The following is a 55,944-nucleotide window of genomic DNA, read 5'->3' as shown; positions in this document are numbered from 1 at the left end:
GGCTACGCGGGCCTTGAATTCGGGTTCGTGTCTTTTCCGTTTGGCTTTCATTATGTGTCGCTGTGGTTTGGGTTTAACACCCACACCCTTCAGCCACAATCATAGCTTAACCCCTGGCCCGGTTTTCGGGGTCCGCCTCACTTCACTATGTCATTAATTGATGCGCTGCTACTGGATCCACCAAGGATTGATGTGTGGGTCACCGTAAGATCGGGCGGTTCCGCCGGAATTTTGGGCACGGGCACGCAAAACGATCCTTTCACTGTTTTGGCGAACACTCCCGCCGATTTCGATGCTTTATGGGCCACGTCACCCACGACAAGAATCTCAAACAACAGCTGCGTTCATCTGGGGCCAGGAGTATTTCAAACCACGGGTTATTACGACGGTATTTCGGGGGGATGGCAGTTGCGCCCCGGCATCCGGATAGTGGGTTCCGGCATTGATGTGACGACCATCCAACTTGTCAATACCACTGCGTCCAAAAACATCTACGCGGTCGGACATGCTCTGACTACGAGTGCTGACTATTGTGAGGTCAGCTCGCTGACCATCGATTGTAATTTTTCGGCGAACAGCGGTGCTAGCTCATTTGGAGCTGTCCGGATCATGGGAAACCACTCGCGTGTCGTTCAGGTTAAGGTCAAAAACTGGGGAAGCAAACAATCCAGTGGGAATCTGGGTTACGTGATCGGTATGCTTACGGGCGACGGAACGAACCTCTCGAGTGCGGTGACGAACTGCGGGATCCAAGACTGCATCGTCATCGAGCCAGGATCGACGTGGACACGGCATATGACGGCGCTTCATGTTGGTTTCCCGGAAGGAAATTTTACGCAAGTTGATGGAACAAGCCCCTACATCAGAAACTGCTTTGTGGATGGCGGACGTACGACCATGACGGACGGAACGCCCGCAAATTACGCACGTGCGATGGCAATGGCATGGTGCAAGGGCGGCGTCGTTGAAGGAAACCAAATTCAAAACATTTTTCAGGGTGGTCCCTTCAGTACACTCGGGGCGGTCGATATCACTATAAGAAACAACACCTATCGGAACGTAGCGGCTGGACCAAATTTCCAGATGGCCGCGCCCGGCGGGGGGGTGTACGCGGTGAAGAGTTTGCTTATTGAAAATAATGTCATCGAACTAACCCCGGTTGATGTTAAACCAACTGGTATTTCAGATCGGTATGCCTTGGGAGTGATTACCTACAACAACAACTCGGGAGTTCCCTATGGCAACGTGATAGTTCGTAACAACAAGATTGGTTATCTCAACGGACAGACACCGGGTAATCAAAAAGGTAGTGGTGCCATGCTTATAGGAGTCAATAATTTGTTGGTACGAGAGAACGTGCTCGACCTTAATCCTACGCCACCTTCTCCGGCTTTACCAGGCCTGACGAACTTATCGAACAAGGCGTGCGTCTCCGTTCAGTATTTCGAAAACCGGGCTCCCGCGGGCAAACTGGTACAAGGATTCAAAGAAGAAAACAACAGTCTCTACACCGAGCTAGCAACCGACGCAGATGATGGATTTATACTTTCCCTCTTGCGTCATCGAGCTTGATCGAGTGTGTGCGGGCATGTCGCGAAACAGACATGTGCGAGACTCGATTCTGAAATACAAAATCGTCGAAGAGCCAGATATCCACTAAGAACCTATGGCAACAAATATCAAAGTCCTCAATGCACTTACCCCCGGCGTAATGCTTCTTACCACCAATAGCAGCACGAGCATATATTCACCGGTGTCTCCGAAATCCGCTTTAATATCGGGTGTGGCGATTTTTAATAATTCTACAACGAGTCTGACAGTAAGTCTCCTACGAGGGACAGTTCCGATCCACAAAACGGCGACGCTAGGGGCCTCTGCTTCTGCGTTCATGAGTGATGTGGTCGAGTTGGCGGCGGCGGAAGGCTTAAGTGCGCAGGCCTCTGCAACGCCAACAGGCGGTGGTGCTAACATCACCGTGCTGCTGTTCGGAATTGAAAGGGACTAGGTTCTCTCGGCGCCAACAACGATAATTCTCCAACTTCTATGCCATTCATTCTTAAGACTCTTGGATCCCTTTCCGGCGTGACTGGTCTTCAGACCATCTACACGGTTCAGGCGCCCGCGACATCTACGATTGTAAGCAACATTCGGTGCTACAGCGCGGGTGCAACCAATGTGGACCTCTATTTTCTGAAGGACGCAGCTGCAACCCCTGGGGTGCCATTTGCTCGAATTTCGTGTGGTGCGGCGACCCCCGCCATTTTCCCTGGTGAGATCACCCTGACTCTTGGAAACATTATCAAGGCCAGCTCTACAGGAACGTACGACCTTGTTGCCTTCGGAGCCGATCGTACCTGATCCATTGTGCTGAAGTGGTATCTGGATATCTCCCGGAACGGAATGTTTAGTCCCCAATGGTTCACCGCGTGTTTTGGTCTGAGTTGGAAGATCGCCGCAGATCAATTGGTATGAGCGATAACACTGTGCATCGCGCGATCCAACTCTATCTTCCTGAGCTCACGATCAGGAAGCTGAGACAGCGGCGATCCGATCCACAGAATTGGCCTGGCTCGTATGCGATGCCTGAACCGGGCTGGTGGGAGGGTTGTCACATCAGTGCCTACATTCCCGTGACCATTGATACCCAACACTTTGAGTCGCACGATTAGAATATTGTGGGTCAGCGACAGTCCGCTATTGGCGACAGGTTTCGGTCGAGTGAGTCGAGAGCTGACTACTCGTCTGGCGAAGAATCCAAGGTTTGAACTGGCTGTGGTCGGAGTTGGATATGATGGCTGGCCATACCCATCGTCGTCGTATCCACTCAGGATGTATCCTTCCTCGGCGGGCAGCCATGGTCAGGATTCCTTCGAACGAGCTGTCAACGAGTTCCAGCCACACCTTGTCATCAGCCTAGGGGAGATCTGGATGACACAGTGGATCCACACTCATTCCACACGAAAAGGCTTCAAATGGATCTCCTACGTCCCCGTGGATGCGGGCCCGCTCTATCCACCATGGGAGTCCGTCCTGATGGGGATGGATGAGATCGTCTGCATGTCCGAATTTGGTAGAAGTGTTTTAAAGACCGGCATCCCCTCAAAGCGGTCACATCTCATTTACCACGGCGTTGACACAGAGGTCTTTCAACCTCTTCCAAACCGAAGTGATATTAAGGGCCACCCACGGTTCCAGGGCAAATTTGTGGTCGGCTGCGTGGCACGTAATCAACCGCGAAAGAACATCCCTGCTTTGGTGAAGGCGTTCGCGCTGTTGGCAGCGAAGTACGACGATATCCACCTCTATCTCCACATGAATCCGTGCGATGTAGGTCACGACATTGTGACCCTGTTTCGCAGGTATGGTTTAGAGGGAAAAGCCGACGTGTGCAGCCCCGATTTCTCACTCGATAGGGCGATTCCAGATCCACATCTTAACCAGATTTACAACCTCTTCGACATATCCGCACTCCCAAGCAACGCAGAAGGTTTTGGGCTTCCGATCATCGAAAGCCTTTCGGCTGGCGTACCCGTGGTCGCCACCGACTACAGCGCCTGCTCTGAATTGGTTCGAGGGAGAGGAGAACTGGCGAGGATTTTGACAACCATTACCACGGGAACGAACGTCGTGGAACATGCGGTGATCGACCCAGACGACTTAGCGTGCTGCATCGAGAAATTGTATCTAGACCCCGGGCTGGTAGAAACGTACGGAACAGCGGGGCGAGAATTTGCCCGGACCTTGACGTGGGATAGTTTAATTCCGAAGTGGCTGGAGGTGATAAGTCTAACCTTGGGAGTTGATGTGTCATTCGTCTCGCGAGCGGAATGGAGTTAAACCCGGGCTGTCAAACTCGATCCTTTGTGAGCTCTGCGGCCTCTGTGTGAGACATCGGGGTTGGAGCGCCTTTTTCACCCGGAGAGCATAGAGGTCACACCGGGGATCCCGAGCCGGCAGTCAACTGGGAACCTGTTTGCCCACAAAGGCGCGGAGAGGAACCAACTGGGAAACAGGAGTGGTAACCACGGATTTCACGGATGACTCGGATGGGAAAGAATTCATCTGCTCAGGGATCCTGTTCCTGATCCGTGTGTTCCGCGGGCAACACCTCTCCCTCTCTCTCGTAATCGTAATCGTAATCGTAATCGTAATCGTAATCGTAATCGTAATCGCCCCCTCCGTCGGAAACTCGCCGCTCCCCCGTCACTGCCCCACCGGAAAACGGCTCAGGAGCCACTGGGGGAAACATCCCATCAGGATGACCGCCAACGCGCAGAGCCCAATCAACAATCGCGTCATCCAGGTGATGTCCAGAGTCTCGTTGGAATCGGGTGCAGGAGAGACAAAGGCCTGCTTGAGGATCTGGAGGTAGTAATAGAGCGCGACGCAGCTCATGGCCAACGCCAGCAGGACGAGCCAGAGCATGCCCATCGAGCCCGTCGTGGACTTGAGTGCCGCGGTGAACAGGTAGAACTTTCCGAAGAAACCCGCCAGCGGGGGAATGCCGGCAAACGAAAGAATAAACACCGCCAAGCAACCTGCGACATAGGGAGATCGACGGCTCAGCCCGGCACAGCGAGCCAGGGAATCGGCCCCGCCGTTCTTTTCCAAAATCGCCACAATTCCAAAAACACCCAGGCTCGCGATGGCGTAGGTGACGACGTAAAACATCAACGCCTGCGTGCTGGCGGGCTGATTGCCCGACAGTCCGACGAGGATGTAGCCGGCTTGGGCGATGGCCGAATAGGCCAGGATGCGGCGCAGGCTGGTTTGTGCCAAGGCGGCCAGATTCCCGATGATCATCGACGCCGCGGCCATAAGGGCCATCAGCGGAATCCAACCGGGCTGGAACGCCCGCCAGCCTCCGGCGCCTGCCACGGCAGGAAGGCCGCTCATCATCAGCTTGCCCAGCAGGAAGAAACTGGCCACTTTCGAACCACTGGCCACGAAGGCGGCTGTCGAGATGGGCGCTCCCTGATAGGTGTCGGGTGCCCACAGATGAAAGGGCACCGCAGCGATCTTGAATCCCAGCCCCGCCGCCACCAGAACCAGGGCTACATAGAGGATGGGCTCGGCCGCTTGGGCACCGAGCTTGGCAGCCATGGGCGTGAGTGAGATCTCCCCGGATATTCCATAGAGCAGGCTGATCCCGTAGAGCAGGGCGGCGGCCGCGATCCCGCCAAACAGATAATACTTCAACCCTGCCTCCACACTCTGCAGGGATCCTTTGTGGAAGGCGGTCATGGTGTAGAGGGAGAGGCTCAGCAGTTCCAGGGACACAAACGCCACCAGCAAATGCTCTGTGCTCACCAAGGCAAACAGTCCGACTGCGCTCAGCAGCAGGAGAACGAAATATTCCCCAACATGGCGGGTGAAGGATTCTTCGCGGCTCAGCCACGCGGTCCCCACGGTTAACCCCAGGAGAATTCGCTTGAGAAAGATGGACGGACCAGAAACGACCCACAGTCCTTCCTGGAGGTTCACGTCGCTCCCAGCTCGACTTAAGGACCATCCTACCGCACAGCCACCCACCGTGGTGAGCAGTGCCGCCAAAGTCTTGCGGAAGGACACTGGCCAGCGCCGCCAGAGGGTCAGGTCGGTCCCCAGCACCACTAAAGCGGTGGCGACCAGGAGGAACTCGGGAAGCAACGTCCGGAAAATATGGAGGTAGTCGGTAGTCACTCCAAACCTCCCGCTTTTCGCAGACCGTCGAACAGGGGCGAGCTGAAGGCCGGAACAATCCAGTCCAGCAGCAGCCGCGGATAAAGTCCAATGGCCAGGGTCAGAGCGATCAGGAACAGGGCGCCGAAGCGCTCGGGAACCGAGATGGGAGTGGCATGGTCTCCTTCGGTGAGGGCCCGCGCCGCCGGCAGGTTCAGATCCGCTTCGCCACTCGCCACGCCGTAAAAGGTCATCTGGATCACCCTGAGCGTGTAAGCGACGCCGACCACGATGCCGATGCCCGACAAGACCGCCAGCCCCGGGTAGACCTGCCACGCTCCGATCAACACCTTCATCTCCGCGACGAAGCCGCTAAAACCAGGAATCCCCATCGAGGCGAGTCCCGCCAAAACGAACGTGACGGCGGCAAACGGGAATGCGGTGCTCAGGCGCAGGCGTTGGAGTTCCATCAGATCCCGAGTGTGGGTGCGGTCATAAACCATGCGGCCCGCGACGGCGAACAGCAGTCCCCCGATGATACCATGGGAGAACATCTGCAGGACCGCCCCGCTGAGCCCTATCGTCGAGAGCGTCGCCATCCCCAGCAGCACGAAGCCCATATGGCTGACACTCGAATAGCCGATGACATATTTCAGGTCTTTCTGGGTCAGCGCGACCAGCGCTCCGTAAAGAATGCCGACGGCACCCAGCGTGCAGAACACGCCGCGCCAAGCCATGGCCCCTTGGGGAAACAACACAATGGCCACGCGGAGGGCACCGTAAGCACCTAACTTCATGACGACGCCAGCCAGGAGCATGGAGGCTGCAGTCGGGGCGGCGGAATGTCCCGTGGGCGCCCAGGTGTGAAATGGCCATAGACCCGCCAAAATCGCAAATCCCACGAACACCACCGGGAAGGCCCAGTACTGGAACGTCTCCGCGAAGGGAAACTGCGCCAGCTCGAGCAGGCTGAAGGTTTTAGCACCCGACACCACATAGGCCGCTACGAGTCCCGCCAGGACCAACGCACTTCCAATGAAGGAGTAGAGCGCGAGTTTCATGGCTCCATACTCGCGATTCTTGGAACCCCAGATGGCGATAAGGAAATACTTCGGGATGATCGCCAGCTCGTAGAACACGAAGAGCAGGAACAAGTCCGCACTCAGGAACACGCCAAAGCAACCGGCCAGGAGGAGCAAGTACAGGCAAAAGAATTCTCGGGGACGATGTTCAATGTTCCAGGAGAACAGGACCCCCACCGTGGCCGCGATCCCGGTGAGAATCACCAGGGTAAGGCTAATGCCATCGACGGCCAAAAAGTACTCGATCCCCAAACCCGGCACCCATGGGATACGAGTGATGGTCTGCAAGCCGCCTTCAACCGTCAGTCCCAACGCTCCCCCCAACGCGCATCCCAGGCAGGCGAGCGCCGTGACGAGGGCTGCGACGCGGGATGGCTGGGCATCGTCCTTGGGCAGCAGCCACTGGACAGCCGCCCCAATCAGACACAGATATATAGGCCAAGCGAGCATCAGAATCCCAACCCTTCTACCAAGGTCAACACCGTGGGGTTGACGAACTTCAACACGCACTGGGGATACACGCCAAGGAGGAAAATAAGGCCGATGGCGGGAGTTACCGTCAACCGCTCTTTCCAGCTTAGATCTGCAAATGTTTCTCCGGACGCTTTCAGTGGTCCGTGCCAGACTTTTTGTGCCAGCGTCAGTAAGAAAACCGCCGTCATGAGCAGGCCCCCGGTCGATAGGGCCGCCGCCCACGTGGTCAGCGCCACCGCCCCTTTGAAAATCAGCAGCTCTCCCACAAACCCGCTGAGCCCCGGAAGCCCGATGGAAGCGAAGAGCGCTATGCCCATCAATCCGCAGAAGACCGGTGCCACCTGTCGAAGGCCGCCAAAGTCGTCGATGTCTCGTCGGCCCCCGGAACGGAGTTCCAAGTAACCCACCATGCCGAACAAGGTCGCCGCGATCACGCCGTGATTGAACATCTGAAGCATCGCGCCGCTGAGGGCGGCAGATTTCTCCACCATCCATTTGGAATCGCCCGGAGTGATCTGCACCGCCGCCAGCACTCCCAGCCAGCAATAGCCCAGATGGCTGATCGAGAGGTAGCCCAGCATCCGTTTCAGATCTCGTTGGGCCATGGCAGCCAGTGCGCCCAGAACGATCGAGGCGATGGTCAACCAGAGCAGCGGCGTTTGAACCCAGCGCATTTGTTCGGGGAAAATCGGCAACAAGAGGCGCAGAACGCCGTAGAGCCCGAGTTTGGACATCACCCCGGTCAGGACCATGGTCACCGGGGTCGGCGCTTCCGAATACGCCAATGGCAGCCAGGTGTGAAAGGGCCAGATGGGGACTTTAACCGCGAAGCCCAGCAGGGCACCGCCGAACAGAATCAGCGCCAGTGTCCGGGTGGAGAGGGAGTACCAGGCGAGCTTGATGTTGAACAGCGCCGCCAAACCTCCATCCAGCCCCCGACCCTTCTCCGCGAGCTGCTGGAAATCGAAGGTTCCGGTGGCGACATAGGTTCCTAAGAAACTCAAGAGCAGGGCGATGCTCCCGGCCATGGTGTAGACAAAGAAGAGTCGGGCAGCTGGCCCTCGCTGTGGGCCGCCCCACAGCTTAATCAAAAAGTAGGCCGGAATCAGGCTCAGCTCCCAAAACAGAAACCAATGAACGAAGTTCAGGGCGGTGAATGCTCCGAAGAGGCCGGATTGCACCCACAGCATCAAGGCGTAGTAGAGGCTTTGGTTCCGAACGTCTGGGGCCGTCATCAGAGTGGCGAACGGAAGCACGAGCGCGGCCAGAGCGATCATCAACAACCCCAGCCCATCCACCCCCAAGTGGTAGTTGACCTGGATCGATGGGATCCAGCTGGCCTTCTCCACGAACTGCATGGCGGTTGCCGAGGTGTCAAATTGCCAGGCGACTCCAGCCACCAGCGCCAGCGCGAGACACTGAAAGAATAGTGCCAGACGTCTCGACCAGCGCTCGAAACGCTCATCCAGCCCCACGACCATCACTCCGCCCAGGAGCGGCACCACGGTCAGGCATGTCAGCCAAGGAAAGGACATCAATTCAGTCGTTGTTCGGTTTGGTTGATCGCGATCGATTCAAATCCACTAGCGCCAAAGAATCCACATCATAAGCCCAGCCATTCCCAGGGCGAGCGCCCGGAGGTAGCGGTGGGTTTGCCCATTCTGAATCCAGGAGGCCCACCGTCCGCCGCGCTGGATGCCGTCGCAGCCGCGGTCCCATCCCAGATTCACCGCAAAGTCGTCCATGAGCCGCACCACCCAGGCACCCGCGATCGAAAGCACCTTCACGTTGCGCACGGCTCCGGCGAGGACCTGACGGTCCAGCCAGTCGCTAAACCGGCCCGCTTGCCGACTCCAAAAGAGAAAGGATTTCTCGTAAAGCTCGTCGATGAAGAACCGACCACGCAGAACTGCGAACCAAACAGGCCGCGCGGTCTCCAACGGATCCTGCACGGCTAGATCCTCCCCCGGTCGACGCCCGTAGATCCAAACGCCCAGGCCGATGCCCAGCGCCACCAAGGCGACCGACAGCAGCATCACGGCCAGCACCCCCAGCGAAATGTGAGGCACGAAACTCACCGCATGCCCGCTCAAGAACGCATGAAACCAGGGCCACACCGGAGTGCCCAGGACGCTGAGTAGGACCGCGCCCGCGGCGAGCACCCCCAACGGCACGGTCATCACGGACGGGCTTTCGTGAACCTGATGGGCACTCGAATGGGACACGGGATGCGCGGAGTGACTTTCGTTCTGCGTTGAAGCAACGTCTCCCGCGTGACCGCGGTAGCTGCCCCAGAACACATAGATCATCTGGCGCGTCATGTAGAAGGCGGTCAAAACCGCACCGAGCAGTGCAAACACCAACGGCCATTTGGATCCACTCCACACTGCGGCGGAGTGCAGAATTTCGTCCTTGCTCCAAAAGCCCGAGAAGAGCAGCGGCACACCCGAGAGCGCCATCATTCCGATGGCATAGGTGAGGAACGTCAACGGCATGAGCCGGCGCAAACCGCCCATGTGTCGAATGTCCTGTTCCTCATGGCAGCCATGGATCACCGATCCGGCGCCCAGAAACAGCAAGGCCTTGAAAAAGGCGTGAGTGATCAGATGGAACATCCCCACCGCCACGCCTCCCGTGGCCAGACCCAGGAACATGTAGCCGAGCTGGGAAACCGTCGAATACGCCAGGATGCGTTTGATGTCCGTTTGAGCGACGGCAATGAGCGCGGCGAACAGCGCCGTAAAGCCTCCGATCCACGCGATGACGTGCAGAGCGAGCGAGACGGGCCGGGGAGCTTGGTCGGCCGAGTGCGGAACGGAAGCTGCGGGGGCGTGAGAGTCGGTGGATTTCGCCGCTGACGTGGTCGTGGCTGCCTGCGCGGAACCGCCCGAAGCCGCCGCCGGGGAGCCTGAAGCCTGAGCCATCACGGCGGTGGGGGCGGGCGGGGGCAGGGCCGAGACAATCGGATACACTCTGGCCATGAGGAACACTCCCGCTGCGACCATCGTGGCTGCGTGGATGAGGGCGCTAACCGGAGTGGGACCCTCCATCGCATCGGGAAGCCAGACATGGAGGGGAACCTGACCCGACTTGCCGATCGCCCCGCAGAAAATCAGCAGTGCGATGCCCGTGCTGGCCACCAGTCCGGCGCCGATGCTTTTACCGACCAGTTGAGCGATGGCCGACGCTTCAAGGCATCCCGCACCGGCGTCGTAGAAAAGCAATGTGCCTGTGTCCGAATACAGCCAGAGCATGCCCAGGAACAGGCCCATATCCCCGATGCGAGTGGTGATAAACGCCTTCTTGGCCGCCGCTGCGGCGGATGGTTTCTGAAACCAAAATCCGATGAGCAGGTAAGAGGCGAGGCCTACCAGCTCCCAGCAAATAAAGAGCAGGAGCAGGTTGTTGGCAATGATCACTCCGAGCATCGCGGCCGCGAACAGCGATAAGAAACAGAAGAAACGCGTGAAGTTGGCGTCGTGGGCCATGTAGCCGACGCTGTAGATGAAAATCAGGGTCCCGACGAACGTCACCATCACCAGCATGACCGCGCTCAGGGGATCGAGCAGCCAGCCCAGCCGCAGCGCCGTCGACCCAAACTCGAGCCAGGTGAAGTTATGGACGAGCGGCGTTCCGTGCGCTGAGCTGGCTGTTGCCATCGCTGCGCAGGACAGCAAGAACGACAGGCCCAGCGCGCCGATGGCCAGGGTGGCGGCCGGGCGCCGGCCCGCTCGTGGAATGAGCGCGATCAGGCCCGCTGCCAGCAGCGGCAGGCCCGGAATCAGCCATAGATTGTTGACGATCCATCTCATGTTGGTGTCTTAGCCCTTCAACGAATCCATGGCATCGACGTTGGTGGTGCGATAATGCCGGTAGATGGCGATGACCAGGGCCAACCCTACTGCGGCTTCGGCTGCGGCAATCGCGATCGAGAAAATGGCAAACATCCACCCATTCAAGTCGTCGCCCTTCTCAGCAAACTTCCAGAAAGCGATGAAGTTCAAGTTCGCCGCGTTGAGCATCAGCTCAATTCCGATCAGCACCAAAATCGCGTTCCGGCGCATGAGAGCGCCGGCTAGGCCGATGCAGAATAACAGGGCGGAGAGTATGAGGTAGAAAGTCATGCGGTGGGTGAGTTAACTGGCCTCCTCGGTATCCTTCCCCTTCGGCTCGGGCATGGCGATCACGGTCGCCCCGATCAGGGCCGAGGTGAGCAGTAGAGCCATGATCTCCATGGGGATGACCAAGTCTTTCATGAGCTTGGCGCCGACTTCTTTCACCGTCGGTTTGGTCGAGTGGGCCTCTCGATCCGTCAGCGAGGGACTTCCAAGGATCGCTGCGCCCAGCACGATCGCCAGCAGCGCCGCTGTTCCCGCTCCCACATACCAGGAGGGCGAAAAGAAAGGCTTCGGCTCCTCCCCCCCGCCGCGCGTGAGCAGAATGGCAAAGACGAAGACAATGCCTACCGCCCCCACGTAGACCAGCAGCTGAACCAACCCCACGAATTGAGCGCTGAGATAGAGGAAGATCCCGGCCAGGCCCCCGAAAGCGAGGATCAAGGCGAGGGCACAATGGATCAGATTGCGCAGGGACATGGCGGCCACCGCTCCTGCGAGCGTGATCAAACCTAGAATGAATGAGACGGCGTCCATGTCTTTAAAAGGATTCCTAAGAAACCCTACTTTTAATCCGCATACCGATACACTCGCCTTCCGATTTCCTTCGCGGGCATCAAACCGCGGCTGATGGCCAAATAGGCCCCCGCGATGAGCACCGAGGTGACTCCCCACCGGGCTACGGGGTTACCCAAGAAGTGCCAGCAACCGGCGGCCAGCAGGTTAACTAGGGTCAGAGGCAGCATGAACTTCCACGCGAGATTCATCAACTGATCCATGCGAACCCGGGGTACCGTGCCTCGGATCCAGATAAAGATGGCGATGAGCACCACCAGCTTGCTGAGGAACCAGACCCAGGACGGCACCCAGGCGTTGAGGAAAGGAAAGGGCGCGCTCCAACCGCCGAGGAAGAGCGCAATCCCCAGGCTGCTGGCGGCAAAGAGCCCCAGGTATTCTCCCAGGAAAAACAGAGCGAACTTAAAGCCAGAGTATTCCAAATAGTATCCCGCAATGATTTCCGATTCGCCCTCCGGAAGATCGAAGGGGGAACGGTTGGCCTCCGCGCACGCAGCGACGAAGAAAAGCAGGCAGCCAGCGAATCCCCAAGGCGTGAAGACATGCCAGCTCGCGAGCCAATCGCCCGGCTGCCCGACCTGGGCGGCCACAATGGTCGGCAGAGACATGGACCCGACGAGCATCACCACCGTGAGGGCGGAGAGGATCAACGGGATCTCATAGCTGATCATCTGGGCGATCGCGCGCATCGCCCCCAGCAGCGAATACTTGTTGCGGCTCGACCAACCGGCCATGAAAACGGCGAGTTCAGTTGCGGCTCCGATAGCGAAGAAAAACAACAACCCGCTGTCGAGGTCGACCGGTACTAAATGTTTGCCGTAGGGGAGAACGGAGAAGGTGAGCAATACCGGAACGACCAAGATGATCGGCGCGATGAAGTGCACGAACGGGTCGGCTGCTCGAGGGACCACATCCTCCTTGGTGAGGGTCTTGATGCCGTCGGCCGCGAACTGGAGGAAGCCGGCAGGGCCTACACGATTGGGTCCGCGCCTATTTTGAATGCGCCCGAGTCCTTTGCGCTCGATAACCGTCGTCAGCGCGAAAAGCATGGGGAAAACCATCAGGATGGGAACGATGGATAGCAGGCTCGAGACGACCGGCTGCCACACATCGGGAAAATGAGTCAGAAAATCCGCCTTGGGCTGCGGCTGGTCGCTGACCATTTTCCACAGCATCGATAAGAAGCTCGTTAACAGATCCAGCATGGTGTCGTCGGGTGCGCTTCGGCTCAGTCGGGGGCTTAAGGTTTAGGCGGTTCGGGCGGAGTCGATGCCAACGGCGGTGGCGTTGGCTTGGGCTTAGGCGCGGGCGTCGGGGACACCGGGGCCGCTGCTGATCCCCCAGCACTCGCGGGAGCCGGGGCCGTTGCGGGCGCCGCCGCGGCTGCGGCAGCTGCCTTGGCTTTGGCCTCGGCATCGGCCTTCGCCTTGGCCTCCGCTTTCGCTTTTTCCGCGGCGAGCCGTCCGTCGACCTCGGCGGCATCGGTCGGATGAATCTTATGAAAATGGCGGTTGGGCTTTGCCAGTTGCGTCTTGTGAACGAGCAAACCTTCGAACCGGTCCGAGGTGGACAGCTCGAATTCGGTGTCCATCTTGATGGCATCGAACGGGCAAACCTCCACACAGATCTGGCAGCTCATGCACACCGAGATGTCGATATCGAAGACCTTGGGCTGAAACTGCAGCTTCCCGATGTAATCAGGTTTCTTGGTGGTGTCCTTGACGATCAAGATGCACTGAGGCGGACACTCCTTTTCACAGATCTGGCAGGCCACGCAGCGCAATCCCGACATGGGATCCTCACCGTCATAGACGAGAAACGGAAATTGGCGCGCGTTTTCCTGGGTGGGAATCCTCTCCTCGGGGTATTCCACCGTGGTCAGCCGGGCTTCATCGGTGTACGACCCAATGAAATTCCGGGCAGTCTCGACCATGCCTTTGACAATGCCGCCACCGAGCATGCGCGCAGAATAGTACAGAGTCTCAAGCGCTGAGAAGCCAGAAGTTTGCGAAAGATCAATACCCGCCTGTTCCACAGTACCGGGAGAGGCCTGTCCCCTCACTTGTCATTTGGGCGGTGGCCGGCACTTTCGTCGCACAACTCTCTCGAGGCGCTGGGGTAAGCCCTGGCGATTTCGACGTTGTTTCGGACAAGAACGGACTCATTGAGGATCCTGCCTCGGGGGAGTTAGTGACCAGGTGCGCTGGCCTACCTCGGGCAACCTCGACGCTGGCCCTACCCCCTACCAACTCGGTGAACGTACGTTCATCGAGTTGGTAGGGGGTCGTCGTGGGGGGAGGTAGAGGGGCTTAGGCGTCAACCGTATGCCGCAGACGGAATCGATGATAGGCGAATGCCAGCGTGAGGGTGATCAGTGCCGGGATAATCAAGGTGTCATAGGCCAGGTATTGAAAGACCGCCGCCGCGGCAATGCCTCCACACAGGAACCCGGAGATGATGTTCAGACAGAGTCTCAACCGCAAGAGATCGACGGGAATGCCTTTGAGGAAATGTCCCAGGAAAATACCTAAATCCGTGAACATTCCGGTCAAATGCGCGGTTCGCACGACCGAACCGCTGTACGTGCTGACAATGGCGTTCTGCAGGCCGATGGCACATGCGGCAAAATAGTCTCCCGCTGCGTTCTGCCCGCGGAGCAGGGGGACGGAAGCACAAAGAAGAAAGCTCTCCAGCAGCAATGCCACCCCGTAGCGACGTCCCAACTTCAGGCTGCTGTCCTGCACCAATAAACCGCTGATCACGGTTCCAGCTAGGAAAGACCCGATGGTAATCACGAGATGCAGGATCTCTGGCAGGTCCAAATCTGCTATCGCCGCAGCAAGAAGCGAGGTGGTGCCGGTGAGGTGGGTAAGGGCGCGGTGTTCAAATCCGAGCAGGCCGATGACATTGACCATTCCCGCTACAAAGGCGAGCACCCAGGTGCCAAACCAGATCCAGCGAGGAAGTTTTGACAGCATCGATACGCCGAGGGTTACTACGAAGGGGGCTGTTGTTTCTGGTGCTTCTCCAGGACGTCGTCATGCGCCGTGGGCTCGTATTCGTAGTCGTTCGGCTCCTGGTAGTCCTTGCGCATGGGATGATCCTTGAACTCGTCCCACATGAGGATTCGTCTTAAATCGGGATGCCCATCAAATCGAACCCCGTACAGGTCGAACACTTCCCGTTCCTGAAGCTCACACCCTCGCCACACGGGAGTTAAGGAAGGAAGATGGACGCCGTCAGCGCGGTTTTTCGTCCGCAGCCGCAAAATGACCGGGCCGTGTCGAAGCTCCATGGAGTAGAGATGATACACGACCTCGAGATATCCCGCTTTTTTGGTCTCGATCGTTTCCTCGACCTCCTTCTCCACCCCATCGACCACTTTCTTGACCTTGACCTTGGTTTTATCAACCCGATCCGGCCAATCGATGCCCGTCACGTTCGAGGCGAAATCCAAGCGCAGGCCGGGTGCCTCCTTCAAATGGCGAGCGATCGCGACCGCATGCAGCGGGTCGACGAGCAGGGAAGGCTGATTGCAGGGGGCATCGTTGGGCACGAGTTCGAGCTTGGCGCCTGGGACGGCGCCCTCGATCCGGGCCTTGAGCTGGTCGAGCGGTTCCATGGACTCGAGTTAACTCCAGCCGCTTAGCTGACGGAAGCTCTAAGTGGGGAAGGGGGTGAGTGGGGGTGTGATTATTTCCGGGGGAGGCTGTTGCTGTTCCAAGGTCCGAGAAGCCGATCGTTCTCTTGTTTGGAGTTCCGCCTTCAGGCGGAAAGGCGGAGGAAATATCCTAGCGGCATAGATTTTAGCCAACCAACAGACATCCCTCCCCAGGGAACCGCCTAAAGGCGGAACTCCATACGGGGTCGAGCCTCACCCGGACTTAATCACACCCGGTAAGTGGGGCGGGGTCTCAACTGGGCGAGATCCGTGCGTCCGGCTCGGGATCCCCCGATCCCCCCCATTCATCTCCTACTCCGCCACCACGCGATAAAAGCGGTGCGGGATTGCCTCCCCGCTCACACTCGCCTGAAACCGGAGCAACTCGCCGGTTCCTGCGACCCAATCGCCGACGGGACGCCACTCTGGATCGCTCAACGAATTCTTGGTCTCCAATCGATACCGATAGCCCGTGCGGCCTGACACCTCCCAGTGGATCTGGCTGCCTCCCACCAGGCTGACATTGCGAAGAATCGGGGCCTCGGGAGGGGCTCGGTAGAAGTTGGGCTGCCCGGGCGTAGGCGTCGTGAGCGGCAACAACACCGATGCCGCATCCGGAAAGCGACCTTCGGAAAGATCTTCGATCTGGGATTCGAAGACCACCGCGTCCACCACTTTTCCGGATGGGTCGCGCAAACTGATCGCCTCCCCCGCTTGCGACAACTTGAAGTTCACATGCAAATCTCGCGTGCTGGCGGAATTCTGATCCGTTTCCTCATCCGCCCAAACGAGCAAAAAGCCGCGTGGTGGCAGGACATAATTCCCGTTCGTCGGAACGACGAATCCGCCGGCAGCGGTGGCTCGATCCGACAGAAGGTATCCACTCAGGTCGATCGCTGTGGTTCCCGGATTGTAAAGCTCGAACCAATCCTCGAAATCGCCATCGGCCGGGTCTGACAGCGTGCGTGTGTTCGAAGCCATCCACTCGTTGATCCGTAACCCCGGCTGGGACGGCGGATCTCCTTGGAAGATCACGGTGATCTGGCGGGTGTAGTTCGACAAGATGTTGCCGTCGTGGTCCAAGGCTTCCAAGGTCAGCCGATTCGTGCCGGGCTGCGCGGTGACCTGGAGGGTAAAATTGGTGGGGCCTCGCGAAGTGCCCGTCCAAGTGGTGGGGACAACTTGACGATTGACCACCCAGGAACGGACTTCGATGCCAGCTTGGCCGCTGACCAAAACCGGGTTATTAGTGGCCCCGATCTCCAGCGGGGTGGTGAGCCGGAAAAAGTTGGTGAGGCTCCTCATCTGAGTAAGGGCATAGCGGCGTCGTTGGATGAGGAAGTCTGCAAAGGGCGCGAAATCCTGCTGGCACAGTGCGCCGTAATGGGTTGCCCATCTTACCGCAGTGCCTGGGGTGCAGACAGTGTTCGCCAGATCGAGCACATGAGCGTAAAATCGGCGTGCGTTTCCCGGAAGTTCGATCACTTTGGCGAAGCGGACCGGAGACCCGATTCCGTTGCTGGCGCTCCACAGCGGGGCGGTGGTCTCGATGGTGAACGAGCTGTCCAAGTCCCAAGGCAGTGCCAACACGCGGCCGTCCTCGGGGCGCTCATACAGCCGGAGGTTGTGATTCCAATACCGCATATAGACGTCGATGCTTCCGACGAGTGTATGCACCGCGAAGTGCCGGAGCCACTGCTCCACATCAATCGCTTCCTGAGTCGCTTGATCCAACTGAGCTCCGGTGAGGGTGAACGCTTTGGCCACGCGGATAAGCGGCACATAGTCGTCGCGATCCCGATGATTTCGGAGCTGGAAGTTCCAACGATAGGTCTCCTTGTCGTCGCCCAGGTCTTGAATATCGGGCTGACCAAAGTCGTGGTTGTAGGGGAAGTTGAGCTTCGGGGCTTCGGCGTTGCCGGTGGTGGTTCCGTTTGGACTATAGAGCAGATCCATGTTCCAGACCGAACCCTCGTCGCCGTTTTTCCATTGGGAGGATAGAAAATCTTCGGTGTTCCGGCTGAGGGCGATCAGGGCAAAGCCATTGTCCTGGGGGCGCGGCATCTGCACCGACGTCACGTCGTCAAAGAGCCCGCCCACACCACCTCCGGCTTGATTGAAGAAATACTTGCCCAGAATTTCGCGTCCCGCACCACCTCCTGACCGTTCCAGCGCAATCGTGCCATGAACCCCGCGGAATGGTTGGGCGGGATCGAATTCCAGGTTGCAGCCGGTTTCCGTGTCGTTGTTTCGACCAAAGGCACTGCCCTTGAGCCTCAACCCCACGTTGTAAAACACCTCCCGATCATTGTAGATCACGGTGGCGCCGATCCGCTCGTTACTCATTCGGTTGGTGGGTTGGTAAAGCCAGTTCGCGTCGGCCGCGGTGGTCAGCACCCGCATTCGATGCAGTGTCCCCGGGCTGTTCGGGAAGGCCTCCACGGTGTAGAGGGCGCGGGATCCCAGGCCCTCTGCGGGAATAAAAGAAGTCCGCCCGAGAAGGTCATTCGCCTCGACGTAGAACTGGATGCGCGCGCCCTCCTTCTGGGGAGGGATCTGGGCCGTCCACACACCTTTTGGGTGAACAGGCGTCATGGGTTCCTTGCGCCAGGCGGCTCCGTCCACCGAATACTGAAGCAGCACGTTTGCTAGGCCGTCCGGGTCCTGGGCGTTGACTTGCACGGATACCGCTTGGCTGGGACCCGGAACGATCGGTGAGTGCCGCAGGCCATCCAGTGTAGGGCCCAAGTTGTCCACGAAGCGTGAATTCTGGGCGCCGGGTGTGCCCGAACGTGGAGGCGTCGCGATGACATGCGTTCGTTGAAGGAAATTGAAATACAAGCGCGTGTTGAGCAGCGGGGTTCCGGCGACCCACTTGGCCCGAAAAGAGATTTCATACTCTCTCCCGGAAACCACCCGTGCGACGGTCGTGCCCTTTTTGAGGGTAGTCTCGGCATGGTTGTGGAGGTAATCGGTCGCCCCCGTCGCCACCAAGTGCAGACATTGATTTCCAGGGTTGGTGGGATCGGTCACCACTCGAGTTCGACCATGGGCGCCATGATTTCCCCCTATGCGCCATTTGGCGGGCAGGCTTCCGGGGATATCCGTATCGAAGCTCCCGTTCTGAATGAGCGCTACCGGCGTCCCATTGGGGGCCTCGGTAACCCGGATATCGTCCAACAAAAGCTCTCCGGAATCTAGTAGCCCGATCACCAGTTCCTGAAATTGATCGTTCCCTACGTTGTAGCCCGGATTCTGTGCCGCCACTCCTCGGTAGGTGTAGGTCTGCCAACTGCTGTGGGAACTCTCATCGCTGGAGGCCCACGCCTCAGGCGAACGATGGTCGGCCCTGGGATCGCGCAGCTCCAGGCTCGAGCCTCCGCCATCCGCATTTACCGGCCAGCGTCCTCCGTCGCGATAGACGATCTCATCCGCCCTTTGTCCGGCCTCGTCTTCCAGCCATACTCTGCCTTCCTTGGAGGATAGCTTGCCTACCCACGGACCCCAGGCTTGGACATTGGGCCAGGTGGCTTCGAAGCGGGCGATGTTGTTCGCAACGATAAGGTATTTCCCGGCCGACAGCACCACTCCCGCGGGAAAGGTAAACTGAATATCGCCGCCAATTCTCCACCCTCCGAGTTTGGCGTCCTCCCCGCCACGGTTGTAGAGTTCGATCCACTGATCGGTGGATTCTTCCTGACGGCCATCCGGATATCGAGCGGGAGCATGATAATGGATTTCATTAAAGCCGACTTCTAGCGGGCGAACGATTGGATTGGTGGTGCCGAGACTCGTTACTGTGGTTCGCTGCCATTCTCCAGCGCTGTCGGGAAGTCTGGCCTGGGGCCACTCTTGAACAATCTGGGCGTCGAGCAGCCGTTGCTTGGTCGCATCGTAGAGGACGATTCGATCTCCCGCGGCAAGCCTTGCACCAGCCGGCAACGCCTCCACCATCCAATGCTCCCCGGGCGAGACCCGACGCGCGGGGATGGTGACGTCGCGTGTGGAGGTGGCGGAACTGAACGAGACCATCAATGCTGGCAGATCGATGATCCGGTCGGTGGTGGTGGCCAACTCGACGCGCGGGGGATTGTCGCGCGCCGCCGGGATCTCATTCAACACGACCGGGGGCGCAGCGGCGACGGGCGGGAGGTTTGTCGACGTCGTGGTCTTCGATGGGACATTGAGCGCCCAGATCGCGTTCGTACCCCCGGCGCGGATGCTCTGCAGCTCCGCGAAGGTGAGGGCGCGCGAGAACGCGAAGACGTTGTCGATCAGCCCCTGAAAGGGATCGCTCCCGGTGGGCCCGCGACCGATGGTCAGTGCCGTGACCGTTGCGTTCTGGGTGGCCTCTCCGGTAAACAACTCGTCATCCACCACGAAGCGAGTGGAAGCGCTGTGCGCATCGTAAACGACAGCACAGAAAGTCCAGGTGTCGTTGGTGGTGGCGGGCCGACCCGCTATCATTCCCACCCCGTCGCCTGCGGGCACGGCATAGCGTGTGATTCCGGACTCCGTCTCACCCACCCGTGAATCCAGATGCAGTCCCCGTTCGAAGGCTCGGCTGCTGGTGGAGAGAACCCGACGTCGGTAAGGGGTGGCCACCGCTGCAGGCTTCACCCACGCGCCTAGAGTTAGTTGAGGGTGACTGCGGGGCCCCAAGTCAACGGGGATGCCTACCCCACCTCCGGCAAATCGATAGGCTTCTCCTTCTCTGCCTGCGCCGCCCGCTGTCAAGCTGACCGCTCCATTGGTTGTTCCGATCCGACCGTTTCCGCTCACATCTTGGGCACCGCTGTCGAAGGGTAGCAGGACGAGCAACGGCAGCTCTGCCGTCGGTGCGTCGGGAACGGTGTTGGTCGCTACGGATAAAACACCGGCTGCCCCCTGGGTTCGAATCGTGGCGATTTCATTACTGGAGAGGGCACGATTGAACAGGAAGACGTTGTCGATCCACCCATTGAAGAACTCGATGCCTTGAGGGTGAGCGCCCACCCGCACGATCGAGCTCGAAGGGCCGTGCGAGGCCGCTCCCGTGTAAGTGTTCGTTCGAACGTAGAGCGTGGTCCGGGCTTTGGTGGAATCAAACACGGCGGCTACGAAGACCCAGCCATCACTGGTGCGCGCTTGGGGGCCTATGACCAAACCCGTCGCGGCACCGCCGAAGGCACCGTAGCGGGCTACGCCCGATTCATCCGGGCCGCTACGCGAGTCGATGGTGAGCGCTCGGTCATAGCCTCCGTTGTCCGTGGAAAGAATCTCGTTGCGAGCGGGGCTGCTGAGACCAGCGGCTTTGACCCAGGCGCCAATGGTTACCTGAGGAAACAGGCTGGGGGTGAGGTTGACGGGCAGATCGATGAACCCCTGACCATTGAACCGGTAGGCGTTTCCCTCATAGCCACTGTTGTCGGTCGTGCGATTGGCCCCCGTGGGGGAGACTGTTCCATCACGGCCGTTTCCGCTGATATCCTGCGGGCCATCGTCGAAGGGGTAAAAGGCCAGCAGTGAGCCTATGGACTCCGGAGCCTTGGACTCTGGAAGCACTGGCCACTCGATTCGGCCTGGGGTCCCCCCGGGTTGCGAACTGACGGTCCATGATTTCGGGTTCGCACTGTCCAGGTTGGCGCTCCGTTTCACCAACGTGAACCCTGTGCCATCGGCCCCAACCGGCCAAGGAGGAGTGTCCGAGTAGGAGAGTTCATCCATGCGTCGGTCGTTCTGGGCGATGAGCTCCAGCCGTTCTCCGCCATTGGAAAGATTCCCGGTCCACGGTCCGAACACGGTGGCTATCCCGGCCTTGGCTGCCAGATCAGTCGGTTTCGAAGCAATGACCAGCGTTTGGCCCCCCGCCAGGATGGTTTTGGGAGGGAATTGGAATTGGACCGCTCCAGCAATGTGCCATCCCGAGAGATCGAGATCCGTCGCATTCTGGTTGATCAGCTCGATGAATTCGCCCGCGCTATCTCCATCCTGTGGATGGTAGTGGATCTCGTTGAACACCACCACGCTCTCAGCCTTGCTCAGGAGCGTGCCGGCCAATCCGAGCCAGCTGAGCAGGAGCCAGCGCCGCAAAATGGTTCCCGGAGTGAGACGTAGGGGAAGAGAACCAGCAGGAGCAGTGTCAGACAGGGCGTGAACAGCGGGAGTCATGAGTTTGATCTTTGTATCACTGCGGGCGTTGCGCAGCAACGAAAAGAGGGCTCTGGCGAGCGAATGGGGTGTGATTATTTCCGCGCGAGGCTTGGTTCCTTGTATGGAGTTCCGCCTTCAGGCGGAAAGGCGAGCGAGTTGGGCCACTATTGTAGAATATGGCCGTCCAATGGTCACCAATCCCCAGGGGACCGCCTAAAGGCGGAACTCCGTACAAGAGGACGATTGTCTCGTCGGACCTTTGAATCGTAATGCCCTCGCCTGGAAAAAACTCACACTCCCCGCTGGTCTGGCGCCCACACAATCTTGTGCATTTGTAGCTGGAACCGGACCGGCAAGGCGTCCGCGATGATCTGCTCGACCAGTTCTTTGCGTCCAATGGGTGTTTGGCCTTGCGGCACCCGCTTGAGGGAGGCCTCCTGTTGTTCCGGGCGCAAGGGATAAACCCAGGAAAAGAGCAGTGGGCAGCGTTCGTGCAGGGTGTGCTGGGTGATCGCGGCTTTGGCCCATTCGTAATCCTCGTGGGTGCCAATCACGAACTTGACCTCGTCGGTCGGCTGGAGCAGCTCGATGTTGGCCCAGCGATTTCGATCCACTTCTCCGCTGCTGGGGCATTTGAGATCCATGATGCGGTGAACTCGGGGGTCCACTTTTCCAATGTCGTGGGCTCCACTGGTCTCCAGAAGTACGGTAAAGCCCCGGTCGCAAAGGAGCCGCATGAGATCCAGGCTGGCGGGTTGCAGGAGGGGCTCGCCTCCGGTTAGTTCGACCAAGGGCAGCTTCTGACTTCCGGCGGTGCGGGCGTAAGGGGCGGCGAGTTCATCGATCCGACGGAGAATGGACTCCAGCGGCTGTCGTTTACCCTCCGTGAAGGCATAGGCGGTATCGCAATAGGAGCACCGGAGATTGCACGCTGTCAGGCGGACGAACACACACGGCACGCCGGCAAAGGTGCTTTCCCCCTGCAGGCTTATATACACTTCGTTGACCACCAATGATTCGGAACCCATGCACGAAGCTTATCTGGAGACATCGCATCCGCCAAACTCCTTTCGTGCCACCGCGGTCCATGGTGGAACTCCAATTCCGAAGCCACCGAACTCACAGCGGTTGCCCTGGGACGAGATCTCGGCTAGCCTCCCCCTCGTGAACCGACTCCCTCAGCTAATCGCCGTGGTGTGGTCCTGCTCGGTGCTCGCGATGATGGGGCAGGAGAACTGGTCCCAGTTTCGAGGACCTTTGGGAAACGGGCTGACTTTGTCTAGGCGGCTTCCCCTGGCATGGAGCGAAACCTCTAACGTTGTGTGGAAGGTGGAAGTGCCCGGGCTCGGCTGGTCGTCGCCGGTGGTCTCCAGTAACCAAGTTTGGCTCACAGCGGCTTCACCGACCCATCAGCAGTTGACGGTGGTCTGCTTCGACCGGCTTACCGGAAAGATCCGCTTGCAGAAGGAGCTGTTTCCCTTGCCCAAGAGCGAGGCCGGCGAGACGCCCGCAGCATTTGCTGCGGCCACCCCCGCTCTCGAGGAGGGGCATCTTTATGCCTCCTTCGGGTCTAGCGGGGTCGCCTGCCTGGATGTCACGACCGGCGCGGTGATCTGGCAGCGCACGGATCTCACCTGCCAGCAGCCCCGCGGAAGCTTCTCCTCGCCCGTCTTGTTCCTGGATCGACTCTTCCTGCAGTTTGACGGATCGGATCGACAGTTCGTGGTGGCTCTCGACCGGAAAACCGGGAAAACCCTCTGGCAAACGACGCGCTCGGTGGCGTATCAGGCCGGTACGGCCGAAGGGCGACCGAACGGTTCCAACGATTTCAAACTGGCCTATTCCACCCCCCTGGTCGTCTTAAGTGGAACGCAGTTCTCCTTGATGAGCTTAGGAGCCCAGGCCTTTTACTCCTACGATACCGCGACGGGTCACGAGCTCTGGCGAGTTGAGGATCCCGGAGGTTATGGAGGATGGACCCGGCCCATCGCGGGATCTGGTCTGGTGTTCACGGCCACTGGGGGTGGGCGAGGCGAGTTTTGGGCAATCCGAACCGGCGGATCGAATGTGGTGACCGAAACCCATCTCGCTTGGAAACAACGAAAAAACGTTCCTCACCACGCTTCGCCTCTCATGGTCGGGAATCTGCTCTTCCTCCTCGAGGATACCGGACTACTCAGTTGCGTGGAGGCTAAACTCGGGAACCTGGTGTGGCGTGAACAGTTGCCGGGCACCTATTCGGCCTCGCCTATCGCGGGTGGAGGCAAACTCTACGTTTTTAACGAGGAAGGTACAGGCACGGTCGTGGAGATCGGACGAAAATTCAAGGTACTAGGACAGAATCAGCTGGCACCCGGGATGCGCGCATCGCCCGCTGCTTATGGGCGCTCTCTTTTCCTGCGCAGTGCCCAGCACCTCTACCGGGTCGAAGAGAAAGAACCCCAGCCGGTGAAGGGATTTTAGATTTTGGATTTTTGATTTTGGATTACCAACGACCTATTGCTCGGTGACAGCTGGTAACTGACCCCACCGCCAACTCTGTCACCGTTTCACCGTTCCAATCCAAAATCTAAAATCTAAAATCCAAAATTAGGCAGCGTTAGCCTAGGAACGAGCAGATGTATTCGCAGATGCCGGATTTCACCTCGATGTCGAATCCTGACTTGGCGGGGACATCGAAGAACTGCCCCGCGCTGTAGCTGGTTTGGCTGGTCTGCCCGTCCAGTTTAACGATGCACTCGCCGGCCACAATTTCCATCCGTTCAGCCTTGTCGGTTCCGAAATGGAATTTACCCGGATAGATCAGCCCCAGGGTCTTTTTGCTTTGATCAGCGAATAGCACTGTGTGGCTGACGACCTTGCCATCGAAGTACACATTAGCCTTCGTCACTGCCGTGACGCCGCGAAATTCAGTAGGAACAGATGCCATGTTGATGATGTTCGCGATGCGGCTGGCTGGTGTCAAGCCGCAGGGGGGCAAATGAGTGACGAGTGATGAGTGACCAGTTGCCTGAGGCTAATCCTGACGGTGTTAATTAACTTGTAGCGTCGTCCGTCTCCGGACGATTCCGCTTCGGCAACTCATAACTATAACTCACTCCCACTCATAACTCAGGGATGGCCCGCTAAACGCGCCATGCGTATTACCCCGCAAACCGGATATGGACTGTGCCGGGGCGAAGTGCTATGCCCTTCGGTTACTTTAACGCTCATGAACTTCTTTTCCCACGCCATTCTCTCCCCTGGTCTTCGCCTGGGCTTAGGACTCGTTGTCGCTGGCCTCGCTGCACACCTTCCCCGCACCACAAGCCTGGCAGCGGAATCTGACTTCCCTAAGGTGTTTAATACTCAGGAAGAGACCATTCCGCTGCTGACGCCAAAAGAGGCCTTGAGCCGGATCCAGGTTCCTGAGGGCTTTCGCGTCAGTCTCTTCGCCGGTGAACCTGATGTGCAGCAGCCTATGTCGATCACGACGGATGCTCGCGGCCGGCTGTGGGTGGTCGAGAATTATACCTACTCAGAAAATGCGGTGAACTTCCATCCCACCTTGCGAGATCGCATTCTGATTTTAGAGGACTCCGACGATGATGGCCGTTTTGACCAGCGCACCGTTTTTTGGGACCAGGGTCGCAAACTTACCAGCATCGCCGTCGGACTCGGGGGCGTCTATGCGCTCTGCCCACCCCAGCTGCTCTTTCTGCCCGATCGCAATGCGGATGATGTGCCGGATGCGGAACCTCAAGTCTTGCTGGATGGTTGGAGCGACGGTGTTATCCGCCACACGATCGCCAACGGGCTTAAGTGGGGACCGGATGGGTGGCTTTACGGCCGACAGGGCATTCTGGGCACCAGCGAAGTCGGCGCGCCGGGTACGGCGAAGGCAGACCGGGTGTCGGTGAACGTGGGGATCTGGCGCTATCATCCTGCCTCGCGTCGGGTGGAGGTCGTCGCCCGCGGCACTACGAATCCTTGGGGGCACGATTGGGACGAATTCGGGCAGTTGTTTTTCATCAACACCGTGATCGGACATTTGTGGCATGTGGTTCCCGGCGCGTATTACAAGCGGATGTTCGGTGAACATGAAAACCGCCACCTCTATGAACTCATCGATCAGACCGCTGACCATTTTCATTGGGACACCCGGGAAATCTGGCACGACATTCGCAAGTTGGGCGTGACCCCCACCACCTCTCAGGCCGGGGGTGGACATGCGCACTCCGGGCTGATGATCTACCTGGGGGACAACTGGCCGGCGTCTTACCGAAACTCAGTTTTCGCGGTGAATTACCATGGTAAGCGACTCAACCAAGATCGGATTGAGCGACGTGGTGCTGGCTATGTGGGGAAGCATGCTCCGGACCTGATGCACTCCTCGGATCCTTGGTTTCGGGGCATCGATCTGGTTTACGGACCCGATGGCGGTGTTTTCGTGGCAGACTGGTCTGATATCGGTGAATGCCACGATCACGAGGGAATTCATCGAACTTCAGGTCGGGTGTTTAAACTGACCTATGGGGCTCCGAAGATCGCGGGCCCGCGCGATTTGCGGCAGCTTTCCCATGTAGAGTTGGTGCAGCTTCAGCTCCATCCCAACGATTGGTTTGTGCGTCAGGCCCGCTTGCTATTGCAGGAACGCTTCTTGGCCGGAGCCGACATGTCACAAGCCCGTGCTCAACTGCGCGAGCTTTTCGACGCCCAACCGGAGGTGAGTCGTAAACTTCGCGCTTGGTGGTGCCTCCATGTCACCGGTGGCGTGGAGACTTCCTGGTTACTATCCCATCTTCGCGACCCGCACGAGCAGCTGCGCGTTTGGGCCATACAACTGTTGGTGGACAGCCAGCCACATTCGCCTGAGGTGATGGCCCAGTTCGTAGACCTCGCCCGAACCGAGGCTTCCGGTTTGGTCCTGGCGTTCTTGGCTGGGACGCTGCAAAAGGCGCCTCCGGCGAATCGGTGGGAGCTGGCCGAAGTGCTGTCGTCTCGATCCGAATTCGCTAACGATCCCACGTATCCCCTGTTGGTCTGGTACGCCATCCAGCCCGCTGTCGCTCTTCACCAAGCCCGAGCCGCAGACCTGGCGGAGCGTTGCGGGCTTCCCAAGATCCGACGGTTCGTTACCCGGCAGCTCGCGGAGGACTGGGATCAAAACTTGGCTCTCATGGACCGGTTCATTTCGGGGTTGGCAAAGAATTCAGAGGTGGCTCACCAGACCGCGATGTTGGGTGGGATGGTGGATGCGTTGCGCGGGTGGCGAAAAGCCCAGGCGCCCTCCGCCTGGACGGTCCTCGCGCCTCGGCTTTCGGCCAGTTCATCGGAGGAGGTCCGTGGGCTGACCCGAGAGCTTTCGGTGGTTTTTGGCGACGGGCGGGCCATGGACGAACTGCGCCAACGCGTTGGCGACGGATCCGCGGACCTCGCTTCCCGGCGGCAAGCGCTGCGGGCCTTGGTTCAAAGCCGGGCGGATAACCTGGTTTCCCTGATCCAGCCCTTGCTCGCCGAACTCGAGATGGCCTCGGATGGCATTCAAGCCCTGGCTGCACTCGGAAGTGCCGAGACCCCCGAGTTGCTGCTGAAGCACTATCGATCTTTGAGATCGGCGGCTGCCAAGACCGAAGCCATTCAAGCGCTGGCTTCACGTCCAGCGTTCGCCATCGCACTTCTAGATGCGGTAGGGAAGGGAACGATCTCGCGCGATGAGGTGGGGGTAGTCCAAGTACGCCAGCTGCGAAGTTTGGAAGTGCCGCATATCAGTCGGCGAGTCGACGAGTTTTGGCCTTTGTCCCGTTCCTTGTCTGCGGAGAAGCAGCAGCGCCTGGCGGAGTTCAAAGCCCGCTTGCCCGTGGAAGCGGTGAATCAGGCCGATGCCTCACGCGGACGGAAGCTCTTTCAACAGGCCTGCGCCACGTGTCACAAGCTCTTTGGTGAAGGCGGTCAGGTGGGGCCTGAGTTGACCGGCTCGGATCGTCGCAACCTGGATTACCTCCTCGACAACCTGCTGGACCCGAGCGGGGTGGTCGCCGACAATTACCGGGTGTCCGTGGTCACGCTCAAAGATGGCCGGGTTTTGAATGGTTTGGTGGGGCAGGGCGGCGAAAAGACTGTCCCGGTGCAAAGTGCCAGTGAGTCGTTGGTTTTGGAGAGGACCGAGATCGAGTCGGTGAAGCCTTCGGCTCTCTCCATGATGCCCGAGGGTTTGATCGATGGGCTCGACGACACCCAGTTGCGGGACCTCATTCGATACCTAATGGCTCCCGCTCAGGTCCCTCTCCCCTAGAAGCCTGCCCATCTGTTCTATGACACCTCGACCTCCTCTTATTCTTGTGGCTCCGCAAACGGGTAAAGCATCCCCGGGATCCGGTGGTTTGCAGAGCAGCCTGTCGGAGTCCTACGCCGCCGCCATCCGCGCCGCCGATGGGATTCCCCTCATTCTCAGCTGTCTGGTGGATGAAACCTATGTCCGAGAGGTGGTAGGCTTGGCCGACGGTATTTTACTGACAGGAGGTGACGATGTAGATCCTGCGCTCTATGCCCCCAGGATATCCCAGAAGCTCCGAGCGACCATGTCCTTCGACGGACCGGAACGTGATGCCTTCGAACTGCTCGTCATCCAAGAGACTTTTCGTCGGCGTATCCCCTTGATGGCCATTTGTCGAGGCATGCAAATCCTGAATGTGGCTTTAGGGGGCACCTTGATTGCCGATATACCTTCTGAGGTGCCATCGCCTATTATTAATCACCGCCGGATCGACGCCAAAGAGAGCCTTGTTCATGAGGTGGACATCTCTCCTGGGTCTCTGTTTGCGTCGGCTGTGGGATGTTTGAAAATGGGCGTGAATAGTACTCACCACCAAGCGGTGGGCAGGCTGGCTAAAGTTTTACAGCCATCTGCCGTTAGTAGAGATGGTATCGTTGAGGGAATGGAGTTGGGATCAGCTCACATGGACGTGTTGCCATACCTGCTGGCCGTTCAGTTCCATCCGGAACGCCTCTGGGCGCGATATCGGGAACATCTGGAATTATTCCGGAGTTTCACCGCGGCTTGCCGCAGGAATCGGCAATAGAAGTATGAAGTATCGAGTTTTGGTAGTGGACGACCAGGAACCGCTCCGGGATGTCATCAGGATGATGCTAGAGACCGGCGGTTACGAGACCATCGAGGTTGGCGATTCAGCTGCGCTCCAGACCGCTTTTGGCGGTCCTCCCCCGGATGCCGTGCTGCTTGATCTCAAGCTTCCCGATGCGGACGGTCTCGATCTCCTGCCTCTCATCAAGCGCCAATGGCCTTCGGCCGAGGTGATTGTTCTGACCGGTCACGCCTCGTTCGAGGCGGCGGTTGAAGCGATCAAGCGGGGCGCATTTCACTTTCAACAAAAGCCGATCGACCCCAAGGGTTTGCTCAATCTGATCGCAAAAGCTCTCGAGCGGAAGAGTCTTCACGAGGAGACCCGTGCCCTGAGAGCGACGGTCACCGCCCTCAGTGGGGGTGCTGTGCCGGTCTTCAACTCTCCTTCGATGAAGAAAGTGCTGACCTTGCTGGAGCGAGTCGCTCCCAGCGATGCGGCCATCCTGATTACGGGTGAGAGTGGCTCAGGCAAGGAGGTCATCGCCGATCTCGTCCACGCCCTCAGCGGTCGCAAGGGTCAATGCGTGAAGATCAACTGCGCGGCCTTGCCCAAGGAGCTGATCGAGAGCGAGCTGTTCGGACACAAGAAGGGTGCTTTCACCGACGCCAAGGCCGACAAGGCCGGGCTGTTTCGGGAGGCTAACGGCGGCACCTTGCTGCTTGATGAATTGGCGGAGATGCCCATCGAGACCCAGAGCAAGTTGCTGAGAGTTTTGCAGGACAAAAAAATCAGGCCCGTTGGCGATTCTACGGACTTCCCGGTCAACTGCCGGATCATTGCCGCCACCAATCGCAAGATTGAGGAGGCGATCCGATCCGGGAAGCTGCGCGAAGATCTGTATTATCGCATCGGTGTGGTTTCTGTTCACCTTCCCCCTCTGCGTGAACGACGCGAGGACATCATGCCTCTGGCGATGTCCTTCTTGAAGCGGTTCGCCACGCAGGAGAATCGGCCGCCGATGGGATTCACCCCCGCGGCCGAGGAGCGGTTGATGCAGTTCGATTGGCCGGGGAACATCCGTCAGCTGGTCAACGAGATTTATCGGGCCGTTCTGATCTGCGACCAGCCCCAGATCGACACCGAACATCTGAATCTTCCGCAATACAGCCAGGCCGAGGACGCCCCCATTCCGGGTTTGACACTGATGGAGAGGACCGAACGCGCCAAGATCATTGAGGTTCTTGAACAGACCGGCGGGAACAAATTCAAGACCGCCAAGATTCTTGGAATCGGTCGGCAAACCCTCTACAACAAACTCAAGCAATACCAGATTGCGGCCTGAGGCGCGCCGGTGTTTCCGCGGCCTTTCCTTCCTACTTTGACGCAGCGGGCGTGATCTCGAGGTAACCGTTGGGTTTTCTCGTGATCTTACCCGCTGCGTTTCCGTGTCGGCCCTTGGGCTCTATCAGCGGACCACACGATAGAACCGGTAGGTGGTTGATGGCGCTATGGTAAAGGGACTCTTCGCGTTCTGAACCGCGGACCATTGACCTCCTCCGATCAAGGAATCGGTCTGCTCGACGGTTCCCTGTCCCGACCAACTGAGAACCAGGCTGTTCCCCTGTCTTCGGATTTGGGGCCGCTCGAGCGGATAGATTCCCGCATCCCAGTCCGAGTCGCTTTCACCCGCGATCAGTGTGGTGCAGTCGGTCATCCCGGTGCCGGGATCGGAATCGCTGTCCAAGGCGTCGGAGTTGGGACTCGGTGTCGATGGGCTGAAAACATGGCTCGCGGGTAGACCGCTAAACTTGAGGCGGTAGTCGCCTGGTTGGAGTGCGAAGCTATACAAGCCTCCGTCGCTGGTCGTTGTGACCCCCATCACGGTGTTGTCCTCGCACCGGATGACTTCTACTCTGACCCCATCCACGCCGAGTTCTCCGGCGTCTTGGATCCCATTGGCGTTGCTGTCCCGGAAAACAATGTTGCCGATGGACGCCGCCCCATCGAAGACCAGCTTGGCCCAATTCGCCGCGTTCATGAGCGAGAAACGTGGATTGGCGCAGTCCAATTCGCTGCTCTGCGCCCATGCTCCCCAAGATACATCGTTGGCCCCGTGCCCCGGATCGTTGGTCCCGTCCGCATCTCGCCAGAACAGCTCGATCCCCATGTCATGGTCTGGAACGAACCCTATGGACGCCGAGAACGGGATTCTCATCTCGATGATGTACCCCGAGAAAATGCGAGTGCTTTCGTCGAATAGCTCGGGATTCAGCGCCCCCGCGGCTCGTAAATCACTGTAGTGTCGCGCAACGATATCTCTTTGACCGTCCGAGGTGTTGGATCGGTCCAACGCCTGCTGGTATTGGCCCACGGCGCCCCCTCTCACTGCCATCAGCGCCGGCAATCCAGCCTGCTCAATGACCTGCCGGGCACCCCGTTCGTCTGCATCAGCTCCGGCGGGCTTGAAGCGGTCGTTCAAGGCCGCTGTGATCTGAAAGTCGTCGGTGTGGGGCGTGCCGTTGTTGAATCGAGGAAAGTCTCGGTCCGCAACACACTCCGCGCTGTCGCCTCGGGCATCGATGAGCAAACCGAATCCGTCGTTGAGCCCACCGGAGGAACCGAACTCGGTGGTGTCGCGTCCTCCTTGAGCGACGTCATCGATTGTCACCGCCAACACATAGAGAAACTTGGAATCGTATCCGAAATACACCGAGGAGCCAAAGTCACTGTAACGGTCGCCATCGATCCAGGCCAGAAAGGAGGTCTGGTTGAATCGGCCGATCCGATCCAGGCTGAACACCAGTTGGTTGCCGTCCGCGAACGACGAATCAGAATCGCGTACCTCGGGGAACTCCGGATGCTGGGCTATGACTTGGTATTGGTCTAGCGGCCAATCGCTGAGCCGGCCGTCCATGGTGGGCGAGACCGAAAGGTATCGGGCGTGAATCGTTCCTTTGGGGCCAGCCCAGCTTTCGATGGGCTGAGTGCATAGTGCGGCGGCGCTGAATCCGAGCAGGAGTTGGCAGGGGAATAGGCCTCTTTTTTGGGGAGTTCGATGAACGGTGTGAGTAGTCGTCATGGTTAATAGTATTGTTTAGGGACCGACTCTCCCCGGGGGTCAAAAGAGGATACGACAGACCAAAAACGACGGCTGAAACGGCGTTACACCGAAGAGATGGCGCGGAAGGTAGGTGGTACGGAACCGTATGTCATCACGATAATTCCAAGGAATGGGCTGGTGGGCTAACCCTCCACCCGAGCCCAGGCCGGGGGATTCTTGAGTCGGTACAGCATCTCCCCTGCCTTGGGTACCACCAGAATGCCTTCTGACTCTCGATGGGCGTAGTCTTCCACTCGGATCGAGGCCGGGTCTCGGTAGCCAAGATTCACCTCACGACACACGGACTCCGGAATCCCCGTCGCGAGTGTGACCTTGATCCGGCAGTTCTCTACGCCGTTCTCATAGGTTCCGATGCCTCGGACGTGGGTGCAGTGTGCAATCACTCCCCAGGGAAAATGTTTGAACCGGTCCCATTGCTTGAGGAAGTAGTCGCGACAGTGGTAACCCAGTTTTCGTATGTTGGCTCCATGGGTCAGGCAGATTTCATGGATGTGAGGTCCGTAAAGGATCACCTCACCCCCGTCGGCAACCACCGGCTCCAACTTGTACATGCCCTTGCCTCCCACCCATACCTCATCGTACATGGGCGGAAGCACGGAGATCACGGTGTGATACGGATGATCCTTGTAGAGAATATGGACCTGGTCTGAGAGCCGGCTGGCCGCGTCCCACGCTCCCTCGGGGGTGCCGCCGAAGAGGCCGACGAGCCGCTTGTCGGGCGTCACTACCATTGCCAGGCACTTCTTTGGCACTGTCACGAGGGCCCCGGCCCGATCCACGACCTTGCGGACAGGAGTCCACTTGTTGCCTATGATCCGGGGGTTGGTAATCACACCCGCCAGCCAATGAAAGAAATCTAGAATCTTGGGCCCGCCTATCCCGGGAAAGAGGTATTTGTTGCCTCCGGAGAATCCTACGACTTCATGGGGAAACACCGGCCCGATGATGATCAGCTCATCATAGTCGAACACTCGCCGGTTGATCTCCACCGGCACATCCATCGAAAATCTTCCTCCAGACAGCTCGCTGATCTCCGCCGCGGTGAGTGTTCCAATCGTCTGCAGCGCCGCTGGGTTATCCCATTCGTGGTTGAAGAACCGAACTCGACCGTACCGGTCCCGCCTTTCCTCGGCGGTGATTTCCAGTCGATCGCAGATGGCTGCTTCGCTCATCGGCTGATGGGTCCCGAGAGCGACCAGAATATCGATCGTTTTCACGGCGCCACCGATTTGCGCGAACAGCGTTTTAAAGAGAAGTCCGACCGGCGCGGTTCGGGTGCCGTCAGGAATGATCAGCAACACGCGCTTGTTGGCATACGCCTCTCGGGCGCAGCAGCGGGCGACAACCTCGCTGACCTGGGCATCGGCCAGCGAGCCCTCGGTGACGGACGCCTCAGCTATCAAGGAAGGAAGCATGGTGGCCATGATTTTCGGCGGGTTGGTTAAATGGTTTGAGACAGGAAACCACCATCGACGGCGAGGTCGGTGCCAGTCACGAAGCCGCTGGCTTTTGCGCTGGCTAGAAAGACCACGGCCCCCACCAGTTCCTCGGGACTGCCGAAGCGTTTCATCGGCGTGTGGCCCCAAATGGATTGCGTCCTGGCCGTGGGCGAACCGTCCTCCTGAAACAACAACTTGCGGTTCTGCTCCGCTGGGAAGAACCCCGGGGTCAGCGAGTTGACCCGAACGCCGCGAGGAGCCCACTCTCGGGCAAGGAAGCGCGTCAGACTCAGCACCGCTGCTTTCGCTGCCGAATAACTCACAACTCGTGAAAGGGGCAGATGCGCCGAGACGCTCGCAATGTTGATGATGCTCCCTTTTCCACGCTCGCACATGGCCGGCCCAAATTCCTGGCACGGCAGCAAGGCGCCTCCCACCAGGTTCAGATCGAAATTGGCTTGCCAGTCTGACAATGCAATCGACTCAAAGGGGTGATCCGCAGTGACGGTCACCTTGGGGTCGTTACCCCCGGCCGCGTTGACTAGGATCGTGGGGGCTCCGAGCTCGCGGAGAATGGCTTCATGGGCTTGCTTGAGCTGGGCAGGGTTGGAGGCGTCGGCCGGGAAGAATGCCGCCCGTCCCTGGCTCTTCCGGATGGCTGCGACCCGCGCTGCTCCTCGCTCTTCGTTTCGTCCGACCACGGCAATCGCAGCACCCGCCGCGGCCAGGCCTTCCGCCAGTGCGCCACCTAGGACCCCCGTTGCTCCAATGACCACCGCCACCTCATTCGTCAGATCAAACAAGTTCTTCATGATGTGGCGATCATGGTGCGCCAGCCCTGGTGGAGCGGGAAAGTGAAAAGTGAATCCGTGGCATGGCCGCGAATCCCGATCAGGCTCGTTTGGTCATCCCTACCGCCTTCAGCGGAATGCCCTCCCAGGTGAAGAGCCCCCAGCCGATAAGCGCGAACAAGATCTCGCGCGCCCGACGAACCAAGGCGTAGGCGAGGCAGAACGAATCGGAGAGCCCGACCGCTCGCCCCACCAGCAGGATGCCCGATTCCTGGATTCCGAGCGCACCGGGCACGAATAACCCCAGGATCTTGGCGACGCCAACAAACGCTTCGACGGAGAGCGCCTGGAACCAGCTGATGGGATGCCCGATCAGATAGGCAAACCACCAGACTTCCAGGCTATCCAGCAGCCAGCCCAGGCAATACAGCAACAACGCTTTAAAAAAGTGGGGGCGCTCCTGCCCGTAGAACCGAGTGATAGTCTGGTCGATGGGTTGCCACTTCGGGCGCGACTTTTCCAGGATGGCCAGATGAATACCCAGCCGCTTGAGCAGATCAGCCAGGGTTCCAAAGATCCCCCGGCGTTGAATCCAGAAAAGCCCTGCCACCAGCGTTAGGGTGCCAAGCATCACGACCAGGAGTCCGCCACGGAGAGGAGAGTCGGAGGGAACCAAGCTCAAGAATGCCAGCGCGGCGGCGGCGAGGACGATCAGTTGAGCCAGGGTCTGCACGGTCTTGGAGATAACGGCTGCCGCGGTGGCTTGGTCAGTTGGGATCCCACGTTTAGCAAGTAGGACGACTTTGAGAGCCTCCCCGCCCACATAGGCCGAAGGTACGACATTGTTCAGCGACTCGCCGCACCAGCGAATCCGCAGCAGCGTGGCGAAGGGGATGGATCGAATCCCTGCTGCTCCGAAGCACGCCCGCCACGCTGCCGCGTCGATGAGGTAAACGCCGAAATAGGGAATCAATACCGTCGGCGCCCAGAACCCCAGCACTCCCAGACTGCGCTTAAGTTCCTCAGCATCGACCTGCTTGAGCAGCTGGAGGCAGATCCATACCCCCACACCCGAGAGCAGGGCTTTCACCGCCCACTTCATTTTCCCGGACTCCTATCGCGTTGCAGGAGAAGGGCTGTGATCCAGAAAACCTGAGACCCGATGGCAGTCAGCCACAGAAACCACTCCAACCTGCCGATGGCAGCCAACGCCAGCACCAGGACCGAGAAATCCCGTGAGGTAGCCCCGTCGATGAAGGCTTGAAGCCGGGAGTGGGCTGGACCTGGGGGCGGACGAAGAATGCCATGCAGAACCACTGCGAACGACAGGATTGCTCCCACGATACAAGCAGCCCCCAGCATGAGAACGGGCGCCTCGGAGCCAGCCCGATGAAGGCCCCACGCGATTGCGCCAAAGATCGAGATGTGGACGACCTGATCTCCCCCAAGATCGAGCCATTTCCCCAGTTTAGACTCCTTGAACAGGATTCGGGCTACATCTCCGTCCACGCAATCGATAACGGCCGATAACTGAAACAGCAGGGCCCCCCAGATGGTCGAAGCGCGTTCCCCCGAGGCAATGAACCAAGCGCCGAGCACGCCTACGCCGATCGACAACAGGGAGATTTGGTTGGGGGTGATGGGCGTCCGGACGAAAGCTTTCGAGAAGATGGCCCGTCCCATGGGGCGGTTGAACCACCGATCCACGAAGCCGTCGCTGCTGCTGGTGATTGAATCCCACAAGGCTTGGCTGGCTTTCTTCGCTGATGGGGCATCCAGGACCTCCTGCGTGATGCCTTCCGCCATGACTGATGGACCTTGGCTCAGTGCCGTCTCCAGCGCCTGAGGGTCGTCGAGCCGAGACTGAGGTGAGATAGATGAGCCGAAAGAGATGAACCCGGCTGGGATGGGGCGTCCGCAGGCGGTAACCAGGCGGCCCTGTTGAGCGATGGCGCGCTGAAGATCGGCCGCTTGGAGCAGCCAAGTCGACTGAATGATGAGGGCTGATCCTGCCAGCCTAGGCGTTTCGAGGTGGAGCTGCACTGGGATGTTCCAGGCTTGCGAGCGTGGGAGGTTTGGCGGGGTGGATGCTGCCACGATGTGGATCGGGGTACAGCCTGCGCGAAACGCCGCCACGACAAGTCGGTCGAGCAAGGGCAGAGTGGCTACAGGATGGGACCCGTGGTCCTCACGGCAGAAGATGAGAGCGGGAAGGCTCAAGAGCTTGGCTGTCTGGTTTGTGAGGTGCTGGACTTGGCCTGCAGGATGGTTGTACCCATAGATAGAAGTGAGCGGGTTTCTAGAGAACACCGAAAGAGGCATCAAGAGCAATCTTCTGAAGTTTTCTAACTGATTGGTCGATAGGTTATTGAGGGATCGTTGTCTCGAGGCGCATAGGCGTGCACGTCGTGGCTTGAAGCCCTTAGGTTGGCAGGAGTGTCCAAAAAGCATACAGTTTTCGATGCCAATAAAGGCTGGGAACTTGACGGCCAACCCGTTTTCCGAGTTGCCAAAGTTGAAAAGTCATGCTCTTTTCTTAGATGCATTCCCGAAAGCCAGCGTGCGTATTTTTGGAGCGAGATGCCGAAGGCAGCTCTCACACCCCGACGTGCCGGATTTTGGGAATGTAGTCAACACGTGTTATAGTACAAAATCGAAGTCAACAACCTATGCGACGTTTCTTCCTTGCCCCTTTGGTCCTGGCGTTCGCGTTGGCCGTGTCAGTCAGAGCTGCCGATCCTGCTGATACCACCCCGCCGACGCTCGTTTCCGCCACTCGTTACACCACGAACATGTATCAGGTACATGTGACGTTCTCAGAGCGAATCGATACCAACTCCGTCTTCCAAGCGACCAACTATCGGATTCGTACTCTGAGCGGTTCTCCTGTGAGGACTTTGACCGCCGTCATTGTGGAGACCAACACCTCGGTGACACCCCGTTCGACCACTAACGTGGTCGCTACGTTTGCAGAGGAACTCGATCTAAACCGTGATTGGGGGCTGTATGTCGCCCGTCTCAGTGACACGAACGACAATGTCATGGTCGGCACGAACTCCGTGGTCATTCGCACCGTCTCGACACTGATCCCGCGTGAGGGCGAATGGTATCGTCGTGACGACGCCTACTATCCGGAATTTGCTCAGTTCCGGTTCACTGATAATTCTTGGGCCCAGATAGACTACGATTACGAAAGCCAGTTCCTCTTTGGGCTCGCCGGCTTTTATCTCGGTGTCGGTGGCACTCCGCCGCCCAACGGGAACACGACTCTGTGCTGCTATCCCAACGAAGTCGACACGGCGTCCACCACAGCCTATTACCGAACCAAGTTCAACGTTATCGGGAGCTTGTTTAACAGCACCTTTGCAGTGAAGTACTTCATCGATGACGGCGCGATTGTTTATTTGAACGGCAAAGAGGTTTGGCGCACGAACATCTCGGCAGCTATCACCGCGCCCACCTATCGAACCCTGGCGAGTGCGTCCGGCGCTCTCAGTTGGCGGCCCACCACGGGCCTGCTTACGCTCCCTGCTTTTAATAACGCAGTCGTGGAGGGTGTGAACCATCTCGCCGTTGAGGTCCATCAGCGCACGGCGGCGGATGGAACCGCGGGATTTGGTTTGGAATTGGTCCAGACCTACACCAACCGAGTGGGTGGCCCGGTCAGCATTGTCCGTCACCCTATCAGCCTCACCAACGTGGTTGAAGGAACTACCGCAACTTTCGATGTGCTTCCGGACGGCAAGGCACCCTTCAAGTACAAGTGGTTCTTGGTCGGTGCCGATGGCAAGACCAACACCATTGCTGACGCCACCAATCGGGTGTTGAGCATCAAGCCCGTTCCTCTGGCTTACAATGGCGCCAAAGTGTTCGTTGAGGTCATTGGTGCTGCGAGTGCGACGGTGAAGGCGGTCAGCAGCAACGCGACTCTGAGTGTTATTCCGGACGTGGGAGCTCCTTCCATTGTTTCTGCGATCTATGAAGAGGACACTGAGGGAATCACCTTGACCTTCTCTGAGAGCATGAAGCTCTCGTCAGCCCTGGACAAGGCCAACTACACTTTGACCAACCAACTTGGGGAAGTCATCGCGATCAACACCATCGAAGACATCGATGGCCAGAGTATCTTGATCAAGCCGGCGGCTCCCCTGACGGCGGGCGCTCGCTATACGCTGCTTCCTCGCAATCTGACCGACAATGCCGGCGTTGCCAATGCGCTCAACAACGGGTTGGCCGTGCAGGTCGGTGGTGTGTTCACTCTGATCCCGTTTGCGAGCGAGTGGCATTACTATCAGCAGGGCACCAATCCTCCAGTGGGAGTGGGTTGGCAGACCAAGGCCTATGTGGAAAACAACCGCTGGGAAGTGGGTAATGGCCTTTTCTACAATGAAGACGAAGAAGTGCCGCTGCCTTCCAAGAACATCTTGCTCAATCTGAGCGACGTGGACGGTAACCGTCTCATCACCTACTACTTCCGGAAGACCTTTGATTTCCGGGGTGCCACGAATGGCGTGAGGCTTACTTATGGGCACGTGGTGGATGATGGAATCGTGGTTTGGCTGAATGGCCAAATTGCCGCCCGATTCGGTATGACGGGAACTCCCACCTACACCTCATTCGCCACCGATCGAGCGGGCGATGCTTCCTTGACCAACGGCATCACGTTTGCCTTGACCAACATCGTCCAAGGTGAAAATCAGATTGCTGTGGAATTGCATCAATCCAGCGCCACGAGCAGTGATGTGGTGTTCGATCTGGAGTTACTGGCAAATATTCCCTCCACCATAACGACGAACGTGGTGGTGTTGCCTCCGGTGAAGCTGAGTGTTTCCATCGCGAACGGCAACGCGGTTATTACCTGGCCGACACCTCCCGTGGGCTCTGTGCTGGAAAGCACCACGAGCCTGTCACCTGCCAGCTGGCAGACTGTGGCCGGAGCCACCAGCCCTTACAGCGCACCGCTCTCGGGTGCCAATAACAAGGCACGGTACTACCGCTTGCGGCAGCCTTGAGTTATTCATTAACTCAGCTAGCCCTCATTCAATAACACGTTCAAGGCGCCGGAGGATATCCTTCGGCGCCTTTTCTGTTTCTGATGCAGTTATTGCGACGATCCTAGAAGTCGCTTTGGGATCGAACCTGGCTTGCTGGATGTAGGAAACGGCTCCGTTCTCGGTCGAGTTGCTGGTAGCCACGGACAAAGAAGCAGGCCTGTCCCCTTCTGGCCCCCTTAAGCCTCAACAGACACCACGGCTTGCCCGTCGTTACACAATCGAAAGTGAGGTCTGTCCCTCTTGAGTCCCAGGCACGAAAGTGAGGCCTGTCCCTGGTTGTGAAAAACTGGCGAACTTCCTATCGCTGCCCTACCTTCTCCCGAGTTTGGAACTCTCCCAACACAATCCCCGTCTCCGGGGAGGCGCGCGGGGTGGCTCGCCGGGTGGTCTCTCCCGGGAAAGGCTGCTCCATGGATGACCGTTCCAAGGCGTCCCTAGGGCCTCGTTCGCATCGGCAAGCAATGGATTGGTCGCTGGTGCTCGTGAGCCAGGGTATCGAACCGGAGCTTCTTCAGAGAGATGCGCAGCCTTACCCTGACTTGCTGGTCCCAGCCGAAGAACTTTCGCGATCTCTCCAAATCCTCGAACAATACCAAAGGGAGAACCGCCATCGGCGCTGGCAACGCCCGCTCCCAAGAACCCGGATCCTTTTTGACTGGCAGAGCCTAGGATGGGGCGCACTGGTGTGCATTCTCTTTGCTTTCCAGATGGCCGAGGGCTCCCTGCTGCTCCCACTCGGGGAATTTGATTCTAAACGAGTATTGGCTGGTGAATGGTGGCGATCGGTGACGGCGACATCATTGCATGCAGACGTGCGCCACCTGAGTTCCAATGTCAGCACCGGCTTGATCTTTTTAAGTCTCGCCATGGTCGAATACGGAGCCGGTCAGGCGCTGCTGGCCATGACTGTGGCTGGAGCCCTGGCCAACGGGGTGGGTTTGTTGATGCGCCCGGTTGCCTACCATGGCTTGGGTGCCTCCGGGGCGGTGATGGCTGCTCTTGGGTTGATCGCGGTGAGAGCATTCCGCTTTCAAGAGTGGCGCGAACGTCCCGTGCTGACCACGGCCCGCGGGCTTATCGCCGGGGTTTTACTGCTGGTCCTCCTCGGCTTCAGCCCGCAGGGTGACATTCTCGTCCATGTCGCGGGCTTCGTGATCGGTGCAGTGTTCGGATTGTTACTAAGTCCCTTCGCTGGAAATTTGCAAAGTCAGTCCCGCTGGGACCTGCCTTGCAAGGCGGCTTTCACCCTGCTCGTCTCGGTTACGTGGTGGCTGGCCCTTAAAGGGCAGACTGGCTAAAGCTGGTTTGTTTCCAGGCTCGCCAGCACCTCAGGATCTCGCACATCCACCCATCGGCCAGCAATTTGCATCCCTGCGATTTTGTGAGAAGAAGCGACGAGGGCGTTGAGTGCATCAGTCAACTCGTACTCTCCGCGTGGGGATTTTTGAAGCTTGGCAGTGAAATCGTATACGACTGGGCGAAACAGATAGATGCCAGCGTTGTACCACGCCGTCTGTCCCGGCTTCAGCCATCCGGTGCGTTTCAACTCCTCAACTTGCTCCGCTGTCGGTTTTTCTACCAGGCGCCGGAGACAGAATTCATCGTCAAAGAAGTTGAGGCCCCCCTTGGTCACATCTTCACTGCCCGTGACCGTGACCACCCCCGAGAAGGAACCTTCGCGGAAGCGCTTGATCATTTGTTGGTAGGTCTCTGGACGAACGAGAATGTCTCCGTACGTAAGCAGGAAATCATCGGAACCGATAAATCCCTTGGCAAGCTCGGGGGCTTTCCCCGTACCGTCCTGTACCACTTGGCGGCCGTATTCGATCCGCAATCCCCAACGGCTTCCATTTCCAAAGTACTCTTCGATTACCTCAGCCCGGAAGCCGGTCACGATGAAAATCTCGCTGATGCCCGCATCCTTAAGTCCGTTTAGGATATGCTCCAGGATGGGTTTGCCTTGGACTTTGAGCATCGGTTTGGGGATCTCTTGAGTGAGTTCCCGCATCCGAGTCCCTTTTCCAGCTGCTAAGACGACTGCTTTCATTCGAGATATCTTTCTTGGGTCTCCAACCAGGGAGCAATCGGAAAATCTGAATAAAACTTAAGCGATCAGAGAATCCATCTTGGGGAGGGTTTCTGCCCCCCCGCTCCCCAAGCCTTGCTCAACTAGGACGGCTGGGATTCGTTGCGTCAACCGTGGGGTTGCTCCTCCACAGTACGACCAGCGCGAGCAGAGCTAGCACGGGGAGCCACCCTGCAATCACGAGGCCCAGGTCATAAGATCCTGTTTTGTCCACCATCCAGCCGAACAACTTTTGGGCCGGCGGGGCGAACAGCCAAGCCGCTACGCTGGCGATCCCAGTGACCTTGCCCTGATGAGCGGGAGAAATGTCCTGGGTCAGGGCGTGGTAAATGGGGAAAAGCCCCAACAAGCCCGCCCCTACGCACAGTAGGGTAGCCCCTAGAGCCCAGCCTTTGGGCAGGATGGCTACCAGGGTCGTCAGGGCGGTTAGTGCGGCACAGCAGCCGAAAACCCCTATTCGGGACCCATGGACGCTCCAACCGCGCTTCACGAGCCACAGTGTCAAAAAGCCCGCAGCGAGGCACCCAACGTCGGTAGCGATGTAGAAGAGGGAGTTAAAATCCAGAGCGGCTCGCTCGGTGAACCCTCTCCCCTCCTGAAGGAACTTGGGAAGCCACGCACGCAGAATCTGCCACGAGGTGTTGATCAGGGCGATGACGATGAGAACCGCGAACATCTTTCGGCTGACCAAAGCGTTTCTCAAGGCGAGCAAACTGGCCTGGCTTTCGGAGGCGGTTGCGGTTTTGGGGGTATCGTCCAGGTCCCCTGAGCGCACCAAGTAAAACCAAGCAACGATCCATACCAGTCCGATCAGACCCACCAGCTGGAATGCGAAGCGCCAACTGTCCAGTTCATCGGTGAGCAGGAAACGCATCAGTAACGGGGTGATGATAGCACCGATGGAAGTTCCACTCTGAAGCACGCTGTTTCCCATGGAGCGATCCTTGGGCTCTAGCAGCTTAAGAGTGGTCTTGATCGCGCATGGCCAGTGTCCTGCCTCGAAAAAGCCCAGCAGTGTGCGGCAGATGAGTAGTCCACTGTAGCTCTCCACCAGACCGGTGGCAAAGCCCACAACGGACCAGAGCAACAACACCGCTGGATAGACCCATCGAACCGAAATTGCGTCCGCCAAAAACCCGAAGACCAACGATCCTACGGCGAATGCCCATCCAAACCCCATCTCCAGATTGCCATATTGTTCGTTGGAGAGCTGGAACTGTTTGGTAATACGTACGGCGGCATTCGCGAGGGTCTGCCGATCCATGTAGTTGATCGTCGAGGCGCAGAGCAGCAGTCCGCAGATCCACCATCGCCAAGTTCCCTGCCGGGTGTCGCGGGGAGTGCTCATCCCTCCCAGGACTTGCCGTCCCATGCCACAACCCGGTTCAGTAGCGCCACGACATCCCCAGCGAATCGGCTCAGGAGTGCCTCGCCTTTATCTGCCGTTGAAGCTTTCGGGCTACCGATGTGCCCAGGTTCCGTCCGATCCTGAGTCACCCAGCCCCGCGAGGCGGGTTCGAACGGATTGCCGAAGGGTACATCGGGTGCTGCCTGATAGTTGCCGACCAGATGAGGCGCGATCCTTAGCATCATCGAGGTTTCCCACTCGCAGGCGTGTCCCATTTGATGTTGCACCCATGCTGGGTCGGGTTGGTGTGCCTGCTGTCCCAGCAGCCAGTAGGTCCCAAACAGCAGAAGTAGGTCCTTCCGCTGTCGATATTTCTGGCGCAGCTCAAACACCGTCTGCTTACCTGGCACGTCATTCCCTCCGTGACCATTGATGAACACGATCCGCCGAAAACCATGGTGTATGAAGTTGTCGGCGAGCCCGGTTAGAATGTCCAAATAAACCCGTGGGGCTGCGGATAGCGTGCCTGGAAAATCCAAATGATGGTCCGAGTTCCCGAGCCACTGAAGGGGCGTGATCAAGAGTTTGTCTCCCAAACTCAAGGCCGCCCGACGGATGACTTCGGCCAAGAGTTGGCTGTCGGTGAACAGCGGCATGTGGTGCCCATGTTGCTCCAAGGCTGCCACCGGGATTACCACCGGGGTGTCTTTGGACAGGTCGGAGACCTGGCGCCAGGTCATGTCAGTGAGTTGCATTGAATACGTGAATGCACATTAAGCGGTTCTGCCTTGCGGAGACAAGTGCGGTCATGGAGTTGGAGCCAGGAGCTCCAGCAGATCGGCCATGTCCTGCTCGCTAACCCCTTCCTCAAGCCCCTCTGGCATCAGGGACAGCCCTGCGGGAGCAAACGATTTAATCTGGTCGCGACTCCACTGAGTTTCGAGTCCGTCGGCCGTCTTAAGCCGAATGTTGGCTGGAGTCTCGGCCACCAACAGACCGGTGAGCGACTCGCCGCCGGCGGTTTCCATCAGATAAGCCTGGAAGTTGGGAGCGACCTCCCGGTTCGGGTCCAGAATCTGGGTCAGCAGCTTCTCTTTACCCATCGAGCGGACCGATTCAAAATCAGGTCCAACCGCACGCCCCCGTCCTTGGTGGCGATGACAAGTGGCGCATCGTTGATCGTAGACCTTCAGCCCGCGCGACGGATCCCCCTTTAGGGCGAGGGCGGGTAAGTATCGGTTCACGATGGTTTGCCTTTGAACTGTTTTGGGGGCTCCCAGCAGGGTAAGAATTCTCTCCTTCAGCTCCGGCTCCTTTTCAGCGCGGAGCGCGTTTACTTGGGCTGTGTTCAGCTCCAGACGGGCTATCGCTCCTCGCTCCACGCCGGCCACCAAAGCGGGAACCCAGGCTTTGCGGCGGGTCATGAGGGTAATGAGCTCGGGGCGAACCTCAGATGCAAACTCGTTCCACCGGCTGACGAGGAGATTCGCCACATCTGCGGAACCGAAGGCGCTCAAGGCCTCGACGGCTGCCGCCCGCTCGTCCCCCCGATGTTTCGGTCCCAGGGCCGTCAGCAGGGTCTCCCCTCCACGGGAAAAGGGAAGGTAGCCAATCAGTCGGATCGCGGACGCTCCGGTGTGATCTGGACTGCTGAGTCTGTTGGTATTTCGAGCCGCTAGCATCGCCCAATCGACATGCTGCGCTACGACCTCTGCGGAGGTCTTGGAGGTCAGGAGTTCTTGCGGGCGAGCCACTCCCGACGCGAGTGCCCCGAGCAGGGAAACGCTGAGTGTGGAAGGCTTCAGGCCTGCGATGGTGCGCATCGCTGCCTCCAGCTCATCAGGGATCCCTCGTCTCCCGATCATTCGGCAAAGCGCCATGCCTATGGCGGGCCCTGGCTGATCTGCGGCTGGATTCCGGGTCAGCAGAGCGTGAAGCATGATCAGCGAGTTGGTTTCAACCGCGTTCAGGATCGCAGGAACCAACGCCGGCTCGGAGAGGCTCCGCTCAGAAAGTTGATTCAGTAGGCTCGTTTCATCCGCCGGCTCGATAACAGAAAGCGACCAGGCGAGCTGGTAACACACCCTTGGGTTGCTATCCGTTGCCAGAGATCCGAGGGCTTTCCTGATTTCTGGCGAGCCGAGGAACTGAGGCCAGCGCTCCAAGAGCCGTAACCCCTGCTCTCGAACCGTGGGCGACGTGTCCGCGAGTGCGAAGGCTAAACTTTTTTCGTTTACCCCGCGCAGGCCATCCAAGGCCCACAGCGCATGTATTCTTCCCAGAGGTGTTGGAGAGTTTGTGGCCACTCGAAGCAGCGCAGGGATCAGCGAGTTGTCTTTCCGCTGGAAGATTAATCGGGAGGCCGTATCGCGGTGCCACCCGTTGGGATGTTCGAGCGTGCCGACCCACTCCTCGGGACTCTGTTGGGCGATCCTCAGGGCGGTGGGTTGTTTGAAGCCAGTCGGAACAATGCGATAGATTCGGCCTCGGTCGTTACCGCTGTTGAGGTCTAGGTGACGTTTGATGCTTTCAGGAATCGACCAGGGATGTTCGATCGTCTCTCGATACATGTCGGCGACGTAGAGCGCACCATCGGGACCGTTTGCAAATTGGACCGGCCTGAACCAATTGTCGGTGCTGGTCAGAAACTCAGTCTTTTTTTCATCGGGCGCTCGGTCTGCTGTGTAGCTGACTCCATCCGCTTTCACTTTCTTGTGGTGGATGAGGTTGCTTCCGCAATCGGCTATGAACGCGTCGCCGAGATAGTCGGAAGGGAAGGCGTCGCCTCGGTAAATCGTGACGCCGGTAGCGCCGGTGAAATAGCCGGAGGGTCGTCCTCCGCCTTCAATCAAGCCCTCCACTGCTCCGGTGACACGCCAGCGCGTGCGGATGACTCGCCAAGGTTCATCAGGACTTCGGCGAAACACTTCGGCGGCCGGGCCGTCCTTGGCGATACTCTGTCGCGGGGATGGCAACTCGGCAAAAGGATTGCGGCCGAGATAGCGATCATCAAACACCGCGAACTGAATATGATCGCTGTTGCTGCAGAGAAATTTCCGGCCTGCGTTGTCAAAGCTCATGCCGTGTTGTCCCCCGCCTGTTTCAGGACGCAGGTCGAAGGTTCGCGGATCAAACGAAAAATCGCGGCCTCGCAGCTCCACCGGCTTGCTCCCGGGGGATCTCGCGATCGTGATGCGGCCGCCGCTCACACTGGCAGAGCCATGGATGCGATTGTCGAGTCCCCAGTGGAAGGAATTGAACAATGCCTGCACATTGAGGCGCTTCAGGGAATCAGCCGCGAAACCGCTGAAAATGAGTTCGCGTTGGTCAGCTCGCCGATCCCCATTGTTGTCCTTCATGAAAATGATGTCCGGGGTCGAGCCCACAAACACTCCTCCGTCAAAACAGACAACGGCGGTGGGCCAGGGCAACCCCTCCGCGAAGACGAAGCTTTGGTCGAAGCGACCATCTCCGTCGGTGTCCTCGAGCACGCGGATTCTGCCCAGCTGCTCATCGCGTCGCTCAGAGTAGTCGCGCATTTCAACGACATACAGTCGGCCGTTCTCATCGAAATCCATGGCCACCGGGTCGGCCAGCAGTGGCTCGGCCGCGACCAGCTGCAGCTCGAAACCTGGCTTGATCAGGAAGGTGCTGAGCGCCCTTGCTGGCTCTGTTGCCGGGATTCTTGGAAGGTCTAAATTGGAGATTTCCGGCTCAGCAGCTTGCAACCAGTGGCCGGTGGCGATGGCCAGCGCGCCCCAGCGGAATAGCGGATATTGTGGCACGGGTTGAGCATGCCTCGAAAGGCGCAAGTTGGGTAGTGGCAAAACGCGGTGTCCCTACTTTTAGGGAAGCAGTCTCGACGAATCTTCCTCGGTTCACTACTTCAAGCGATTGTTGAGCTCCGTGGAGCTGGTAAGGTGAGCGCGTTGTCAGAACGCCCCGGTCTTGCCGGTTGCGAAGTTCGCTGTGAGGAAACGAGGAGGCGCAGCGACAGAGCATCGCACCGAGGAGGGCGATGTAGGCCCAGGGGGCGGAGCCTGTATCAGAGCGATGTTGTTTATCGCAAGGGGGTCAGGCGAAGCCAGTGAAGTTCCGGAGACCTGGCGTCTTAGGATCGATAAGTCACGGGGCGTTCTGACACACTTCTCTCAAACCAGTTCAGGCTGCAGTCCCAGGGTCCCACGCAGCTTGGCTAGATACTCTGGCATCTCGACCTCGCGCAGCATTTGCCGTGCTTCTTTGAGACGCTGGTTTAGTCCAAGTCGATTCGCTTCCTCAGAATGCGTCTCTTTGGCGAGAAAGGTTTCCACCGCCTTGATATGGCGTTGCCATTGCCTGATGTCCAAGATTTGTTTCGCCCGCAACCGGTTCTCATACCATCCGCTTTCGAGCAGGGACTTGGTCGTGAAAAGCTCCCGAACCCCCGCATCACTGAGTCGTTTTCCCTCCCAATGCCCGTCTCTCATGATATGCAGTAGGGCGTTCAGTGGGGGGCAGGCTTGGCCGACGCTTCCATCCTCAAAATACATCTCCGCAACACGCTGCTGAGTGGAGATGACGTTGTCGATTCCGTCTGCGAAAACGCTCATGTCCTGCAGCTCAGGCTGGAGCATGTTGGCATCAAAGACCACGTGAGGGTGATGGAAGACCCGGCCAAAGAAGCTTTGGGCGAAGCGTGCGGTGATGCGGTAGCCAAAGCGTGAAAACTGCAGCGTCCGGCCCTCGTAGGCCATGTCCTCGCAACGCGCCAGGTATCCATTCTCGATCAAGAACTTCGGTTCTCGCTCGGCTGAGCTCATCCGGCACCAAACTTCAGGAACCAAGAGGCTGATATCATGGTCGACCCGTGCGTGGGGTCCTACGCAACCAGCACTGGTCACGAAGCCATTCACTCCGCAGAGAATACTCGAGATCACCGCCGCGTTCAGGTCGATGATCGGAGGGAGTGCGTTGAACGGTCCTTTGGTCAAGGCCCCTTCGGAGCCCGCTCCCGTCGTGGAGGGCGATTTTCCGGTGATGCTGCAGATGAACTCCATGAACAGCTCAGGCAGCTCCATGAAGTGAATGGGGTTATACACGGCAAGCGGACGAATGTTGGACGCTAGATCGGGACCGTTGTTGCGTCGGCCTGGGAGGGTGGCACTCACCGGAGTGAGCACGGGTTGCCCCAGCGGGATTCGCCGTAGGAAGCGTGTCGCGATCTCGGCTAGATAGTTTGCTCGCGGATTTACAAGATCAGGTCTGAGCTGGAGATACCTCGGATTCTTGGAGGGTTTTCCGTCCACTAGCCTAGGGTTGGAGGTGCAGACAAAGTAAGATCCGGGCTCGCCGTGCATCGCGTCTCGGATGAGCTGCTGCATTGGCTCGGTGTATTTAACGTAGCCAATGGAGTCCTCCATGAGTAGGCGGGCTGAGCTGGGAGTGAGCGGCTCATAGTTGGAGAAAAAGTTCCCCGTTTGCGCAAAATCCGCCTCGGTTTGCTTGTCATACCCGCGATGAATGGCGTCATCTGGTCTTTGAAAGAGCCGCTGCTCGCAATTCTGAACAAACTTGAAGGAGGCCACGTCGCTAGGATGATCAGGGTTGAGGTCTGAAAGGGCGGACCGGGGCACCACCACGGATGCCGTGATGTCGTCCTCCATCTGCAGCTTGGCGGCCGGCATGAAGTCCTTTCGAACTCCAAACACGCGCCAGGCTCCATCGCCGTCGTAACCAACTCTGAGATAGGCCGTTGCGAGCTTTCTATTGTCCAACTTCAGCTCATTGCCCGGGACTCCGTTGATGATGTCGACACCGAAGTGATCCCGCCAGCGTTCGCCCCACTCCGGCTTGTAGAAGCGCTTCACTACAAAGACCAGCTCTTTGATGTGTTGGGGAATGCTCGCCAACCACTCGTTATACGCGGCCGTGTATTCCCTCGGCGACGGCGTGAGGAGTTTGATCACCGAGCCAAGCGACCGTTCCGAAGCCAAAATGGAGCGGCTATCGTTGGTCCGATTGGCTGTTTTCTTAAACCGATGGGTGTAATCTCGCTTGAGCAACTCCGCGACACGGTCGAAGTCCTTTTGGAAGTGAGTGACGAAAATGGGCCCCTGAAGGATTGCGTCGCTAATCGGCTTTGAAATCTCTGATTTTCCGCCCCCGGAAACCGTGCATGGCTTGTGACACACCGTTCCTTCGGCAACTGTGCCCACCAACCGCCAGGAGCGATTGCCCTGTGGTTTCTCCATCTGCACCTTGTAGCCGGAGGGACGAATGTAGGTCCGACCGGGTAGAAGGCGGATGGACTGGCGTTGGCCGGCCTGCTGCCAGCTCACTTCCTGCTTGTGCAAATCAAAATGGACGTCCTCCGGAACATAAATGATGTCGGGGTAACGCTTGTCGATGGCGTAGCCTTCAGGCTGAAGGTTCATGATCGGGCCGAACCGTTCGATGACGTCCGCGAAGGAACGATCCAGTCGGCGCACATGTAAATTGCCGCTGAACTCCTCGCCCAAGTCATAGCTGGCGTAGACCATCGCTCCGCCGGCATGCTCCTCCTCGCAAAGACCAAACAGGTTCGCAGCGTAGCTGATCTGCGTTTTGACCTCCTTCTTGCAGTAGCCGAAATAGTTGTCGGCGATAATCGTCACCATGACGCCCTCGGCGGTCCGACATGTCACCTTGAAGGCTGCGCCGCCATTGTACATCTCCTCGGGATTCTCATAGCACATCCTATCGCGCTTCTGGCGATCGGTGGCTTGATCCACGTGAGGCAATCCGAGTTCCTTCTTGGTGAGCCGGATAAGGTGAGGTGCCAAGATCACGCAACCGGTGTGTCCAGTCCAATGATGGATGTCCAGGGCGGCGTCATTTTCGGGCAGAAAAGGATCCCCTGCGTTTCCAAAAATGCTCTCAACAAAATCGAGGTTCGAAACCAGATTGCCCGGAGCAAAAAAACGGATCTCCATGGACTTCTCCGGAATGAATCCTGGCACGCCAGGGCAGACGAGCGGCCGCAAGAGCAGCGAGACAAAGCACTCGGCCTGCTGCCTTTGCGATGAGGTAAACGGCAGGCGCATCAGCTTCTTGGGAGGATTCAGCGCGTGCCTTAGTAAATGGGAGAATACGGCTCTGGGGACCGCGACCTTGTCGGCGGGAATGGGCAGACCTCCTTCGGCAACGTGGAACACCCCCTGGGTTGTTCGACGGTCGCTGCTGGGGTTGTGCAGCACTCCTTGCTTCAAGCGGTAGGATTTGACGATCTCCGAGACGAATTCGTTCTTGTCGGGCGGGAGTGAAAGCACACGGGCGATACCCGGGCGGTCCAGAATGAAGGTTCGGCTGGGCAATCGAGGCACATGCCCAACTTCGCGCAGGTGCTCCGCGAGGAAGTCCTGGATTCTCTGATCGACGGGTGGGAGATACTTGGCGAGCAGACGGTCCGTCTCCCGCTGATGGGCCAGTAGGGCCGCTGCCATCTCCTGAAGCGCCGCGTCGCCACCCGCCTCCACCGTTGGACACCCCATGAAGGCGAGCTTTAAGTTAATATACTGGATGAACTTCTCGTCCGAGGTCAGGGCCGAGGTCAAGTTGTGGGCGGTTGCCTTCGCAAACTTATTGCTCATTCGATGTAGATGTCGGTTGGCTCTGCCAACTAGCTAAGCGTTTGTAGCGCCACTCCCACACTCGTGCAATCCAGGATCACGTCTTCTTTTTCATGCCTTCAAATCCCTCCGGGAATTGTCTTGAGTCCTCCCGTTCAGTTCACTCAAAAATCCTGGCTACCGGCTGCTGGTTTGCTAAGGGCAGCGTCAATGCCTGGCAGGGCCATGACTATCACGCTGCCCAGGTTCTGGGGTGGTTTGACTGATATTTTCGCCATGAATATCGTTACCGATTCTCGTTGTACTGGTTATCATAGGCTAGGCCATCCCGAGCGGCCTGCTCGGATTCAGGCCAGCGTGGACGCGTTGAAGGGCCAAACAACTCTCGCGTGCGAGTGGATCACACCCTTGGAGGTTTCCGATGAGCAGGTCCTGCGCGCTCATGACCGTGGACTGCTGGAGAGCGTTCGCCGAGGAAGCGAGGATTTCGATGGGGATACCCCGACTCACCCTCAGATAGGTCAGCACGCTCTTCGGTCGGTTGGCGGAGCCTTGCGTGCGCTTACATTGGCTCGCAAAGGCCAGTGGGCCTTTAGCTTGCTACGCCCTCCGGGCCATCACGCCACTCGGCACCACGCGATGGGTTTTTGTTATTTCGACTCGATCGCCATCGCCGCTCTCGAGGCCCGGGCTTCGGGTGTTAAGCGAGTTGCCGTTTATGACTTTGATGTGCACCACGGCAATGGCACGGAAGACATTTTCCTCGGCCAGACCGGCACCGCCTTTTTCTCCGTCCATCAATTTCCTTGTTACCCAGGAACGGGGGAAGCTCATCGAGGGGACAACTGTTTTAATTTCCCGGTCCCCCCGATGACTCCGCGGCGGCAGTATCGTGCAACTCTCGAGAGAGGTTTGCGTGAGCTCCAGAAATTCAAACCCGACTTGGTGGGTGTTTCCGCTGGGTTTGATGCCTATGCGAAGGATCCATTAGCCCAGGGGACGCTGGAGGCCGAGGACTACTACTGGCTTGGGCAACAGTTTCGATTCCTCGGAATTCCGGTCTTTAGTGTGTTGGAAGGCGGCTACAGCGAGGAACTCCCTCAGCTGATCATCGCCTACCTAAAGGGCTTGGAAGGAAAGTGAGCATCCCTCCCCAATGGAAAGGGGAGACGTTGCTAGATTTGGCGGGATCAGGCGCTAGGCCTTCGGATCATTCGGCTTCGAGTCCCGGCCATTCAGGAATTTATCCAGCATTTTGGGCTTTTTCTCAAAGAAATTCACCAGATCGGCCAGTAAGGTTACGGTGTCAGGACTCAAATGATGCTCGATTCCCTCAATGTCCTTCCTTTGCACCTCTTTGGAGAGGCCGAACAGGGAAAAAAACCGGGAGAGGGTTTTGTGACGGCGTTGGATATTGCAAGCTACCTCCAGGCCCCTCTCGGTAAGCATCAGGCCCCGGTATTTCTCATAATTTAGATAGCCCAGCTCGCCCAGTCGCTGAACCATGCTCGTCACCGAGGCTTGTTTGACCCCGAGGGATTCGGCAATATCTACCACCCTGGCGTACCCTTTGCGAGTGATCAACTCGTGGATTCGTTCCAGGTAGTCTTCTGCGCTTTGGCTTGGCGTTGACTGCGGCATGTGGGGACCAATCAAACACAATCAACGCGGACCGAGCAAGGACAGTTGAACGTTCCAATTTCCGTCGCTGGACACCGACCCCTTCGGGATGGTAAACCCTAGGAAGCCCAGTTGAACTTTTGACACCTTGAAAGCGCTTATCATTAGCTTCCCGGTCCGGCCTCTCGGAATTTGCTTGTTGATCTCCTGCAGCGTCGCCGGCGCGCTCCGCGCTGCGGACTCCGATCCTGCTCATCGGTCCTTGTCCCTCAGCGACTGTTTCCAGCTTGCGTTGAAGCACAATCTGGACCTCAAAATAGAGAGGTTATCCGGCAAGATCGCCCAGCATCGCCTTGATGAGTCTCGAGGTGTCTATGATCCCACCTTCAACATTTCCGCCACCCGTGATTTCCTCGATCAGCCGAGCATGTTTGATCGGAAGAAGGAGGAGGGGGATGTTCCCTACCAGCTGACCAGCGACATCTTTAGCGGCGGGATTTCGGGTAAGCTTCCCACCGGATTGACGTATGACCTGAATGGCGCATTAACGAAATGGAAGGCACTCACCGATCTACGCGACTTGGGCGTGCCAGGCACTGGATTCCGGAACACCAACGAATACGGACTCAGCAGCGGTATATTTCTCAAGCAGCCGCTGCTTAAGGACTTTTGGACGGATGCAGACCGGATGAAGATTCAGGTCAGCCGCAAGAATCTCCAGATTTCCGAGAATAATCTCGTCAGCCGAATGATGGCCACTGTTGGCGCTGTCCAAGCTGCCTACTTCGACGCCTTGCATGCCCAGGAGGTGGTTAAAGTGCACCGTGTCACGTTGGAGAGCGCCAACCAACTGCTGTCTGAAGTCAGGTCCAGGATCCAATCGAGCGCTTTGGCTCCGATCGAAGAGAAACTGTTTGATTATTATGCCGTAAACGTGGCTGCGAGTGTGGTGGACGCCGAGCGTGCAGAGACCGAGTCGGAGCACAACCTCCGAAGGCTGCTCATCGAGGACGTCAAGGACCTTCAGGCCGGCCCGCTGGATCTTACCGACCCTTTCTTCGAGATCGAAGAGCAGTTTGACCAGATGGGAAGCTGGCGTGACGCCATGACCAAGCGGCCTGATGTTCAGCAGCTCAAGGTCGAGATGGAGAAGCAAGATATTGTTCTTCGCTACGATCGAAACCAACTCTTCCCCAGCCTCGATTTGGTAGGGAGTTATGGGCTGACGGGCATCGATCCCGAGCTCGGGGGCGCAAGCCGTCAAGTCCGACGCGGGGTCAATTCCTTTTACGGCTACGGCGTCACGATGAGCATTCCCCTCAGCAACCGGTCGGCGCGGAACCGGTATCGGGCCACTCAGGAGGAAAAGCAGCAGAGCTTGCTGAGAATGAAAAAGCTCGAACTCGACATTCTTTCGGAGGTCGAGAATGCGGGCAAACAGATGTCCGCCGCCTATCGCCGGATCGCCCCTTCGCGTCGGGCCGCCCAATTGGCTGAGGAAGTCTTGCGGGCCGAACAGTCGAAGATTCAGCTCGGCCAGCCGAATGGACTTGCTGTGGTGGAGGCGCGTCGTCGCCTTACCTCCGCTCAAATCTCCTCGCTGAATGCGGTGCTCGAGTACAACAAGGCTCGGACGAAACTCTCCCTGCTCGAAGGCGAAATCTTGGAACGCAATAAAATTGAAGTGGACGTCAAGGAGTAGGGGATAGCTGGATGCCTGAGTCCTCAGATTGGAAGGAACCGTGAAAAAAATTGCCATTCGTGTTGCTGTGGCCGGCATGATCTTGATCATTGCCGGAGTCATCCTCCTCGTGCTCTTTCTGGATGGGATGATCAAGAAGGGAGTCGAGACAGTCGGTCCCTCGTTGACCCAGACCACACTCCGTTTGGACGGGGTTAGTCTGTCATTGCTAGGGGGCAGCGCCTCATTACGCGGCCTACATGTGGGCAACCCCCAGGGCTACAAGAGTCCGACGGCCTTGGAGGCCGACCATATCAGTGTCAAACTTTCCCCAAGCTCACTGTTTTCCGACAAGGTGGTCATTCACTCCCTGCGGCTTGATGCCGCCACGATCAATGTGGAGGGAAGTCCCAACGACAACAACCTTACCAAAATTCTTGCGAATGTTCAGTCTGCCGTGCCGTCATCGCAATCTACTCAACCCAACGGGACGTCATCTGGAAAGAAACTCCAAGTTGATGACTTGGTGATCAGCAACACCAAAGTCAATCTGACCTTTCCTTTATTGGGCGGGAAGGGAACTACCGTGGCCCTGCCGGATATTCACCTGACTGGATTGGGACAGGGGCCAGAGGGTATCTCTCCGGCTGCTCTGGTGCAGCAAGTTATGACCGAGGTTACTGGCAGTGTGACTTCGGTTGCCACGGTGGCTCTCAAGAGCCTGGGTGGCGTGGTGACGGACACCGTGAAAGATCTAGGTAAAGGTGCTGTGGACGGAATCGAGAAGGCCGGCAAAGGTATCAAGGACCTCTTTAAGAAAAAGCCCTAAAGTGTTTCTTTTCTGCTCGGTTTAGGCCGCCACGCTTTGGAGTCGGCAGGAAGTCGCATCCGGCGAGGCCTTCTGCGTCGCACGGTGCAGGTCTCCACCCATGGGACCAAGGGACGGTATTCCCATCGGAAAGCCCCAGAAATGCTCCTGGATTTGGGTCAGGTCTTCTTGGAGTGAAAACGAGACCCCTTGGGAAATCATGGAGAGCGCTCCGATGGCATTGATGTTGGCGTCGTTGGTCGATGCCAATTGGAGCCGTTCCTTGAAGGATTGGTTTGCTTTCCACAGGCCTTGGTAGAGCTGTTCCAAATCCTTCAGGAGGAGGTCTGCTTTACCGCCTGATCTTGCTTCGAAGTATTGTTGCATGAGATACGCCCCGGTGACCCGGAACAGGGTTTCCTCCATGTCTGCGAAGGGCAGGTGACTCTGGGCAAGACCCCTCAGTTGGGAGTACCACGGGCAGCGGCTGGTTGACATGATCAGTCCGATCAGCGAGCGCAGGCCGGTCTGCACATCGCAAGTTTTTGAGTAGTTTCGTTGGGGAGTGACGACTTCTACAGTTACGGTTTGATAGGAGAAGACCCCTTTGAACTGTTCGATAATCGGTTCAAGATCCACCGCAGTAGGACAATAGGCATGTGCGCTGGGCTTGAGTGGGCACCCTTCACATTGATGGACGCCCAGTCGCGTCCAGTCGGAGTGCGGTCCGGCCGACGAGGGTGTTGGTTCTCCACGGTCGAGTTGGATCTGAAACCTTAATGGGGCCAGTCCCTCGAACAGAAAGCGATATTCGATCATGCTCACGACGAAGAAATCGGCACGAGCTAGCGAGTATTAAGCCTCATCGGCGTTCGGAGAGGCGATACCCTTGGGTGAATCGCAGGTCGGAAAGATGGACCCGCACTCAAGGCAATATCGTGCGTGTCCCGGGCTTTTTGTTTGGCAACCGCCGCAGACTTTAGAGGCACGCTTTTGGCGATGGTGAATGACCAGGTTGCGCAGGTACGGGATCCAGTTAAACGCGTTGGCAAAGATAAACACTGAATCCTGTTGATAGACGAGGGCATAGGATAGAAGAAACAAGGAGCCCACCAGGCTAAGCCACCAAAACGCAGAAGGGATGGTAATTTGCTGGCGACGCTCCGTGGCATACCACTGCACCAAAAATCTAGAGAAGAAGCAGATATTGCCCAGCCAGCCAATCAGCTTCCATGGATGCCATTCAATCCCGAGAAGTTTGCCCTGAAAATAGACTGCGAATGTAAGCCAGTCGAACATGGCTGACATGGAACAGCAGGACCTAGATCAAAGCAAGGCGCGGATGGTTTTGCTGAATGATGCAGCCATCCCGCGCACTGCTAAACGCTAGGCGCTGCCAACATTGCGTTTGCCCCCAATTGATTCCTGTGTGGCAGGGACAGGCCTCTTCCGCCCCCTCCCCTTGCCAGGGACAGGCCACGTGCCGAAATGGGGACAGGTCTGAATGGCAGTTAGTTAGCGCTTCGAAGAAATGCGGTATTTGGGACCGAAGACGCTGTTTTTGTAGTATCGGTTTCGATGGGAAATTTCGCGAAACGTTCTCCGATGTTTCATCAGGAGCGGATAAGGCTTAGGTCTGCGT

At 58.1% G+C, this 55,944-nt stretch carries 41 protein-coding genes; 14 read left to right on the top strand and 27 right to left on the bottom strand.

Annotated features, from left to right (window positions below):
- Positions 1-147: 147 nt before the first annotated feature.
- The 5 genes from JNN07_18310 (at position 148) to JNN07_18290 (ending at position 3,837) form a co-directional block, all read left to right on the top strand.
- Positions 148-1,572, top strand: a complete 1,425-nt coding sequence (locus JNN07_18310; GenBank protein ID MBL9169700.1) for a hypothetical protein — start codon at positions 148-150, stop codon at positions 1,570-1,572.
- A 94-nt stretch (positions 1,573-1,666) separates the two neighbouring features.
- Entirely contained in the window at positions 1,667-2,005 is a 339-nt protein-coding gene (locus JNN07_18305) for a hypothetical protein (protein ID MBL9169699.1), read from the top strand.
- A gap of 38 nt (positions 2,006-2,043) precedes the next feature.
- A complete protein-coding gene (locus tag JNN07_18300) occupies positions 2,044-2,358 on the top strand; it encodes a hypothetical protein (protein MBL9169698.1) in 315 nt (104 codons plus the stop codon).
- A gap of 110 nt (positions 2,359-2,468) precedes the next feature.
- Positions 2,469-2,669: a hypothetical protein gene (locus JNN07_18295; GenBank protein MBL9169697.1), complete on the top strand. Its 201-nt coding sequence runs from the start codon at positions 2,469-2,471 to the stop codon at positions 2,667-2,669.
- A 160-nt stretch (positions 2,670-2,829) separates the two neighbouring features.
- A complete protein-coding gene (locus JNN07_18290; GenBank protein ID MBL9169696.1) occupies positions 2,830-3,837 on the top strand; it encodes a glycosyltransferase family 4 protein in 1,008 nt (335 codons plus the stop codon).
- 229 nt (positions 3,838-4,066) lie between these two features.
- Here JNN07_18290 and JNN07_18285 read toward each other — a convergent pair whose 3' ends face one another.
- The 13 genes from JNN07_18285 to JNN07_18225 all read right to left on the bottom strand — a co-directional run bounded on the left by JNN07_18285 (position 4,067) and on the right by JNN07_18225 (position 22,729).
- A complete protein-coding gene (locus tag JNN07_18285) occupies positions 4,067-4,237 on the bottom strand; it encodes a hypothetical protein (protein MBL9169695.1) in 171 nt (56 codons plus the stop codon).
- Positions 4,204-5,682: an NADH-quinone oxidoreductase subunit N gene (locus tag JNN07_18280; GenBank protein MBL9169694.1), complete on the bottom strand. Its 1,479-nt coding sequence runs from the start codon at positions 5,680-5,682 to the stop codon at positions 4,204-4,206. Before JNN07_18280 ends, JNN07_18285 begins: the two co-directional genes overlap by 34 nt.
- Positions 5,679-7,193 (bottom strand): NADH-quinone oxidoreductase subunit M, encoded by a 1,515-nt coding sequence (locus JNN07_18275; GenBank protein ID MBL9169693.1) that lies wholly within the window; start codon positions 7,191-7,193, stop codon positions 5,679-5,681. Before JNN07_18275 ends, JNN07_18280 begins: the two co-directional genes overlap by 4 nt.
- The gene (locus JNN07_18270) at positions 7,193-8,755 is read right to left on the bottom strand and encodes an NADH-quinone oxidoreductase subunit M (GenBank protein MBL9169692.1); all 1,563 of its coding nucleotides are present in this window, start codon (positions 8,753-8,755) and stop codon (positions 7,193-7,195) included. Before JNN07_18270 ends, JNN07_18275 begins: the two co-directional genes overlap by 1 nt.
- A gap of 45 nt (positions 8,756-8,800) precedes the next feature.
- Entirely contained in the window at positions 8,801-11,029 is a 2,229-nt protein-coding gene (locus JNN07_18265; GenBank protein ID MBL9169691.1) for an NADH-quinone oxidoreductase subunit L, read from the bottom strand.
- A 9-nt stretch (positions 11,030-11,038) separates the two neighbouring features.
- On the bottom strand, positions 11,039-11,341 hold the full coding sequence (nuoK, locus tag JNN07_18260; GenBank protein ID MBL9169690.1) for an NADH-quinone oxidoreductase subunit NuoK: 303 nt from the start codon (positions 11,339-11,341) through the stop codon (positions 11,039-11,041).
- Between the two features lie 12 nt (positions 11,342-11,353).
- Entirely contained in the window at positions 11,354-11,869 is a 516-nt protein-coding gene (locus tag JNN07_18255; GenBank protein MBL9169689.1) for an NADH-quinone oxidoreductase subunit J, read from the bottom strand.
- A gap of 32 nt (positions 11,870-11,901) precedes the next feature.
- The gene (nuoH, locus tag JNN07_18250; protein MBL9169688.1) at positions 11,902-13,113 is read right to left on the bottom strand and encodes an NADH-quinone oxidoreductase subunit NuoH; all 1,212 of its coding nucleotides are present in this window, start codon (positions 13,111-13,113) and stop codon (positions 11,902-11,904) included.
- A gap of 35 nt (positions 13,114-13,148) precedes the next feature.
- Positions 13,149-13,868 (bottom strand): 4Fe-4S dicluster domain-containing protein, encoded by a 720-nt coding sequence (locus JNN07_18245; protein MBL9169687.1) that lies wholly within the window; start codon positions 13,866-13,868, stop codon positions 13,149-13,151.
- Between the two features lie 349 nt (positions 13,869-14,217).
- Positions 14,218-14,886, bottom strand: a complete 669-nt coding sequence (locus tag JNN07_18240; GenBank protein MBL9169686.1) for a DUF1275 domain-containing protein — start codon at positions 14,884-14,886, stop codon at positions 14,218-14,220.
- A gap of 17 nt (positions 14,887-14,903) precedes the next feature.
- Positions 14,904-15,530: an NADH-quinone oxidoreductase subunit C gene (locus JNN07_18235; GenBank protein MBL9169685.1), complete on the bottom strand. Its 627-nt coding sequence runs from the start codon at positions 15,528-15,530 to the stop codon at positions 14,904-14,906.
- A gap of 351 nt (positions 15,531-15,881) precedes the next feature.
- Positions 15,882-21,719, bottom strand: coding sequence for a lamin tail domain-containing protein (locus JNN07_18230; protein ID MBL9169684.1), 5,838 nt, complete (start codon positions 21,717-21,719; stop codon positions 15,882-15,884).
- Between the two features lie 272 nt (positions 21,720-21,991).
- A complete protein-coding gene (locus tag JNN07_18225) occupies positions 21,992-22,729 on the bottom strand; it encodes a radical SAM protein (GenBank protein ID MBL9169683.1) in 738 nt (245 codons plus the stop codon).
- A 136-nt stretch (positions 22,730-22,865) separates the two neighbouring features.
- Between JNN07_18225 and JNN07_18220 the strand changes: the two genes are divergently transcribed.
- Entirely contained in the window at positions 22,866-24,164 is a 1,299-nt protein-coding gene (locus tag JNN07_18220) for a PQQ-binding-like beta-propeller repeat protein (protein ID MBL9169682.1), read from the top strand.
- A 136-nt stretch (positions 24,165-24,300) separates the two neighbouring features.
- On the opposite strand, the gene JNN07_18215 is transcribed toward JNN07_18220, so the two are convergent.
- On the bottom strand, positions 24,301-24,630 hold the full coding sequence (locus tag JNN07_18215; protein MBL9169681.1) for a pyrimidine/purine nucleoside phosphorylase: 330 nt from the start codon (positions 24,628-24,630) through the stop codon (positions 24,301-24,303).
- A gap of 282 nt (positions 24,631-24,912) precedes the next feature.
- Here JNN07_18215 and JNN07_18210 point away from each other — a divergent pair, with 282 nt between their 5' ends.
- The 3 genes from JNN07_18210 to JNN07_18200 are packed head-to-tail and all read left to right on the top strand — an operon-like array spanning position 24,913 to position 30,107.
- A complete protein-coding gene (locus JNN07_18210; GenBank protein ID MBL9169680.1) occupies positions 24,913-27,975 on the top strand; it encodes a c-type cytochrome in 3,063 nt (1,020 codons plus the stop codon).
- Between the two features lie 19 nt (positions 27,976-27,994).
- Positions 27,995-28,762: a gamma-glutamyl-gamma-aminobutyrate hydrolase family protein gene (locus JNN07_18205; protein MBL9169679.1), complete on the top strand. Its 768-nt coding sequence runs from the start codon at positions 27,995-27,997 to the stop codon at positions 28,760-28,762.
- Between the two features lie 4 nt (positions 28,763-28,766).
- Positions 28,767-30,107, top strand: coding sequence for a sigma-54-dependent Fis family transcriptional regulator (locus tag JNN07_18200; protein ID MBL9169678.1), 1,341 nt, complete (start codon positions 28,767-28,769; stop codon positions 30,105-30,107).
- A 123-nt stretch (positions 30,108-30,230) separates the two neighbouring features.
- Here JNN07_18200 and JNN07_18195 read toward each other — a convergent pair whose 3' ends face one another.
- The 5 genes from JNN07_18195 to JNN07_18175 all read right to left on the bottom strand — a co-directional run bounded on the left by JNN07_18195 (position 30,231) and on the right by JNN07_18175 (position 36,270).
- The gene (locus JNN07_18195) at positions 30,231-31,844 is read right to left on the bottom strand and encodes a hypothetical protein (protein MBL9169677.1); all 1,614 of its coding nucleotides are present in this window, start codon (positions 31,842-31,844) and stop codon (positions 30,231-30,233) included.
- Positions 31,845-32,008: 164 nt separating this feature from the next.
- Positions 32,009-33,301 carry a DUF2088 domain-containing protein gene (locus JNN07_18190; protein ID MBL9169676.1) on the bottom strand — a complete coding sequence of 431 codons (1,293 nt, stop codon included), beginning with the start codon at positions 33,299-33,301 and terminating at the stop codon, positions 32,009-32,011.
- A gap of 26 nt (positions 33,302-33,327) precedes the next feature.
- Entirely contained in the window at positions 33,328-34,137 is an 810-nt protein-coding gene (locus JNN07_18185) for an SDR family oxidoreductase (protein ID MBL9169675.1), read from the bottom strand.
- A 79-nt stretch (positions 34,138-34,216) separates the two neighbouring features.
- Complete coding sequence (locus JNN07_18180; protein MBL9169674.1) at positions 34,217-35,218, bottom strand: flippase-like domain-containing protein; 1,002 nt, start codon at positions 35,216-35,218, stop codon at positions 34,217-34,219.
- Entirely contained in the window at positions 35,215-36,270 is a 1,056-nt protein-coding gene (locus tag JNN07_18175; GenBank protein ID MBL9169673.1) for a CDP-alcohol phosphatidyltransferase family protein, read from the bottom strand. The genes JNN07_18180 and JNN07_18175 overlap by 4 nt, the downstream gene beginning before the upstream one ends.
- A gap of 515 nt (positions 36,271-36,785) precedes the next feature.
- Here JNN07_18175 and JNN07_18170 point away from each other — a divergent pair.
- Positions 36,786-39,128, top strand: coding sequence for an Ig-like domain-containing protein (locus tag JNN07_18170; protein MBL9169672.1), 2,343 nt, complete (start codon positions 36,786-36,788; stop codon positions 39,126-39,128).
- Between the two features lie 320 nt (positions 39,129-39,448).
- Positions 39,449-40,468, top strand: a complete 1,020-nt coding sequence (locus JNN07_18165) for a rhomboid family intramembrane serine protease (protein MBL9169671.1) — start codon at positions 39,449-39,451, stop codon at positions 40,466-40,468.
- On the opposite strand, the gene JNN07_18160 is transcribed toward JNN07_18165, so the two are convergent.
- The 5 genes from JNN07_18160 to JNN07_18140 all read right to left on the bottom strand — a co-directional run bounded on the left by JNN07_18160 (position 40,465) and on the right by JNN07_18140 (position 50,115).
- On the bottom strand, positions 40,465-41,217 hold the full coding sequence (locus JNN07_18160) for an NTP transferase domain-containing protein (GenBank protein ID MBL9169670.1): 753 nt from the start codon (positions 41,215-41,217) through the stop codon (positions 40,465-40,467). The genes JNN07_18165 and JNN07_18160 overlap by 4 nt on opposite strands.
- Positions 41,218-41,335: 118 nt before the next feature.
- The gene (locus JNN07_18155; protein MBL9169669.1) at positions 41,336-42,604 is read right to left on the bottom strand and encodes an MFS transporter; all 1,269 of its coding nucleotides are present in this window, start codon (positions 42,602-42,604) and stop codon (positions 41,336-41,338) included.
- Entirely contained in the window at positions 42,601-43,344 is a 744-nt protein-coding gene (locus JNN07_18150; GenBank protein ID MBL9169668.1) for a creatininase family protein, read from the bottom strand. Before JNN07_18150 ends, JNN07_18155 begins: the two co-directional genes overlap by 4 nt.
- Positions 43,345-43,410: 66 nt before the next feature.
- Entirely contained in the window at positions 43,411-46,389 is a 2,979-nt protein-coding gene (locus tag JNN07_18145; protein MBL9169667.1) for a c-type cytochrome, read from the bottom strand.
- A gap of 366 nt (positions 46,390-46,755) precedes the next feature.
- Positions 46,756-50,115, bottom strand: coding sequence for a hypothetical protein (locus JNN07_18140; GenBank protein ID MBL9169666.1), 3,360 nt, complete (start codon positions 50,113-50,115; stop codon positions 46,756-46,758).
- Positions 50,116-50,469: 354 nt separating this feature from the next.
- Between JNN07_18140 and JNN07_18135 the strand changes: the two genes are divergently transcribed.
- A complete protein-coding gene (locus tag JNN07_18135; GenBank protein ID MBL9169665.1) occupies positions 50,470-51,336 on the top strand; it encodes a histone deacetylase in 867 nt (288 codons plus the stop codon).
- 54 nt (positions 51,337-51,390) lie between these two features.
- Here JNN07_18135 and mntR read toward each other — a convergent pair whose 3' ends face one another.
- Positions 51,391-51,834: a transcriptional regulator MntR gene (gene mntR, locus JNN07_18130; GenBank protein ID MBL9169664.1), complete on the bottom strand. Its 444-nt coding sequence runs from the start codon at positions 51,832-51,834 to the stop codon at positions 51,391-51,393.
- A gap of 127 nt (positions 51,835-51,961) precedes the next feature.
- Here mntR and JNN07_18125 point away from each other — a divergent pair, with 127 nt between their 5' ends.
- Together JNN07_18125 and JNN07_18120 are read left to right on the top strand one after the other, a co-directional pair.
- The gene (locus JNN07_18125; GenBank protein ID MBL9169663.1) at positions 51,962-53,515 is read left to right on the top strand and encodes a TolC family protein; all 1,554 of its coding nucleotides are present in this window, start codon (positions 51,962-51,964) and stop codon (positions 53,513-53,515) included.
- A gap of 40 nt (positions 53,516-53,555) precedes the next feature.
- A complete protein-coding gene (locus JNN07_18120; protein MBL9169662.1) occupies positions 53,556-54,323 on the top strand; it encodes an AsmA family protein in 768 nt (255 codons plus the stop codon).
- A 21-nt stretch (positions 54,324-54,344) separates the two neighbouring features.
- Here JNN07_18120 and JNN07_18115 read toward each other — a convergent pair whose 3' ends face one another.
- Together JNN07_18115 and JNN07_18110 are read right to left on the bottom strand one after the other, a co-directional pair.
- A complete protein-coding gene (locus JNN07_18115; protein ID MBL9169661.1) occupies positions 54,345-55,121 on the bottom strand; it encodes a hypothetical protein in 777 nt (258 codons plus the stop codon).
- A gap of 36 nt (positions 55,122-55,157) precedes the next feature.
- On the bottom strand, positions 55,158-55,601 hold the full coding sequence (locus JNN07_18110; protein MBL9169660.1) for a lipid-A-disaccharide synthase N-terminal domain-containing protein: 444 nt from the start codon (positions 55,599-55,601) through the stop codon (positions 55,158-55,160).
- Positions 55,602-55,944: the final 343 nt, after the last annotated feature.

Source organism: Verrucomicrobiales bacterium (genome assembly GCA_016793885.1).
Lineage (GTDB): Bacteria > Verrucomicrobiota > Verrucomicrobiia > Limisphaerales > UBA11320 > UBA11320.
The sequence above is the reverse complement of the archived record's forward strand: the minus strand, read 5'-3'. Positions and strand labels throughout refer to the sequence as shown.

Excerpts from the sequence above, each read along its gene's own strand:
- JNN07_18310 (MBL9169700.1), top strand. The coding sequence starts at position 148 with ATGTCATTAATTGATGCGCTGCTACTGGATCCACCAAGGATTGATGTG.
- JNN07_18305 (MBL9169699.1), top strand. The coding sequence starts at position 1,667 with ATGGCAACAAATATCAAAGTCCTCAATGCACTTACCCCCGGCGTAATG.
- JNN07_18300 (MBL9169698.1), top strand. The coding sequence starts at position 2,044 with ATGCCATTCATTCTTAAGACTCTTGGATCCCTTTCCGGCGTGACTGGT.
- JNN07_18295 (MBL9169697.1), top strand. The coding sequence starts at position 2,469 with ATGAGCGATAACACTGTGCATCGCGCGATCCAACTCTATCTTCCTGAG.
- JNN07_18290 (MBL9169696.1), top strand. The coding sequence starts at position 2,830 with ATGTATCCTTCCTCGGCGGGCAGCCATGGTCAGGATTCCTTCGAACGA.
- JNN07_18275 (MBL9169693.1), bottom strand. The coding sequence starts at position 7,193 with ATGCTCGCTTGGCCTATATATCTGTGTCTGATTGGGGCGGCTGTCCAG.
- JNN07_18265 (MBL9169691.1), bottom strand. The coding sequence starts at position 11,029 with ATGAGATGGATCGTCAACAATCTATGGCTGATTCCGGGCCTGCCGCTG.
- nuoK (MBL9169690.1), bottom strand. The coding sequence starts at position 11,341 with ATGACTTTCTACCTCATACTCTCCGCCCTGTTATTCTGCATCGGCCTA.
- JNN07_18255 (MBL9169689.1), bottom strand. The coding sequence starts at position 11,869 with ATGGACGCCGTCTCATTCATTCTAGGTTTGATCACGCTCGCAGGAGCG.
- nuoH (MBL9169688.1), bottom strand. The coding sequence starts at position 13,113 with ATGCTGGATCTGTTAACGAGCTTCTTATCGATGCTGTGGAAAATGGTC.
- JNN07_18245 (MBL9169687.1), bottom strand. The coding sequence starts at position 13,868 with ATGCTCGGTGGCGGCATTGTCAAAGGCATGGTCGAGACTGCCCGGAAT.
- JNN07_18240 (MBL9169686.1), bottom strand. The coding sequence starts at position 14,886 with ATGCTGTCAAAACTTCCTCGCTGGATCTGGTTTGGCACCTGGGTGCTC.
- JNN07_18235 (MBL9169685.1), bottom strand. The coding sequence starts at position 15,530 with ATGGAACCGCTCGACCAGCTCAAGGCCCGGATCGAGGGCGCCGTCCCA.
- JNN07_18230 (MBL9169684.1), bottom strand. The coding sequence starts at position 21,719 with ATGACTCCCGCTGTTCACGCCCTGTCTGACACTGCTCCTGCTGGTTCT.
- JNN07_18225 (MBL9169683.1), bottom strand. The coding sequence starts at position 22,729 with ATGGGTTCCGAATCATTGGTGGTCAACGAAGTGTATATAAGCCTGCAG.
- JNN07_18215 (MBL9169681.1), bottom strand. The coding sequence starts at position 24,630 with ATGGCATCTGTTCCTACTGAATTTCGCGGCGTCACGGCAGTGACGAAG.
- JNN07_18210 (MBL9169680.1), top strand. The coding sequence starts at position 24,913 with ATGAACTTCTTTTCCCACGCCATTCTCTCCCCTGGTCTTCGCCTGGGC.
- JNN07_18205 (MBL9169679.1), top strand. The coding sequence starts at position 27,995 with ATGACACCTCGACCTCCTCTTATTCTTGTGGCTCCGCAAACGGGTAAA.
- JNN07_18200 (MBL9169678.1), top strand. The coding sequence starts at position 28,767 with ATGAAGTATCGAGTTTTGGTAGTGGACGACCAGGAACCGCTCCGGGAT.
- JNN07_18195 (MBL9169677.1), bottom strand. The coding sequence starts at position 31,844 with ATGACGACTACTCACACCGTTCATCGAACTCCCCAAAAAAGAGGCCTA.
- JNN07_18190 (MBL9169676.1), bottom strand. The coding sequence starts at position 33,301 with ATGCTTCCTTCCTTGATAGCTGAGGCGTCCGTCACCGAGGGCTCGCTG.
- JNN07_18185 (MBL9169675.1), bottom strand. The coding sequence starts at position 34,137 with ATGAAGAACTTGTTTGATCTGACGAATGAGGTGGCGGTGGTCATTGGA.
- JNN07_18180 (MBL9169674.1), bottom strand. The coding sequence starts at position 35,218 with ATGAAGTGGGCGGTGAAAGCCCTGCTCTCGGGTGTGGGGGTATGGATC.
- JNN07_18170 (MBL9169672.1), top strand. The coding sequence starts at position 36,786 with ATGCGACGTTTCTTCCTTGCCCCTTTGGTCCTGGCGTTCGCGTTGGCC.
- JNN07_18160 (MBL9169670.1), bottom strand. The coding sequence starts at position 41,217 with ATGAAAGCAGTCGTCTTAGCAGCTGGAAAAGGGACTCGGATGCGGGAA.
- JNN07_18155 (MBL9169669.1), bottom strand. The coding sequence starts at position 42,604 with ATGAGCACTCCCCGCGACACCCGGCAGGGAACTTGGCGATGGTGGATC.
- JNN07_18150 (MBL9169668.1), bottom strand. The coding sequence starts at position 43,344 with ATGACCTGGCGCCAGGTCTCCGACCTGTCCAAAGACACCCCGGTGGTA.
- JNN07_18140 (MBL9169666.1), bottom strand. The coding sequence starts at position 50,115 with ATGGGGTGTCCAACGGTGGAGGCGGGTGGCGACGCGGCGCTTCAGGAG.
- JNN07_18135 (MBL9169665.1), top strand. The coding sequence starts at position 50,470 with ATGAATATCGTTACCGATTCTCGTTGTACTGGTTATCATAGGCTAGGC.
- mntR (MBL9169664.1), bottom strand. The coding sequence starts at position 51,834 with ATGCCGCAGTCAACGCCAAGCCAAAGCGCAGAAGACTACCTGGAACGA.
- JNN07_18115 (MBL9169661.1), bottom strand. The coding sequence starts at position 55,121 with ATGATCGAATATCGCTTTCTGTTCGAGGGACTGGCCCCATTAAGGTTT.
- JNN07_18110 (MBL9169660.1), bottom strand. The coding sequence starts at position 55,601 with ATGTTCGACTGGCTTACATTCGCAGTCTATTTTCAGGGCAAACTTCTC.